Here is a 55751-nt window from a genome sequence, read left to right as displayed (position 1 = left end):
GTGGCCACGATCGGGCCCTGCGCCGCCCAGCAGGTGAGCAGCCCCAGGGAGGGCGAGGTCGGCTCGTGGATGTGGATGACGTCGAAGGCGCCGTCGTGCAGCCAGCGCCGCACCCGGGCCGCCGACAGGAAGCCGAAGTTCAGCCGGGCCACCGAGCCGTTGTACGGCACCGGCACCGCGCGGCCGGCGGAGACGACGTACGGGGGCAGCGGGGTGTCGTCGTCGGCGGGGGCGAGGACGGAGACCTCGTGGCCGAGGCGGACGAAGTACTCGGCGAGGTCCCGGATGTGGAACTGGACGCCGCCCGGCACGTCCCAGGAGTACGGGCAGACGATGCCGATCCTCACGCGGCGCCCTGCCCCTCGGCCGCCGGGGGCGCCTTGGCGGGGTCGAGGTCCTTCAGCCACAAGCGCTGGAGCATGTGCCAGTCCTCCGGGTGGTCGGCGATCCCCGTGGCGAAGGCGTCGGCCAGCGCCTGTGTCATGACGGACGTCTTCTCCGCGCGGGTGCCCGACCCGGGCACCTCGACCGGCGGGTGGACCCGGCCCCGCATGACGGGCGAGTCGTCGTACCAGAGCGTCACCGGCAGCAGCCGCGCGCCGGTCTGCAGCGCCAGCAGAGCGGGGCCGGCCGGCATCCGGGCCGTCTCGCCGAAGAAGTCGACCTCCACGCCGGAGGCGGACAGGTCGCGGTCGGCGACCAGGCAGACCAGGCCGCCGTCGCGCAGCCGCCGGGCCAGCGTGCCGAAGGCCGTGCCGCCGCTGTGCGGGAGGACCTCCATGCCGAGGCCCTCGCGGTAGGCGACGAAGCGGTCGTAGAGGGTCTCCGGCTTGAGGCGCTCGGCGACCGTGGTGAAGGGGATGCCCAGCTTGGTGGTGACCCAGGCGCCGGCGAGGTCCCAGTTGGCCAGGTGCGGGAGGGCCAGGACCACGCCCTTGCCCGCGTCCAGGCCGTCGGTGAGGTGGTGCAGGTCCTCGGGGGCGAAACCCGCCTCGACGCGCTCGCGGCTCCAGGCCGGGAGCCGGAAGGACTCCATCCAGTAGCGCAGGTACGAGCGCATGCCGGCGCGGGAGAGTGCGGCCAGCCGTTCGGGGCTCGCGTCCGGCACCACGCGCGCGTAGTTGCTCTCCAGCCGGCGCACGCCCGTGCCGCGCTGCTTCCAGGCGACGTCCGCGACCGTGCGGCCGAGCCGTGCGGCGACCGGCTCGGGCAGCTTCTTCACGGTGCTCCAGCCGGCGCCGTACAGGCCGTCGGACAGGCGGTCCCGAGTGCTCACTTGGCCGCCTCGGTGCCCTGGTCCTCCTGCGCGGCGGCGTCCGCCTCGGCGGCCTCGCGGCGGACCGTGACGACGCGCTGGACGAGCGTGACGAGACTGCCGACGGCGACGATCCACAGGGCGACGGGAAGCAGGTACTGGATGCCGGGCACGCCGAACTTGTGCAGCCCCGCGAAGCCGGCGGCGACCAGGGAGACGACGAGCCGCTCGGCGCGCTCGACGAGTCCGTTGACGGCGACGGGCAGGCCGATCGCCTCGCCGCGCGCCTTGGTGTACGACACCACCTGGCCGCTGGCGAGGCAGAAGATCGACACGGCGCACAGCACGTTGTCGTCGCCGCCACCGGCGTACCAGAGGGCGAAGCCGCCGAAGATCGCGCCGTCGGCGACCCGGTCCAGGGTGGAGTCCAGGAAGGCGCCCCAGCGGCTGGAGCGGCCGAGCTGGCGGGCCATGTTGCCGTCGACGAGGTCGGAGAAGACGAAGAGCGTGATCACGACCGTGCCCCAGAAGAACTCACCCAGGGGGTAGAAGACCAGCGCTCCCGCGACCACACCGGCGGTGCCGATCAGCGTGACCGTGTCCGGGCTGACGCCCCGGCGGATGAGAAACGCGGCGAACGGTGTGAGGACACGCGTAAAAAATGCACGCGCGTACTTGTTCAGCATGGCCTTCCCGACGGTCGGTGTGGCCGCGGCCCCTGCTGGCCACCGGCTGGCCCATCGTAGCCACGCGCGCGCGTGGGTGACGGCCGGGCACCCTGTCCCCCTGGGTGGACGGCCGGTGGACGGACGCCGGGCGGGCCGGTGGGCGGGGGGATCGGGTCCTTCGTATGGACGGCGCGTGACGGGAGTGGAAAGCTCGAAGGACCGCGGGCGTCACCGGAGCCGCCAGCACGCGGCCCCGCATGTCCGCGCCCACAGCGACCTCACCGTGCACGGGAGGCAAGGACATGGGCGACAAGGCGCACACCCACCCCGGAGCCGCCGGAAGAGCGACGGCGGCCGACCGTCCCACGTCCGTACGGAATGTGGTGCTGGTCGGCCACTCCGGATCGGGCAAGACGACCCTGGTGGAGGCTCTCGCGCTGACGGCGGGAGCACTAAACCGGGCGGGCCGCGTGGAGGACGGCGGCTGCGTCTCGGACTACGACGAGATGGAGCACCGGCAGCACCGGTCCGTACAGCTGTCGCTGGTGCCGGTGGAATGGGACGGCATCAAGGTCAACCTCCTGGACACTCCCGGGTACGCCGACTTCGTCGGTGAGCTGAGGGCCGGTCTGCGCGCGGCGGACGCGGCCCTCTTCGTCGTCTCGGCCGCCGACGGTGTGGACGGCTCGACCCGCATGGTGTGGGAGGAGTGCGCCGCCGTCGGCATGCCGCGCGCCATCGTGATCACGCACCTGGAGGCCGCCCGCGCGGACTTCGAGGAGACGACGCGGATCTGCGCGGAGGCCTTCGGCGGGGACGACCCCGACGCCGTACTGCCGCTGTACCTGCCCCTGCACGGGCCGCGGACGCCCGACGGGCACGCACCGGTGACCGGGCTCATCGGGCTGCTGTCGCGGAAGCTGTACGACTACGCCTCCGGCGAGCGCGAGGAGTCCGAGCCGGGCGCGGAGCAGCTGCCGTCGATCGACGAGGCGCGCTCCCTGCTGATCGAGGGGATCATCTCGGAGAGCGAGGACGAGACCCTCATGGAGCGCTACCTGGGCGGCGAGCAGGTCGACGTCAGGACGCTCGTCGAGGATCTGGAGCGGGCCGTCGCCCGCGGGGTGTTCTTCCCCGTCCTGGCCGCCGCCCCCGCGGCCGAGGGCGCCCGCCAGGGACTCGGTACGGTCGAGCTGCTGGAACTGGTCACGCGGGGCTTCCCGACCCCGCTGGAGCGCGCGGCGCCCAAGGTCACCACACCCGACGGCGCGCCGCGCGAGCTGCGGAGGTGCGATCCCGGCGAGTCTCTGGTCGCGGAGGTGGTCAAGACCTCCTCCGATCCCTACGTCGGCCGGATCTCGCTGGTCCGCGTCTTCTCGGGCACCCTGCGCGCCGACCAGACGGTGCACGTCTCCGGGCACGGGCTGGCCGACCGCGGCCACGAGGACCACGACGTCGACGAGCGGATCGGCGCCCTGTCGACGCCCTTCGGCAAGCAGCAGCGGCCCGTCTCGCACGTGATCGCGGGCGACCTGGCGTGTGTGGCCAAGCTGGGCCGCGCGGAGACCGGGGACACGCTCTCGGCCAAGGACGACCCGCTGCTGATGGCCCCCTGGGAGATGCCCGACCCGCTGCTGCCGCTCGCCATCGAGGCGCACAGCAAACCCGACGAGGACAAGCTCTCCCAGGGCCTGGCGCGGCTGGTCGCCGAGGACCCGACGATGCGGCTGGAGCAGAACCAGGACACGCACCAGGTGGTCCTGTGGTGCCTGGGCGAGGCCCACGCCGACGTGGCGCTCGAACGGCTGCGCGGCCGGTACGGCGTCCAGGTCGACGTCGTCCCGCACCGGGTGTCGCTGCGGGAGACGTTCGGGAGCAGGGCGGCGGGGCGCGGCCGGCACGTCAAGCAGTCCGGCGGGCACGGGCAGTACGCCATCTGCGAACTCGAGGTGGAGCCGCTGCCGAACGGTTCGGGCATCGAGTTCGTGGACAAGGTGGTCGGCGGCGCGGTCCCCCGGCAGTTCATCCCGTCCGTCGAGAAGGGCGTGCGCGCGCAGGCCGCCAAGGGTGTCGCCGCGGGCCATCCGCTGATCGACGTGCGGGTGACGCTCCTGGACGGCAAGGCGCACTCGGTGGACTCCTCGGACGCCGCGTTCCAGACGGCGGGCGCGCTGGCGCTGCGGGAGGCGGCGGCCGACGCGAGGATCCATCTGCTGGAACCGGTCGCCGAGGTGAACGTCCTGGTCGGCGACGCCTACGTGGGCGCCGTCATGAGCGACCTGTCCGGGCGGCGCGGCAAGGTGCTCGGCACCGAGCAGACCAGCGGGGGGCGGACCGTGATCCGGGCCGAGGTACCGGAGCTGGAGATCGGCCGGTACGCCGTGGACCTGCGCTCCCTGTCGCACGGCACCGCCCGTTTCGACCGCCGGTACGCGCGGCACGAACCGATGCCGCAGCAGATCGCGGACCGTGTGCGGGAGGAGCCGCGGGCCGTGTCGTAGCGCCGCCCGGTCCGGCGCGGGACTCCCCGCGCCGGTGGCGGCGACCCGGCGTGCGACGGCGCGCGTGCGGGGCCGATCCGCGCGTCCGGAGGCGCCTTCGGGCGTCCCGTGACGCATGTCGGTGCCGGCGGATACGCTGATGACCTGATCAACAGGTGTGCGGGGCAGGGAAGTCGGGAAGGCCGCAGAACGACAGTGGTGGCGATCGGGGGCGGGAATGACCGTTGACGGCGGTTACGCGGACTTCTTCGGGCCGCAGGTGCCGCGTACGGACGGCGGGGGGCAGACGGCCACCTTCGCGCTGGCCTCGGCCGCCTACCGGGACAACCCGATGGAGGAGATCAAGAAGGCCGACAACGAGTGGCACCAGACGGCCGTCAACGCGGGCCGGTCCTGGGCCACGATCTTCCGGCCCAACCTCGGGGAGGCGTTCTCCCGCGCGGTGACCGACCGGATGCTGGGCGGCGGACGCAAGCCGCTCATCCAGTCCTTCGGGGCCGAGCCCCAGGTCGTCGTCGAGCACTGCCTGGCGGCCAACGGCATCCGCAAGGCCCGCGACGCGCGGCTGGCCACGGTGATCGTGCTGTGCGGCGTGCTGTTCCTGCCCGGCATGCTGGTGTGGCTGCTCGGCTTCCAGATCCGCACCACGGTCGCCAAGGCGGAGAACAAGCAGGCCGGGGCGCTGGGCACCGCGGTGCTCGTGGCCATCGCCGCGCTGGCCGTGCTGTTCCTCCTGAAGATGCCCTTCTCGGGCTTCTGGGCCTGGTACGCGCGCGCGGCGGTCGTCCTGCCGGTCGTCGGCTGGTTCTGGGCCAAGCGGATCTGCGAGGGCACGGCGAGGGACCTGCGGGAGCGCTGGGACGGCCTGCTGTCGGGCAGCGGTGTCGGCGCCAAGGTCCCAGAGGCGGTGCCCAGCAATCCGGGCGAGACGGCGGCCGAGCAGCTGCGGCAGTCGCTGGCCAAGCTCGGCGCCGAGCAGCAGTCCAACTCGGTCTTCTACGCCGGTCCCAAGGGCATACTCGGCATGGGCACGCGCTGGGGCAGCTGGCAGCTCGCGGAGAATCTGGTGCCGGCCGACCCGACCCGGGAGATCCACCCCTTCCGCAGCTGGGACGTCGTCCGGGCCGTCCACGACCAACTGCGCATGCTGGAGCGCGGTCCGCTGAACACCGGCGGCTTCCCCAAGCCGTCCATACGGCACTGGGTGGTGACGCCGATCGGCGAGAACGCCAAGGCGGTGTCGCGTCCGGAGGGCACGGACGTCGAGGCGTACCAGGTCAAGTCGCACGCGATACAGGACATCTGCAACAAGCAGCAGTTCGGGGCCGGTGACCGGCACTACCTGGGCGTGCAGTGGACCCTGTGGGACGGCCAGTTGGTCATCACCATGCTGATCACCGTGACCGTGCTGCACGAGACGCTGCGCATCGAGGTCACCGGGCACGCGCTGGGCCCGGTGAACCCCCTGTTCACGACCAAGCCGGAAGCGCCCTCCAAGGAGGTCTCCAAGTCGTTCAAGCCGTGGGAGACCCGCAAGGTGATGCTCCCGCTGGTCACCGCGAACGAGGTGGTACGCCTCGCGGTGCGCGCGCCGCTCACCTGGTATCCGCCGCTGCTGAACTGGCTCGGCGGTTCGATCGCACTCCCCGAGCCCTTCGGGCTGCGGCACGCGTGGGCGGACCAGCCGTGGCGGCACCGCTTCATGGCCGACGACGCGCTGCGGGCGGCCGCCCCGGTGCTGCGGGTGGTGCACTCGGCGGCGATCAAGGTGCTTCAGGAGAACGGGGTGGACACGGAGAAGTTCGGGAACCGGTCGGCGTTCCTCAGCACGGCCGTGCAGGACCCGGCGCCGGGGAAGGCGGATCTGTACAACGCGTAGGCCCCTTCCGGGGCCCACGCGCCGCTACTCCCCGGAGGGCCAGGCCTCCGCCAGCATCTTGCGGGTGTCCCCCAGCAGCTGCGGCAGCACCTTGGTGTGGCCGACGACCGGCATGAAATTCGTGTCCCCGCCCCAGCGGGGCACGACGTGCTGGTGGAGGTGGGCGGCGATGCCCGCGCCGGCCACCGAGCCCTGGTTCATGCCCAGGTTGAACCCCTGGGCCCCGGAGGCCGTGCGCAGAGCCGTCATCGCCTGCTTCGTCAGCTCGGCCAGTTCGGCGGTCTCCGCCGCGGTCAGCTCGGTGTAGTCGGCGACGTGGCGGTACGGCACGGTCATCAGGTGGCCGCCGTTGTACGGGTAGAGGTTGAGCACCGCGTAGACATGCTCGCCGCGCCGGACGATCAGGCCGTCCTCGTCCGACTTGGCCGGGATCGAGCAGAAGGGGCAGCCGTCGTCGGTGCCCGGGCCGCTCGGCTTGTTCTCGCCCTGGATGTACGCCATCCGGTGGGGCGTCCACAGGCGCTGGAACGCGTCCTGCGTCCCCACTCCGATCTGCTGCTCCGGCTCACTCGTCATGCGTGCAGCATATGGCGTCGCGCACGACGACAGGGAAAGGCCCCCGGGATCTCCCGGGGGCCTGTGCGCCCGTGATCGCGGCGGACCCGCGATCAGACCTGCGCCCGCTCCTCGACGACCTTCGCGATCTTCGCGAGGGCCTCCTCGACGGGGATGCCGTTCTCCTGGGAACCGTCGCGGTAGCGGAAGGAGACGGCGTCGTTCGCCATGTCCTCGTCGCCCGCGATGACCATGAAGGGCACCTTCTGCTTCTGGGCGTTGCGGATCTTCTTCTGCATCCGGTCGGACGAGGAGTCGACCTCGACGCGCAGCCCCTGCCTGCGGGCCGCCGCGGCGAACTTCTCCAGGTGCTCGACGTGCGCGTCGCCGATCGGGATGCCGACCGCCTGTACCGGCGCGAGCCACGCCGGGAACGCGCCCGCGTAGTGCTCCAGGAGCACCGCGAAGAAGCGCTCGATGGAGCCGAACAGCGCGCGGTGGATCATCACGGGCCGGGTCTTGGTGCCGTCGGCGGCCGTGTACTCCAGGTCGAAGCGCTCCGGCAGGTTGAAGTCGAGCTGGATGGTCGACATCTGCCAGGTGCGCCCGATGGCGTCCTTGGTCTGCACCGAGATCTTCGGGCCGTAGAAGGCGGCGCCGCCCGGGTCCGGGACCAGGGGCAGGCCCTGCTTCTCGGCGACCTGGCGCAGCGTCTCGGTGGCCTCTTCCCAGGCCTCGTCGGAGCCGACGAACTTCTCCGGGTCCTTGGTGGACAGCTCCAGGTAGAAGTCGGTCAGGCCGTAGTCCCGCAGCAGGTTCAGGACGAAGGTGAGCGTCTTGTCGAGCTCCTCCGACATCTGCTCGCGGGTGCAGTAGATGTGCGCGTCGTCCTGGGTGAAGCCGCGGGCCCGGGTGAGGCCGTGCACGACGCCCGACTTCTCGTACCGGTACACGGTCCCGAACTCGAAGAGGCGCAGCGGCAGTTCACGGTAGGAACGCCCGCGCGCGTCGAAGATCAGGTTGTGCATCGGGCAGTTCATGGGCTTCAGGTAGTAGTCCACGCCCTCGTCGAGCTGCATGGGCGGGTACATGCCGTCGGCGTACCAGTCCAGGTGGCCCGAGGTCTCGAAGAGCTTCCCCTTCGTCGCGTGCGGGGTGTAGACGAACTCGTAGCCCTCCTCCTCGTGGCGGCGGCGCGAGTAGTCCTCCATGACCCGGCGGATGATGCCGCCCTTGGGGTGGAAGACCGCCAGGCCCGAGCCGATCTGCTCGGGGATCGAGAAGAGGTCCAGTTCGCTGCCGAGCCTGCGGTGGTCGCGCTTCTCGGCCTCGGCGAGGAACTCCAGGTGCGCCTTCAGCTCGTCCTTGGTCGGCCAGGCGGTGCCGTAGATGCGCTGGAGCATCGGGTTCTTCTCGCTGCCGCGCCAGTAGGCGGCGGCGTTGCGCATGAGCTTGAACGCCGGGATGTTCCGGGTGGTGGGCAGGTGGGGGCCTCGGCAGAGGTCCTTCCAGCACAGGTCGCCGGTCTTGGCGTCAAGGTTGTCGTAGATCGTCAGCTCGCCGGCGCCGACCTCGACGTCCGCGCCGTCGTCGTGCGACGCGGAGCCCTTGAGGCCGATCAGCTCCAGCTTGTACGGCTCGTCGGCGAGCTCCTCGCGGGCCTCGTCGTCGGTCACGACGCGGCGCGAGAAGCGCTGGCCGCGCTTCTGGATCTCCTGCATCTTCTTCTCGATGGCCTTGAGGTCATCGGGGTGGAAGGGCTTCTCGACGTCGAAGTCGTAGTAGAAGCCGTCCTTGACCGGCGGGCCGATGCCCAGCTTGGCCTCGGGGAACAGCTCCTGCACGGCCTGCGCCATGACGTGCGCGGTGGAGTGGCGCAGGATGTTCAGGCCGTCCTCGGAGGAGATCTCGACGCCCTCGACGGTCTCGCCGTCCCGGACCTCGTATGCGAGGTCCTTCAGCTCGCCGGCCACGCGCGCGGCGATGATCGAGCGCTGGCCCGCGAAGAGCTCGGCGGCCGTGGTGCCCGTCGTCACCACGCGTTCTTCCCGCTCGGAATCGCGTTGGATGATCACACGGACGTCTGACACCGGTCTCTCCTGACTGAAGGGGGGCCGCGGCGCCATACCGGAGCGCACGCGTGAGGGCGATCGTACCGACCCGGACCCGTGCATCGCGAAATCATTCCCGCCGCCGCACCCGGTGGTCAGTCCGCGCAGTCCCCTCCGCAGGTCTCCTCGAAGAAGGCCGCCACCTCGACGTGCTCCTGCACGGCCTTGAGGAGCCGGTCCCGTTCCGCGTCGTCGACCGGCACGGGGGTGATCTCGCAGGCGCCGGTGAGGCGGCGGAACCCGCCCCGGCTCTCCAGCCGGCCCAGCACCCGCACCGGCAGCCCGACCAGGTGGGCGTGCCCGGCGATCCGGTAGGCCTCCTCGTCGAGCGTGATCCGCACGTGCGGGACGTCCGCCCCGGCCAGTACGCGCAGCCGTACGGTGCCCGCGCCGCGCGGCCCGGGCCGGCGCATCCGGACGACGGTGCCGGTGACGCGCACCGGCACGGAGGGCTCCGCGCGCAGGTAGCGGGCGGCGGCCTCGCGCAGGGCGGGCAGGTCGCCGGGCGAGAACTCGACGGGCTCGGAGAGTGCGGAGCAGCCTTCGGGGACCCCGGCGGCCGGTGCCCAGTCGACGGCGACGCGGGCGCCCTCCGTGCCCCGGATCAGCGCGACGAGCGCCTCGGTCAGTTCGTGGCTGACGCCCGCCGCCACCGCGGCGTCGAAGGCCTCCGTGCCACCGGTGGCGCGCCGGTAGTCGACGGCCTCGCGGGCGGCGTACAGGGCGTGATGGAGGCGTACGGCGAGAGGGCGGCCGGTGGTGACGGGCACGAACGCGGTGAGCCGGCGGCCGCCGGGGGCGGGGCCGACCAGGACGCTCTCCAGGGCCTCGGTCGCGGCGCGCCGGTGCCGGGCGCCGTAGTAGCCCGCCCGTGCGCGCGTGGCGAGCGCTCCGGCGAGCAGCATCCGGCGGGCCGCGGAGCGCAGCCGCTCCTCCGCGGCCCACGAGGTGGCGTCACCGGGTCCGGCCGGCACGTCGCGCCCCCAGCGGATCTCGTCGCTGGGCACGGAGAGGGAGAGGAGGATCTCGCGGGCGGCGGGTGTGCCGCTGCGGGTCAGGGCGAGCAGCGCCTCGCCCAGCAGGTCGTCGCTGTCGGGGAAGGCGCGGCTGACCGGCACCAGCAGGCTGGTGGCCCCGGCGCCCGGTCCGGGCGGGGTCCAGCGGCCGTAGCGGCCCAGGGGGCCGCCGCGACGCCGCCAGCCGTGCCGGTGGAGCAGGGCGGCCAGCACGGCCGGGTCCACCGCGGCGGGGTCCGGCGTGTGGTCGTCCCGGCCGCTGTCGCCGGCGGCGTGGTCGGGGTGCGGTCGGAGGGGCCGCAGCGGTTCACCGGTCGGGCGGTGCGTCATGGTTTCCCTCCCGTCCCGACCCGCGTCATGATCTCGCACAGCGCCCGGTCGTCGAAGACCCGCGCGGTCGGTATCCGCACGGTGGTGCGCCGCCGGCCGGTGACCGGATGTCCGGCGAGGTTGGTCCAGTAGCAGCAGTGCCTGAGGTCGAGCCGGTCGTGGCCGGCGCGCAGCCACTGGTCCCGGGACCGGGGGACGATCATCACGACCAGGATCTTGTGCACGGAGACCGGGGTGCGGGCGAGCTTCGCCAGGTGGTCGTTGTCGAGCGTGAAGGAGAAGAACCGGCCCGGTGGGCCCGGCGGGATCTGGTACGTCGCCTTGAGCTGCACCTTGATGGTGACCTCGTCGTCGACCGTGTGCCCGGGGGCGCTGTGGCTGACGTGCCAGTCGATGCCGTTGTCCGGGAAGGGCTGCGAGAGCGAGCAGCCTGCCGCCGCGGCGACCGCGTGAAGGTAGCCGACCTGCAAGGTCTCCATGCAGGCGGTGGTGGCGAGGGAGCCGCGAGTGGGCGCGATGCGCTCAGGCAGCAGCCCGCCCCGTTCGGGCTGCGCTATGGCCATGACCAACAGCCTTCCAGAACTGGTGCGTCCCCACTGCGGGTCCCTGAACTGCAAAGACCCGTACTCCTGTTGTGTCCTTCCGGCGTACGTCGCAAACAGCCCGGGTATCACCGAACCGGGACAGAAGACGGCGCGTCAGCGGCCGTTGCAGCTGGAGGAGTTGAGTGCCCTATGACTGGCTGGTTCGAGGGGCCCCTGGCCGCCTTCGACACGGAGACCACGGGTGTGGACGTCGAGACCGACCGGATCGTGTCGGCCGCCCTCGTCGTCCAGGACGCCCCGGGCCTCCGGCCCCGGGTGACCCGGTGGCTGGTGAATCCGGGTGTCCCGGTACCGGAGTCGGCGACGGCGGTGCACGGGCTGACGGAGGAGCACCTCCAGCGCCACGGCCGCTGGCCGGCGCCGGTGATGTACGAGATAGCCGAGGCGCTGGCCGAGCAGGCCCGCGCGGGGCGCCCGCTCGTGGTGATGAACGCGCCGTTCGATCTCACGCTGGTGGACCGGGAGTTGCGCCGGCACCGCGCCTCGTCCCTGGGCCGCTGGCTGGAGCGGACGTCCCTGCACGTCCTTGATCCACGCGTGCTCGACAAGCACATGGACCGCTACCGCAAGGGCCGCCGCACCCTCACCGACCTGTGCGCGCACTACGGCGTCGAGCTGGAGGACGCGCACGACGCGGCGGCCGACGCGCAGGCCGCGCTGGAGGTCGTGCGGGCGGTGGGCCGCCGCTTCCCGGGGCGGCTGGAGCGCCTCTCGGTCGCCGAGCTGCACACGCTCCAGGCGGTGTGGCACGCGGGACAGGCGCGAGGGCTCCAGGCGTGGTTCGCGCTCAACGGGACGGAGGAGGCGGTGGACCCGGCCTGGCCGCTGCGTCCGGAGCTGCCGGCGGCGGCGTGAGCGGGCGGAAGCGCGCACGAAGAAGCCGGCCCGTCGTGCGACGGACCGGCTTTTCCCGGTGGGCGATACTGGGTTCGAACCAGTGACCTCTTCGGTGTGAACGAAGCGCTCTCCCACTGAGCTAATCGCCCGGGAACGCACTGAACCATACAGGGCCCGGCACGCTCTCTTCAAACCGCTTCCAGGCGGGCGGCGAGCCCGCGGCGCCCCGCCCGCATCATCAGCCGGTGGTTGGCCCGGAACAGCGGCCGTCCCGGTACGGCGAGGCGGCGCAGCAGCGGCTTGCGCACGACGACCTCCTGGTCGTAGCGGGCGAGGGTGCCGGAGTCCCGCGGGCCGAGCGTCCAGCGCGCCCAGCCCTCCATGTCGCCGCTCATCGCGACCTCCAGCACCCCGGCCTCGGGGTCGCGCCGTCCCTCGCGCAGGGTCGCGGTCAGGTCGTAGGGCAGGAGGGAACGGAAGCGGACGAGGCCGCTGGTGTCGTCGAGCCGGGTGACCTCGCGCACCTGCGGCCACCAGCGGGGGTAGTCCTCGATCCGTTCCAGCTCCCGGTAGACGGCGGGGACGGGCGCGGGCAGGGTCCACAGGCTGCGGAATCGGTAATGGTTCCAGTCCACGTACCGGAGTGTGCCCGTCCGCGCGTCCGTCACGTGCGTGCTACGGCATCCGGTCGCCCAGAAGGGCAAGGTTCTCGATGGCGGCGAGTCCGTAGAGCGCGGTGTCGTTGGTGGAGACCCAGGTCGCCTCGGTGCCCGGTACCAGGGCGGCCGGGCCGCTCAGCTTCTCGGTGGTCCAGGGCGCCGACTCCTTGTAGCCGTCGGAGTCGTAGAACTTCCGCCACGCGCGTGTGGCGAGCGCCTCGTCCCCGGTCCGCACGGCCGCGTAGGCGTCGAGGCGCGAGTGGCCCTGGAAGAGGAGGAGGCTGCCGAAATCGCGGCCGTAGCGGGCCGCCTGTTCGGCCTTGGTGGCGTTGAAGTAGCGGCAGTAGTCGTAGTAAGCCTCGTGGAACTCCGGCATGTCGACGAGGTCGATCAGCTCGGCGCACAGCTCGTTGAGGCCGAAGACGGCCGACAGGTGGGACACCTCGACCTTCGGGGTGTCGGCGACGGCGAACCTGCCCGTGTCGAGGTCGTACAGGCCGCTGCCCTGGACGAAGCCGTTGGGCTGGGCGGCGATGGTCTCCATCGTGGACAGCACGCGCGCGCGTGCCTTCTCCCACTGGGGCCCCCTGCGTTCCCACTCGGTCAGCCACGCCGAGACCAGGCCGCTCCAGTCGGTGCCGAAACCGATCGACAGGGCGTGCCGGTCGGGGGTGTAGGGCTCGGTGCGGATCTTGCGGAGCGGGTCGAGGGCGAGGAAGGTCTCGTCGGAGTCGACGTTGGCCCGCATGAGGTCGCCGACGCGTTCGTCGGCGGTGAGGAAGTAGTAGAAGCGCCGGTAGGTGGTGTTGGCGATGCGCTGCTGCTTGGCGCTGTCCGCGTAGTGCTGGACGCCGTGCCGGGTGCCGAGTCCGGCCCACTCCCCCAGGTGGTAGACGTCGACCTCGCCGGTGTGCCGGGTCATGGCCTCGGCGAAGCGGAAGATGTCGGCGCGGCCCGAGCGCAGGTAGGCGTACCAGAGCCAGAGGTCGGGCGACAGCTCGGAGTTGTCCCAGGCGTAGCCGCCGATGTCGTAGCGCCACTGGTGGCGGGCGGTGTCGTAGGTGTGCATGATGTCGCCGTAGTCCCAGAAGCCGTACCAACGGCGCTGCTCCACCTGGTCCTTGTAGTAGGTGAAGAGGAAGTCGAGGTGGTCCTCGATCCTGGCCTTGGCGGGGGTGGAGCGGTCGGGCTCGGAGTAGAGGCCGGGGCCGAACACCTGGGCCTTGATGAGCTGGGCCGGCGGGGCGGCCAGCTGGGGCAGGACGCGCACGGCCTCGACCTGCCGCGCGAGCCGCTGCGCGCTCGGGGTCGAGGCGTTGGCCCAGAACAGCAGTTCAGAGGTGCGGGCGATGCCGTACGGGGTGCCGAACCCGGGCTCGTAGTCCTCGTAGGTGATGTTGAGGCCCTCGATCTGCTCGGGGAAGGTGTCCTGGCCCAGGCCGTCGTGGTAGAAGCGCAGGTCCATGGGCTGGGCCTCGGGTGACCAGAGCCAGAGGGTGACCTCGGCCGCGTCGGTCCGGGCGTCGCGGATGTCCAGCTGGGCGGGGTGCTTCTCCCAGAAGTCGCGCAGTCCGAAGGAGAGTCCGCCGCTCGTTCCGCCGACGTAGCCGAAGCCGGAGGCGCGCCGCCCGCCGCCGGCGCCGATCCAGCCGTGGCCCTTCCCGGTGCGCTTGCGCAGGGTGAAGCCGTCGGCGGAGAGCTGGGAGAGGGTGTAGTCGCCCCACTCGGGGATGTACTGCAGGCGGGTGGTGACCCGCTGGTCCCAGGTGGCGGGGTCGGGCAGCTTCTCCCCCGCGTACTGCGCCGCCTGGACGGCCGCTCCGGGGTCGCGGCGCAGGCCGGTGACGCCCTTGACGGCCTCGCGCAGCAGGCCGGTGCCCTCGCCGCCGATGCGGATGTGCCGGTCGTAGGACGGGTCGCGCATCGGCACGGTGAAGCGGACGCCGAGGCCGCGGACGAAGTCGCCGCTCGCCTTCCCGGGCTCCTGCTTCCCGTCGAACGTGACGGTGTGCACCATGCGGAAGGAGTCGGCGCCGGCGTAGAAGTAGAGGCGCAGGGAGAAGGGCAGCCTGGCCCGGCGCCCCTTGCGGTGCGTGCCGTCGATGCGGACGACGGCACGGACGGGGCCCTCCTGCTCGACCTTCACCTCGTCGATCGCGCCGTCGAAGCGCTCGTGCGTCACGGTTCCCTGGTCGCCGTCCTCGATCTCCGGCTGGCGCAGCAGCACCAGGCGGCCGTTGCGGGCGATCTCGGTGGAGCCTCTGGTGACCGACTTGACGAGGGTCGATCCGGAGAGGCCGATGCGCGCGGTGATGACGCCGGTCGCTATGTCGATCGTTCCGCCGCGTCGGGTGACGGTGACCTTCTCGGCGGGCTCCGCCGGGGTGCCGGCGGTCAGGGTGAGCGCTCCGTCGCCCGAGCCGACGGCGTGCGCGGTCCACTTGAGGGAGCCGTCCGGCCAGTACGCGAGCGGCCAGGACTGCGCGGGTACGGCCTTGCCGTCCGCGTCCGTGACGGCGAACGTCTGGTCCTCCCGGTAGGTGCCCCGGGGCCAGGGGACGCCGACGGTGGAGCCGGGGGCGGCGCCCAGACCGCCGTCCTCCAGCCAGGTCAGGGTGACGGGGGCGGCCTCGCCGGTCTCGGCGGCCGGGGCGGCCTGGGCGTTGCCCGGGCCCAGGGCCCAGCTGAACTGGCCGGCGGCGCCGGCGACTGCGGCCGCCTTGAGGAGGGACCTGCGGGGGATGGGGGACATGGCCTTTCCTTCCGTTGCGTGCGGGTGCCGGGCATGTCGAGCCGTGAATGTCAGGGGCATGACAGAGAGAGGTGCGGCGCCGGAGCGCCGGACCGTGAACGGGGGACGCCGTCAGCGCCGGCGGTGGCGCTCCTCCACGGCGACGGCCGCCGCGGCGACGGCGCCGAGGACGGCGACCGCCAGCGGGGCGCTGAACCAGGCGGAGCAGACCACCACGGCCAGCCCGCCGACGATCACGAAGGAGCCGGCCGGGTCGAGCACGGTGCGCCGGCCGGCCCGCGCGAGCAGCGACCGCCAGGAGGCGCCGGGCCGCCAGGAGGCCGCCGCGCGCAGCCCCGCCACGGCCGCGCCGATCAGGGCGAGCACCCCGACGGAGCCCACCAGAGGGCCGAGCGGAACGCCCTCGCGCACGGCCCGCACGTCCACCCAGACCACCGCCAGGGCGGCCCACCCGGCGACCCCGACGATCCACCCGCGTCGCAGTGCCGCCCGGAAGTCGGCGGCGAACTCCCGCAGGCCGCCGCGCTCGTGGGCGAGCAGGCGCCCGAGGTGCCGGGACCCGGCCGCGAACGCCGCGGGGTAGCTGACCAGCGGCAGCGAGGCCACCGCGATCCACACGCCGGTGAGCAGGCACTCGGCGAACAGGGCGAACCCCTGGGCGAACCGCGACTCTCCCCGCTCGGTGCGGGCCCGCGCACGCGCCTCGGTCATGATCGGTTCACCTCAGCCCTTCAGCCCGGACGTCGCCATGCCGTCGATCAGATAGCGCTGGAAGGCCAGGAAGAAGGCGAGGACGGGCAGCAGGGCGACGAGGGACATGGCGATCATGCCGCCGTAGTTCGCCAGCCCCTCCTGGTCGACGAACATCTTCAGGCCGAGGGACACGGTGTACTTGCTCGGCTCGTTGAGGTAGATCAGCGGACCCATGAAGTCGTTCCACGCGTTGATGAAGGTGAAGATCGCGCTGGTGATCAGCGCCGGGCGGCACAGCGGGAGCACGATCGACCAGTAGATGCGGAAGTGCCCGCAGCCGTCGAGCCGCGCCGCCTCGTCCAGCTCGCGGGGCAGGTTCCGCATGAACTGCACCATGAGGAAGACGAAGAACGCCTCCGTGGCCAGGTACTTCCCCAGCAGCAACGGGGTGTACGTGTTGATCATGTCCAGGTTGCGGAACAGCACGTACTGCGGGATCAGCAGCACGTGGTACGGCAGCAGCAGCGTGCCGATCATCAGCGTGAAGAGCAGGTTGCGGCCCGCGAACCTGATCCTGGCGAAGGCGTACGCCGTCAGCGAGCAGGACACCACGATCCCGATGACCGACCCCACGGCGAGGAAGAGCGAGTTGAGGAAGAAGGTGGAGATCGAGATGTCGGCGATGCCGTCGGCCAGGCTCGTGTAGTTGGAGACGATCGGGTCGGCCGGGAAGAGGTCCAGGCTGCCGACGATGTCCCCGCTCTCCTTGAAGGAGCCGCCGACGACCCAGACCACCGGGTAGAGGATCACCGCCAGGATCGCCAGGGACCCGACGTGCCAGGCGAGCGAGCCCGGCAGCCTGCGCCGCAGGGCGCCCTTCGCGGACGGGGCCGGTGTGACGTCGGTGGCCTGCGCGCTCATCGGCCGCCCTCCTCGTAGTGCACCCAGCGCTTCTGGGACCAGAACAGCACCGCGGTGACCAGGGCGACCGCGACCAGCAGCATCCACGCCATGGCGGAGGCCAGGCCCATGCGGCTGTTCTCGAAGCCCTGGACGTACAGATAGCAGGTGTAGACCATGGAACCGTCGGCCGGACCGCAGGCGTTGCCCCCGGCCCCGCCACCGACGATGTAGGCGGAGCTGAAGATCTGGAAGGAGTGGATGGTCTCCAGCAGCACGTTGAAGAAGAGCACCGGGGAGATCATCGGCAGTGTGATGTTCCAGAACTGCCGCAGCCGGCTCGCCCCGTCGACGTCGGCCGCCTCGTACAGCTCGCGCGGGACCTGCTTCAGGCCGGCCAGGAAGATGACCATCGGGGCGCCGAACTGCCAGACGGTGAGGGCCACCAGGCTGTAGATGATCAGATCCGGGTCGCCGGTCCAGCCGCCGGCGTCGATCCCGAAGAACTGCTGCGCACGGTCCACGGCCGCGTCGTCCGAGAAGATCGCCTTCCACACGACGGCGACGGACACGCTCGCGCCGATCAGCGACGGTGCGTAGAAGGCGGCCCGGTAGAAGGCCTGTCCGCGCCGCTTCTGCGCCAGCAGCAGCGCCACGCCCAGCGCGGCGACCAGCTTGATCGGCGTGCCGACGACGACGTACCAGAGGGTGACCTGGACCGAGTGGCGCCAGCGCGGGTCGCCGAACATCTCGGAGAAGTTGTCCAGGCCGATCCACTTCGGCGCGTCGAACAGGTTGTAGTCGGTGAAGGCGAAGTAGAGCGAGGCGGCCATCGGTCCCGCCGTCAGCAGCAGGAACCCGGCGATCCACGGGGACATGAAGAGGTAGCCGGCCAGGTTCTCCCGGCGTCGCCGCCGCTTCAGCTCGGCGGGGCGCGGGGGCTTCTCCGGGCCGTGCCGCGGGCCGGGGACCCCGACCCGGCCCTCCCGCACGGGGGCGTGTGTCACGGCGCTTCCCATCAGCCGACGAGAGCCGTCTTCGACTCGGTGAAGAACTGCTTGACGGCGTCCCCGACGGACCGCTCGCCGAGCGCCATCTCCTCGGCGATGCGCAGGAACGCGGCCTCGCAGATGTCGGCGCCGTTCGGGTGCGGGGTGATGTCCTCCAGGACGCCCGCGTCGACGAGGGACTGCTCGTAGGCGGCGATGGCCTTGTTGACCGGGTCGGTCGGGCGGTAGGCGTCGTACTGGGCCTGCGTCGTCGGCACGCCGCGGTCGTACCCCATGATCTTGGCGACCTCGGGATCGTGGACCATGAAGTCGATGAACTGGGCGACTTCCCTGGGGTGCTCGGTGCGCTTGTAGGCGCTCAGCATCAGCGAGCCGAGGTACTGGCCGGTCCTCCTGCCGTCCGTGGTGGGGATCGGCGCGAGACCGTACTCGCTCTTGCCCTCGGAGGTGTAGCGGACGGTGAAGTTGTCCCAGGTGTACTCGCTGCCGGCGAGTTCGGCGGAGAGCGCCGACTTGGGCTTGATCTGGGCGACCTTCTTCGGGTCGGCGAAGAGACCGGACCGCACGTCCTTCTCCGCCTTGCTCCACCACGCGGTCAGATCCGCCTCGGAGAAGCCGAGGCCGTCCTCGGTGAAGAAGGCCTTGCCGTTCTGCCGCAGGTACAGGTCGTAGAGGTACATGACGCCGTACATGCCGCTGTCGCCCGCACGCCCCGTCCGGTCCCGGACCCTGGTCATCGCCTCGTGGAAGTCGTCCCACGTCCAGCCCTGTTCGGGCTTGACCCCGGCGCGGGTGTACACGGGCTTGTCGATGACGAGGGCCATCGAGTTCGAACCGACGGGCACACCGAGGAGTTTGCCGTCGATCTCACCGAACGTCTCCAGGCCCTCGCGGAAGCCGTCCATGGAGAGGTTGCCCGCCTCGACCTGTGCGCTCAGATCGAGCAGGACGTTCTTCGCGTCGTATTTGCGCAGGAACCCGATGGCATTCTGGAAGACGTCCGGTGGATTTCCGCCGGAGGCCTGGGTGTTGAACTTCTTCCAGAAGTCCGGGTACGGCTGAAAGTCGGTCTTGACCTTGATCTTCGGGTATTTCTTCTCGAAGAGGGCGATGGTCTTGTTGATGCGCTGCGCCCGGTCCTCCGCACCCCACCAGGAGTAACGGATCGTCACCGTCCCCCCTCCGGAACCACTGTCGCCGCCGCACGCGGTGGCCGTCGCCCCCAGCCCCGCGACGGCCAGCGAGGCGCCCGCCGCCTTGAGGATCGTCCGCCTCTCCATCTTGCTCCCCTGCTGCATATGAGCCTCCCCGCGACGTGGCGTCCGCTGCATGAATCGTTTCAAGTAAGCGCTTGCTGGCACAAGGTACGAAGGTCCCGGGGGCCCGTCAATGAGTCGGACGGTACGGATGTGCGCGGGGCGCAGACCGCGAGGGAGGCCCACCGTCCGCCCACTCGCGGGTGGGCCGGCCGATTCCGCAGGTGGGCGCGGCGTGACCGGTGGGCCGAACGCCGCCCGGCCCACCGGAACCGGCGGGACGGAAGGTCACGGTTGAGTGAAGCGGCCGGACGGAAGCGGTCGGGACGCGCGGCCGCCCGGCACACGACGAAGCGGCCCGGCTCACGATTCGTGAGCCGGGCCGCCTGCTGATCCGGTGGGCGATACTGGGTTCGAACCAGTGACCTCTTCGGTGTGAACGAAGCGCTCTCCCACTGAGCTAATCGCCCGGACGCAGGAAGAACATTACCCCATGTCAGGCAGTGCCCGTGACCAGCGGGGGCCGGGTGACCGCACCCCCGCCGCGGATCACTGGTCCTTGATCTTCCAGGGCATCTGCAGACCGAACTTGTACAGGTAGATCCCGGCCAGCACGGCGATGATCAGCAGACCGACCGAGGTCAGGATGATGTTCCGGCGCCGCACCCGGGGGTCGAGGGCGCGCTGCGCCGCCTCCGTGACCTTGCGCTTGGTCCAGCGCAGGACGAGCTGGGCCCAGACGAACTCGGTCGCCCAGATCGCCATGCCCCCGAAGATCACGACCCAGCCCGGCCCGGGCAGCGGCAGCATGATGATGCCGGCCACCACCACCGCGAGGCCCACGATGAAGACGCCGACCTGCCAGCTCAGGTGCAGGGCGCGGCGCGCTTTGATGAAGTCCGGTGCCCGCGATCCGAGGGCCCGCGCGGCCGCGGCCTCGTCGTCCGTCCCCGTACGGTCCTCCGCCACGGCTGCCTCGCCGGGCTTGTTACTCCCCGTGTTCATACAGCCAAACACTACCGGAGCGAAACCTGTCACCGGAATGGGCGCAGGACCCGAACGACCGCTCGGCCGGAAGAGTTACGTAAACACCCGCAAAACGCTCAGAGGGGTTTACAACGGCACCGTAGGTGGCATGTCGATTTCGCCGACGTGCGAATCCCCGAGCGCACACTGAGCGAAAGGCCCTGGCGCTTATGAACACCACGGTCAGCTGCGAGCTGCACCTGCGCCTCGTTGTGTCGAGCGAGTCCTCCCTGCCTGTCCCCGCAGGCCTGCGGTACGACACGGCCGACCCCTACGCCGTGCACGCCACCTTCCACACCGGAGCCGAGGAGACCGTCGAGTGGGTGTTCGCCCGCGACCTCCTCGCCGAAGGTCTCCACCGTCCCACCGGCACCGGCGACGTCCGTGTCTGGCCGTCGCGCAGTCATGGCCAGGGCGTCGTGTGCATCGCTCTGAGCTCCCCCGAGGGCGAGGCACTGCTGGAGGCCCCGGCGCGGGCCCTGGAGTCCTTCCTGAAGCGCACAGACGCCGCCGTGCCGCCCGGCACGGAACACCGGCACTTCGACCTCGACCAGGAGCTCTCGCACATCCTGGCGGAAAGCTAGGGCGAGGCCCCGTGAAGCCGCCCGTCGCCGTCGACTCGGGGTGACGGCACGGGCCCGGACAACCGCATACGGCACACCCGGCGTCGTCGCCGCGGATCTCCGCGGAGGCGGCGTCGGCGTGTTCCGGCTCCGTACGGCGCCCGGGACGCCCTGGGGCGGGGCGCGAGGTGCCCCACGCCCATCACACGCTCCCCGCTCCCCCGGCGCCTCACAGGGCGCTCTCACGGCTGTGCACGGGAACGAAGACCGGACGGCTCCCGTTGTACGGGCGACCGGCGGGCCGGCGCCGCCGGGGCGCGAGGCCGCGGGCGACGGGCGGGGCCGCCGGTGCCGGGGACCGGAATCGGAGCCGGTTCGCCCGCCGCGGAAGCCACTACCATCGGCCAGCATCGGCGGGCGCCCGCCCGACCCCAGGCCAGGGAGCGAAATGTGCTGATCACCCACGACACCCGGTGCGCCCTCGACACCGTGGTGGATCTGGTGAACACCGTGCCGGAGGACGATACGGCGCCGGACGGGCTGCCGGATGTCGCGGCCCTCCAGGAGTTTGTGGGAACGCACGAAATCAGCGACGTCGGTGTGCTCTCGGCGCTCGACCTCTCGGCGGTGCGCCAGGTCCGCGGCCGGTTCGCGGCGGTCTTCGCGGCCCCCGAGGCCCGTACCGCGGCGGGGCTGATCAACGATCTGGTCGCCGCCGCGGGGACCACGCCCCGGCTCACCGACCACGACGGGTACGACTGGCACATCCACTACTTCGCCCCCGGCGCCTCCGTCGCCGACCACCTGGCCGCCGACTGCGGAATGGCACTGGCCTTCTTCGTGGTCGCGGGGGAGCAGGAGCGGTTGCGGCGGTGCGAGGCCCCGGACTGCCGGCGCGCCTTCGTCGACCTCTCGCGGAACCGCTCCCGGCGGTACTGCGACAGCCGTACCTGCGGAAACCGGCTGCACGTGGCCGCGTACCGGGCACGGCGCAAGGAGGCCGCCGGCTGACGTCGCCCCGGGCCTGCCCCGGCGTCGGCACCGGGTGGTGTCCGGACGGCGACGCGGTCCCCGGCGGGTGGCGCCGGGGAACGCGGGTACGGCTCACAGCAACAGCAGATCGTGCAACGCGGCCATGAGCAGCAGACACCCGATCACCGCAAGGAAGATCATGAGCGGTGGCTGGGAAAGGGCGAAGAGGCAGCCGCGCGGTTCACTCTGCGTGGGCGCGGTTTCGCTCTGTCTCGTGTCCAGCTGGGGGTCCAGCTGAGTGGTGTCCGGCATCTCGCCGCGATGATGACGCAGTGCACGGGGCCCACGCGATCAACACGCCAGCAAGGACCGGGAGTTCGTTGAATCAGCAAGGTCGGTGGCGGAACGTGATCATTCCGGAGCACGCCTTGACGACCTCGGACCGCTGTGTCGTTTCAGTGGCGGCGGACCGTGTCAGATGCCGTGCTTCTTCAGGATGGCTTCGATGTCGCTGAAGTCCTCGTCACCCCGGGGCGCGGCCGCCGGCCGGGAGGGTGCGGGCCGGGTGGCCTGGCGGGTACCGGGTCCGAGGGACGGTTCCGAGGCCGCCGGGGCGACCGCGTCGCGCCGTGCCGCGGCCCGGGCCTCCTTGCGTTCCTTGCGGGTGCCACCACGGCGGCGCTCCACCGCGCGCGTGGTCATGAAGAGCACCCAGGAGACGCCCAGCACTCCGAAGCCCGCCCAGGCCACCGGGCTGAAGGCCGTGTCGGCCAGCCACTCGACGACACCGGTCATCACCAGGCCGACCGGGACCAGCGCGTAGGCGGCGATGCGGGTCGCGGTGAGGAAGCGCCTGCGGTACGCGGTGACCGCCGCGATGCCCAGGCCCGCCGCGGACACCGCGGAGCAGACGGTCTCGGCAATCATCCGGTCCTCCAGGCTGGGCTCGGTCGGGCACGAGTGCTTCGTCCCTTCCATCCTGCACCGTCCGGGCACCGTCGGGCCATGTTCCGGCCGGAGATCAGGGAGATCTCGGGGGTCGGCTCCTCCCCAGGTGCCGGTGAGCGGCGTCCCGCGGTGGCCGGGCGCCCTCCCGTGGGCTGGGAGAATGGGGCCATGAGCGACCTCTCCCCCGACCGTCCCGCCGCGCCCGTCCTCGACGTCTGGTGCGAGCTCCAGTGCCCGGACTGCCGCACCGCGCTGGAGGACCTCCGCGCCCTGCGCGCCCGCTACGGCGACCGCCTGGAGCTGCGGCTGCGGCACTTCCCCCTGGAGAAGCACAAGCACTCCTTCGCCGCCGCACAGGCCGCCGAGGAGGCCGTGGCCCAGGGGCAGGGGTGGCCGTACGCGGAGGCCGTGCTGGACCGGGTGGCGGAGCTGGACCGCAAGGGTGAGCTCTTCCTGGTCGAGGTGGCCCGGGAGCTGGGGCTGGACGCCGAGGAGTTCGACACGGCGCTGATCGACGGCCGGCACATCCTGATCGTCGACGCCGATCAGGCCGAGGGCAAGGCCATCGGCGTGACCGGCACCCCCACATACGTGATCGGCGGCGAGCGCCTCGACGGCGGCAGGAGCCAGGAGGGGCTGCGCGAGCGCGTCGAGGAGATCGCGGACCGGCTGCTGGCCGAACACAGCTGATTCGGGGCCCCGGCCCGTGCCGCCCCTAGAGCAGCGGTTTGTAGAAGCCGTACCGCGTGGTCGTGTAGCCGAGCGACTCGTACAGCCGCTCGGCCGGGGTGTTCCCGGCGAAGACGTTGAGGCCGATCAGCGGCCGTCCGGCGGTGATCGCCTGCGCCTCGGCCAGCAGCATCAGCGTGCGGCCGTGCCCCCGGCCCCGATGGGCCGCGTCGGCCTCGACGTCGAAGACGTAGGCCCGGTCCTCCTGAAGCGCCAGCCACAGGACCCCGACCCGCACGCCCTCCCGTTCCAACACGCTGAACAGCATGTTCTCGGTGTCCAGCCCGTGCGGCAGGAGCAGCTCGTGGTCGCGGCGCGCCTTCGCGTGCGCCTCGGCCTCGGGGAGCCCCCGCTCGATCCAGGTACGGGCGTACTCCTGTGACTCGTAGGCCTTCCAGGCGGCGAACTCGTCCCGGGTCATGGGCCGTGCGACGCTGCCCGCGGGCAGGGCGGGCGGGGTCTCGCCGAGCGGCTTGGTCATGCCGCGGCTGCGCGGGACGTAGCCGAGTGCCCGCGCGAGGCCCAGTCCGGCCTCGGCGTCGCCGGCGACGTGCGCCTCGATCTGCCGGCAGCCCCAGCCCCGCGCGACCTCCTCGGCCGCGAGCGCGGCGACCGTGCCCCGGCCGCGCCGGCGGTCCGGTGCGTCGATACGCAGCTCGTGGATGACGGCGACCGAGTCGCCGAGGGAGGGCGAGGTGCCGAGGTGTATCGCGCCGACGGGACGGCTGTTCACACAGACCTGGTAGTGGCGTGAACGTGTCCCGTCGGCGGCGCGCTGAAGCGGCTCGGTCGGCCGCAGGGTGGTGGTCATCACGGGTGTTCTACCCGCCGGGGACCGGAAGGGCAGCCGATTATCCGCGCTCAGGGATCCAGGTCGTCCCCGGACCGCTCCTCGAAGATCCGCATCGCCTTCGCGGTCACCGGTCCCGGGGCGCCCGGGAGTTCGCGGTCGTCCACGCGGTGCACGGCCTGGACGTCCCGCAGGGTGGAGGTCAGGAAGACCTCGTCGGCGCGGGCCAGGACGTCCAGCGGGAGGTCGGTCTCGCGGGCGCCGGTCCACTCGACGGCCAGGGCGCGGGTGATGCCGGCGAGGCAGCCGGAGGCGACGGGCGGGGTGTGGATCTCGCCGTCGAGGACCACGAAGACGTTGGACCCGGTGCCCTCGCAGAGCTGCCCGACCGTGTTGCCGAACAGTGCCTCCGAAGCCCCTCGTTCGCGGGCGCGGGCGAGGGCGACGACGTTCTCGGCGTAGGAGGTGGTCTTCAGGCCGGTGAGCGCGCCGCGTTCGTTGCGGGTCCAGGGCACCGTGACGACGGCCGTGGAGTCGGGTCGGCGACCGGTCTCGCCGAGGGCGACGACGAGGGTCGGGCCGTGTTCGCCGCGGTCGGAGCCGAGCGGGCCGTGACCGCCGGTGTAGGTGACGCGGAGCCGGCCCAGGGGCATCGGGTTGGCCCCGATGACGGCCGCGCAGGCGCGGCGGACCTCGTCGAGGTCGGGATCGGGCAGCCCCAGGCCGTGTGCCGAACGGGTCAGCCGGTCGAGGTGCCGGGTCAGCGCGAACGGCCTGCCGTCCACCACCTTCACCGTCTCGAAGATGCCGTCGCCCACGGTCAGCCCGTGGTCGAAGACGGAGACGCGGGCGGAACCGGTGTCCCGCAGCCCTCCGTCGAGCCAGATCTTCACGTCTGTACCGCCTCTCCGCTTCCGATCACCTCGTACGCCCCCGACGCTACCGCGAGCAGCCGGGACGCCTTCAGCTCCGTCTCCCGCCACTCCCCCTCGGGGTCGGACCCCCAGGTGATGCCGGCGCCGGTGCCGAAGCGCAGCAGTCCCGCGGACCGGTCGATCCAGAAGGTGCGGATGCCGACGGCCAGCTCCGCGGTGCCCCGGTCGGCGTCGACCCAGCCGATGCCCCCGCAGTACGGGCCCCGGGGCGCGCTCTCCAGCGCGTCGATGATCCGCAGGGCGCTCGACTTGGGCGCGCCGGTGACGGACCCGGGCGGGAAGGTGGCGTCGAGCAGTTCCGGCCAGCCGGCTCCCGCGCGCAGTTCGCCGCGCACCGTCGACACGAGGTGCACGAGTCCCGGATGCTTCTCCACGGCGCACAGGTCGGGCACCGTCACACTGCCCGTGGCGCAGACCCGCCCGATGTCGTTGCGGACCAGGTCCACGATCATCACGTTCTCGGCGTAGTCCTTCTCCAGCAGGTCGGCCTCGGTCCGTCCGGTCCCCTTGATCGGCCCGGACTCGACGACCCGGCCGTCGCGGCGCAGGAACAGCTCGGGGGACGCGGTGGCGATCTCGACGCCGTGCCCGGGCAGCCGGATCGTCCCGGCGTACGGCGCCGGGTTGCCGCGGGCCAGCAGGGCGGTGAGGGCGTCCACGTCGGCGTCCGGGGCGACGGGCGCCGAGAGCACCCGGCAGAGGTTGGCCTGGTAGACCTCGCCGGCGGCTATGTGGGCGCGGATGCGCCGCACGGCCGCCGTGTACGCGGCGCGGTCGAGGGAGGACGTCCAGTCACCGACGGCCGGCCCCCGCCACCCGCCCGGCACCGGCGCCGGCACCGCCACCGTCCGTACGTCCGCGAAGCGGGCGCAGGTCAGACGGCCCTCGAAGTCCGCGCACACGGCCCAGAAGCCCTCGGACTCCAGGGCCGCGGGATCGCTCGTGACGTCGAGGAGACCGGTGGCGAGGCGGTCGCCGAAGCGGGCGAGGGGAAGCAGGTCGAGCACGTGACCGAGTCTAGGCCGGTGTCCCCGAGGTGACCCGAACGTGTCGTTCCAGGTGCCCTGACCAGGGGCGCGAGCGTGCGCACCGCAGCACGCTGCACAAACGCGTTTTTGTGCTGGCTCCGGAATCCGCTAGAGTTCATCACGTCGCCGGGACGCGCAAGCGCACCGAACCGACAGGCGGACGTAGCTCAGTTGGTAGAGCGCAACCTTGCCAAGGTTGAGGTCGCGAGTTCGAACCTCGTCGTCCGCTCGCAGGAACAGGGGGCCTCCCGGGTCCCCTACACTCCTGGTGGAGTGGCCGAGAGGCGAGGCAACGGCCTGCAAAGCCGTCTACACGGGTTCAAATCCCGTCTCCACCTCCAAGGACGATTAGCTCAGCGGGAGAGCGCTTCCCTGACACGGAAGAGGTCACTGGTTCAATCCCAGTATCGTCCACTGGATCTTCGAGCCCTCGATCTCCGGATCTTGGTTCTCTCGGGTCCCCCGCGCGATTAGCTCAGCGGGAGAGCGCTTCCCTGACACGGAAGAGGTCACTGGTTCAATCCCAGTATCGCGCACGCAGCACTCCCAGGACGATTAGCTCAGCGGGAGAGCGCTTCCCTGACACGGAAGAGGTCACTGGTTCAATCCCAGTATCGTCCACACCCACCGAAGCCCCCGGCCGTCTCGTACGGCCGGGGGCTTCGTCGTGTCCTTGGCCGGGTGGTCAGCTGGAGAAGAGCATGCGGCCGAAGCTCTTCTGGCGGTGGTGACCGTGGTGGCCGTGGTGCCCGCCGTGGGGGGCACCCCAGGCGGGAGCCGGGGCGGCCGGGTAGGCCTGCGGGGCCGCCGGCGGGGGCGGCGGAGCGGGCTGGGACCACTGCGCCTCCAGGCGGGTCAGCGACTCCAGCTCGCCGTAGTCGAGGAAGATGCCTCGGCAGCCGCTGCACTGCTCGATCTGAACGCCGTTGCGGTTGTAGGTGTGCATCGGTGCGTGGCACTTGGGGCACTGCATGGTCGGCTCAACTCCTCGCCGGTCGGTCCTGATTCGCGTATCGCCAGGACAGACTCTGTCCGGCCGCGGGTCGGTTGCACCCTACGTCGCGCGAATTCGCCTCAACCGCGGGGGGCTCGGGGGCGGTCCGAGGGCATCCGCGCGCAGGCGTCGACCAGCGCCTGCTCCACCTCGTCCGGGGTCCGGCCCGCCGCTGCCGCCTTGGTGAGGGCCCGGGCGGCGGTCTGGACGGTGAGGGCGCGGGCCGGTACGTCCAGTGCGGTCCAGGGGTCCGCGTGGGACGGGACGGCCGGGCCGCCGGCCGTGCGGTAGGCGGTCAGGAACCGGTGCCAGTCGTCCGGCGGCAGCAGTCCGCAGGCGTACCAGGCCGCCGGTCGGGCCAGGTCCCATGCCGGGACGCCGGTGCCGAGGTCGTCCACGTCGATGAGCAGCCAGGGCCCGTCGGGGGCGGGGTGGCGTACGAGCTGGCCGAGGTGCAGGTCGCCGTGGCACAGGGTGGTCGTGTCCGGCATGGCGGCCTCCCCGCGGGCCCAGGCGGGGAGGCCCGCCCAGGCGTCCAGCACGGAGGCGGTGGCGGGGTGGTCGGGGGCGGTGGCCCGGAGCCGGGTGACCGCCCGGGCCGCCTTGGCCGGACCGCGCATCGGGGGCAGGGATGCGGGGGCCGGGGAGCGGTGGAGCCGGGCGAGGAGGGTGGCCGCGGCCTCCCACGGCGCCGAGTCCGGGTCCTGCGGGTCGACCGGGGTGCCGTACGGCCAGTAGGTGACGAGCCGCTCGTGCAGGGTGACGGGCGTCGGGCCACCCGGCTGAGCGTCCGCGGCGCGGGGGTCCGCAGCGGTGGGAGGGAGCGGGGGCAGGAGGATGCCGGGGAGTCGGGCGGCGGCGGTGACACGGCGGGCCAGCTCGACGGGGTCGGTGTCCGCCGCGTGCGCCTTGGCGACGGTGCCGGCGTGCCGGACGACGGTGGCGTCGGGGCGGTCGGCGAGCGTGGTCTCGGTGGGGGGTGCGGGCGTGGCCTCCGTGCGGGACGCGGGCGTGGCCCCGGGTCGGTCCGCGGTGCCGCAGGGGCAGGCGGGGGTGCGGGCGTGGGCCGCTTCCCTGGCCCGGGCGGTCAGGGAGGGGAGGAGGGCGTCCGTGGTCACGGGGTGAGGGTACGCAGGGGTTCGGCGCCGTCCGCTCGGAGGCTCTTGTCGCCGGGGGAGGGAGGCATGGCCTCGGCGTCCGCGCGGGGGCCGGGGCGTGCCGGTGCCGTCGGGTCGGGCGCTCCGGGGGGGGAGGACGAGAGCCGCGGCCGGTGCCGGTGCCGGTGCCGTGGTTCCGCGGTCGTGCCGGGGAAGAGCAATGCCGGCGCAGCTCCCCAGCTGCGCCGGCATTCTGCCGTCCGCCGCACCCCCGTCCCCACGGGGTTTCATGGGTGGATGTCCCCGCCCGGACCGCTCTTCCGGGCCTGGGGGTCGCCTTTCAGCGCCCCAGCATCACACCCACGGACGACGCTTGTGTGGCCACTGTCTCCCACCCGTCGAAGACGAGGAGGAGCAGAGCCGCCAGGGGCAGGGCCATGAGCGTCGCCACCACCGGGTGACGCCGCGCCTGACGGCGGTCCTGCCGCGTGCGGACCAGCGTCCGCGGTGCCGTCTGGGCCATGGTCCCTCTCCTGACCGTTCGGTTGTCCTGTGACAGCGGCGGGCGTCCGACCTCGGGGGATGAGTGCTGCACCCGCCGCTTGACCTCAAATCTAGGTGTCCCGCGCCCTCCGGTCGTCATGCCCTCGTACCGATTGCCGGGCCTCCCGGAGGATGAGCCGCCTCCCGGGGCGTACTCCCCTGGGTGGAGACCGGGTGCCCCGCCTCGGGGTCTTCCCGGAGGGGGCGTCCTCGTGACGCGCCCCGGACCCGGCGTCCGGGCACCCGGCCCGTGACATCGCTCACTTCCGCCGTGCTCCGGCGGGCCCCTGACCTCGCTCGGCAGACGTCCTCGCGCGTCAGCGCGCCGTGGCCACCGGTCGGCCCCCGGACACCCCCCTCCCCCTCCGCACCCGCCCGCTCCCCCCGTCCAAACCCCCGTCCGCGCGCGCCGGTTGGGATCACCGGCGGGCCGGGGCCGGCTCGCTCACGTGTTCCCTGACCGCCCCTCAACTCTCCCACCCCGCACTGACAATCCGTTGCCCGCGGAGGGCGCGGCCTCTGCGCGCGGGCGGCCGTGGAAACGTAAGCTGGGGCTCGTCACAGGGACCGGGCAGCGGGGATGAACATGGCGATGATGCGCCTGAGGCGCGAGGACCCGCGCGTCGTCGGCTCGTTCAGGCTTCACAGACGGCTCGGCGCGGGTGGGATGGGCGTGGTCTACCTGGGCTCCGACAAGAAGGGGCAGCGGGTCGCGCTGAAGGTCATCCGGCCGGACCTGGCCGAGGACCAGGAGTTCCGCTCGCGGTTCGCCCGGGAGGTGTCGGCGGCCCGGCGCATCCGCGGTGGCTGCACGGCGCGGCTGGTCGCCGCCGACCTGGACGCCGACCGCCCCTGGTTCGCCACGCAGTACGTGCCCGGCCCCTCCCTGCACGACAAGGTCGTCGACGGGGGGCCGCTCGGCGCGGCGGACGTCGCCGCCGTGGGCGCTGCCCTGTCCGAGGGGCTGGTCGCCGTGCACGAGGCCGGGGTGGTGCACCGGGACCTGAAGCCGTCCAACATCCTGCTCTCCCCGAAGGGGCCGCGGATCATCGACTTCGGCATCGCCTGGGCGACGGGCGCCTCGACCCTCACGCACGTCGGCACCGCCGTCGGCTCCCCCGGGTTCCTCGCGCCCGAGCAGGTGCGCGGGGCGGCCGTCACTCCGGCCACGGACGTGTTCTCGCTCGGCGCCACGCTCGCCTACGCCTCGATGGGCGACTCACCGTTCGGGCACGGGAGTTCCGAGGTGATGCTGTACCGCGTGGTGCACGAGGAGGCGCAGCTGCACGGCGTCCCGGACGCCCTCGCTCCGCTGGTCCGGGCGTGTCTGGCCAAGGACCCCGAGGAACGCCCGAGCACGCTGCAACTGTCCCTGCGGCTCAAGGAGATCGCCGCCCGGGAGGCCCAGGGCCTGGCCGACGTACGGCCCCCCGCGCCGCGCAGCGCGGAGGCCGACCTGCCCACGGGGCGGCTCGCCGACACCTATCCGGAGCGTGCTCAGCGACGTCCGCAGAGCCGGCCGGGCGTGCAGGGCACGCCCGCCCCACGGAGCACGTCGGGATCCCGTGGGCCGGCGCCCGCACGCGGCGGCGCGCCCTCGCGCGGTGCCGATCCCTCCCGCGGCGGCACGCCCTCGCGGGGCGGGTCCGCCGCACGGGGCGGCGGCGCCCCGCGCGGGGGCAACGGTGCGGGCGCCCGCTCCGGAGGGCGGCCCACACCCGCCTCCCGCAGCAACACCGGCCGCAACACCTCCCGCCAGGACAGCGGGGGCCGGCCCACGCCGCGCGGCGGCCCCGGCCGTACGGCGCCGAGGCCGACCGGGACCCGCTGGCGGCGGCCCGCCAATCCGCGGCTGCTGCGGCAGCGTCTGTTCGTGTTCGTGGTCGTGACCCTGCTGGTCGCGCTGGGTATCGCCGCCGCGCAGGGTTGCCAGGGGCCGTCCAGGGGACTGGGCGACGACCGGGGCACTGTGCGGGCTCAGCAGGAGCGGGTCGACGAACACGGCGACACGCCCGGGTGGCACGCGGCCGGGCTCTGAGGGCCGGACCGGACCGTAAGGGGCGTTGTGGGGGCCCGGTGCACAGGGCGGACTCCCGCACCGCGACGGCCGGACCGCGGCCTCACTCCGGGGGTCGGCCCGCCGTCACCGCGTAGAAGGCGACCGCTGCCGCCGCTCCCACGTTCAGGGAGTCGACACCGTGGGACATGGGGATGCGGACCCACTCGTCGGACGCCGCCAGGGCCCGCCGGCTGAGTCCGTCGCCCTCGGCGCCCAGCATGAGCGCCACCCGGTCCATCCGGTGCGGGGCGACCTCGTCGAGAGCCTTGGCCCGCGCGTCGGGAGTGAGGGCGAGGAGCGCGAAGCCCGCCTCGCGGACCGCCTCCAGTCCGGCCGGCCAGGTGTCCAGGCGGGCGTACGGAACCGAGAAGACGGCGCCCATGGAGACCTTCACGCTGCGCCGGTACAGCGGGTCGGCGCAGTCCGGTGAGAGCAGGACGGCGTCCAGTCCGAGGGCGGCGGCGGAACGGAAGATCGCGCCGATGTTGGTGTGGTCGTTGACCGACTCCATGACGACGACGCGCCGGGTGGCCGTCAGGAGGTCGGACGCCGTCGGCAGCGGCTTGCGCCGCATCGAGGCGAGGGCGCCGCGGTGCACGTGGTAGCCGGTGACCTGCTCGGCGAGGGCCGGGTCGACGACGTACACCGGGGCGGGGGCCTCGTCGATGATGTCGCGCATCGTGTCGACCCACTTGGCGGAGAGCAGCATCGACCGCATCGCGTAGCCCGCTTCGCCGGCCCGTCGGATGACCTTCTCGCCCTCGGCGATGAAGAGGCCCTCGGCGGGCTCGCGGCGGCGGCGCAGTTCGACGTCGGTCAGGTTGGTGTAGTCGTGCAGGCGGGGGTCGGCGGGGTCGTCGATCGTGAGGAGTTCGCCCATGTCACACCGTCCCCTGCGGACCGACGCCGACGACCTCGCCGACGACGATGACGGCGGGTGGCTTGACCTCCTGCGCGACGACCGTGTCGGCGACCGTCGCGAGGGTGGCGTCGACCCGGCGCTGGGCGGCCGTGGTGCCCTCCTGGACGAGGGCGACCGGGGTCTCGGGGGACTTGCCGTGCGCGACGAGGGTCTCGGCGATGCGGCCGATCTTGTCGACGCCCATGAGGATCACGAGGGTGCCGGTCAGCTTGGCGAGGGACGGCCAGTCCACCAGGGAGCGCTCGTCGTCGGGGGCGACATGGCCGCTGACCACGGTGAACTCGTGGGCGACGCCCCGGTGGGTGACCGGGATGCCGGCCGCTCCGGGGACCGAGACGGAGCTGGAGATGCCGGGGACGACGGTGCACGGGATACCCGCTTCGGCCAGCGCCTGCGCCTCCTCCATCCCTCGTCCGAAGACGTACGGGTCGCCGCCCTTCAGCCGGACGACGGCCTTGCCCTGCTTGGCGTGCTCGATGAGCGCGTTGTTGATGGCCTCCTGGGCCATGAAACGGCCGTAGGGGATCTTCGCGGCGTCGATGACCTCCACGTGCGGCGGCAGCTCGGCGAGCAGGTCGCGCGGGCCGAGCCGGTCGGCGATGACGACGTCGGCCTCGGCGAGCAGGCGGCGGCCGCGAACGGTGATCAGGTCGGGGTCGCCCGGGCCGCCGCCGACGAGGGAGACCCCGGCGGTGCGGGTGCGGTGGTGCGGGGCGACGAGGGTGCCGTCGCGCAGGCCCTCCACGACCGCGTCCCGGATGGCGGCGGTGTGGCGGGGGTCGCGGCCGCGCGCGTCCGTGGTGAGCACGGCGACGGTGACGCCCTCGCTGTGACCGGTCGCCGGTGTCCACGCCGTGGCCTCGTCGGCGTCGTCGGAGCGGACGCACCAGACGCGGTGCCGCTCGGCCTCGGCGGAGGCGGCGGCGTTGGCCGTGGTGTCGCTGGTGGCGATCAGGGCGTACCAGGCGTCCGCGAGGTCGCCCTCGGTGTACGGGCGCCGCTCCCACGCGATTTCTCCCGCGTCCGCCATGGCCTCGACCGAGGGGGTCGCCGCGGGGGAGACGAGGCGGATGTCCGCGCCCGCCGCGATGAGGGCGGGCAGGCGACGCTGGGCGACCTGACCGCCACCGAGGACGACCACGCGACGGCCGGTGAGGCGGAGGCCTACGGGGTAGGCGGGGTGTTCGGCCATGAGGGTGGGCTCCTCGTCCTGGCGGTGCGGTGGGCGCTACGGCGGTGGAGCGGCCCTGACGTGGGGATACGTGCGGATTCTAGGAGACGTGCGGGGACGGCACGAGGTCGGTCCGGCGTACGGCGGGCCGGGGCGGCGACGGATCTCCGGTCGCGCCGCCCCTGTCCCGTCCCGGCTACTTCTCGGTGACGCCCGCGGAGTCGAACGTCGCCACCTCGTGCATCGCCCGCGCGGTGCTCTGCACCATCGGCAGGGCGAGCAGCGCGCCGGTACCCTCGCCGAGGCGGAGGTCGAGGTCGACCAGGGGGCGCAGGCCCAGCTTGTTGAGGGCGGCGACATGGCCGGGCTCGGCGCTGCGGTGACCCGCGATGCAGGCCGCGAGGACCTCGGGGGCGATGGCGCGGGCCACCAGGGCGGCGGCGCCGGCGCTGACGCCGTCCAGGAGCACCGGGGTGCGCAGGGAGGCGCCGCCGAGCAGCAGACCGACCATGGCGGCGTGCTCGAAGCCGCCGATCGCGGCGAGCACGCCGATGGGGTCGGCCGGGTCCGGCTGGTGCACTTCCAGGGCGCGGCGGACGACCTCGGTCTTGCGGGCCAGCGTCTCGTCGTTGATGCCGGTGCCGCGACCGGTGACCTCGGCCGGGTCCGCACCGGTGAAGACGGAGATCAGCGCGGCGGACGCGGTGGTGTTCGCGATGCCCATCTCACCGGTGAGCAGAGCCTTGTTGCCGGCCGCCACCAGGTCGCGGGCGGTCTCGATGCCGACCTCGATGGCCTGCTTGGCCTCCTCGCGGGTCATCGCGGGGCCGGTCGTCATGTCGGAGGTGCCCGCGCGGACCTTGCGGGGCAGCAGACCGGGGGTGGCGGGCAGGTCGGTGGCGACACCGACGTCCACGACGCACACCTCGGCGCCGACCTGGGTGGCGAAGGCGTTGCAGACCGCTCCCCCGCCGAGGAAGTTGGCCACCATCTGGGCGGTGACCTCCTGCGGCCAGGGGGTGACGCCCTGGGCGTGCACTCCGTGGTCGCCGGCGAAGACCGCGACGGCCGCGGGCTCCGGGATGGGCGGCGGGCACTGCCGGGACAGGCCGCAGAGCTGGGCGGAGATGATCTCCAGCATGCCGAGCGCGCCGGCCGGCTTGGTCATCCGCTTCTGCCGTTCCCAGGCCTCGCCGAGCGCCTTGGCGTCCAGCGGGCGGATCTGCGCGACGGTCTCGGCGAGCAGGTCGTGCGGCGCCTCGCCGGGCAGGGCGCGACGGCCGTACGTCTCCTCGTGCACCACCCAGGAGAGCGGGCGGCGCTTGGACCAGCCGGCCTGCATCAGCTCGGGCTCGTCCGGGAACTCGTCGACGTAGCCCACGCACAGGTAGGCGACGACGTCCAGGTGTTCGGGCAGGCCGAGGGCGCGGACCATCTCGCGCTCGTCGAAGAAGCTGACCCAGCCGACGCCGAGGCCCTCGGCGCGGGCGGCGAGCCAGAGGTTCTCGACCGCGAGGGCGGAGGAGTACGGGGCCATCTGCGGCTGGGTGTGCCGGCCCAGGGTGTGGCGGCCGCCGCGCGTCGGGTCGGCGGTGACGACGATGTTGACCGGGGTGTCGAGGATGGCCTCGATCTTCAGTTCCTTGAACTGCTTGGCCCGGCCCTTGGGGAGGGACTTGGCGTAGGCCTCGCGCTGACGCGTCGCCAGTTCGTGCATGGCCCGCCGGGTGTCGGCGGAGCGGATGACGACGAAGTCCCAGGGCTGCGAGTGGCCGACGGAGGGCGCGGTGTGGGCGGCCTCCAGGACGCGCAGCAGCACCTCGTGCGGGATGGGGTCGCCGCGGAAGCCGTTGCGGATGTCGCGGCGTTCCCGCATGACCTTCAGGACGGCCTCGCGTTCGGCGTCGGCGTAGGCGGGGGCCGCCGGGCCGGTGGACTGTCGTGCTTCCGCCGGTGCGGCCGTGCTCACGTGGTGCGGGTCTTCCTGGTCTGCGGGGACGTCCGGGCGCGGCTGCGCGGCCGGTTCGGGGCGGGCCGCGTCGTCTTCCTGGCCGGCGCCGCGGGTGTCGAGGTCGTCGGCGTTCTGGGCGACGTCGGGGTCGGCCTCGCGCGGAGCGGGGACCGGGGGCACCGAAGCGGGCGCCTGGGCCTCCGCCGGGAGGACGAGGCCCTCGGGCGGCGTCGGCGCGAGCTGCGGGGTCGTGGGCACCTGGCCGCCGGCGACGGGCACGAACCCGGTCTCCGACCGGTCGGCGTACGCGCCTTCGGGCCGCACCGCGTGCGCGGGCTGCTCCGCGTGCGCGGGCTGCTCAGGGTGAGGCTCCGGTTCGGCGGCCACCGACGAGGCGCCCTCCGTCTCCGCGGCTTCGGGCAGGGACCGGGGCCCCTGAGCCGGCTGCGGGTCGACCGGGTCGGGCTGGAGGACCGGCGCGACCGGGGCGGCGGGCTCGGCGGCAAGGGCAACGGGCTCGGTGGGCGGGGCGGCGGCCAGGACGTCCGGCGCGGTCCCCGCCTGCGGCGCGGGCTCGGCGACGGCCTCGGCGGGCGGCGCGGCGACGGGGAGGACGTCCGCCTGCGGGGCGACAGCCGGCGGCACGGCCTGCGCGTCCGGTTCCGGGTGCGTCGCCGTGGGCTGGACGTCCGGTCGGGGCGGCTCGGGCCGTGCGGCCTGCTCGGGTCGCGAAGGCGGTTCGGGCTGCGCGAACGGCTCCTGGTGTACGGGGGCCGGCTGCTCGGCGGAGACCGGCGCCTCCGGCATCTGCCGGGCCTCGGGGGCCGGTTCGGCCACCGCGTGCTCGGGGCCGGCCACCTCGGGCGACCGGGCGTCCTCAAGTGCGTCGGACGCGTCGGACGCGTCGGACGCCTGGGCGCCCGGCACCTCGGGAGCCTCGGGGACTTCGGCGAGGGAGGTTTCCTGCGGCTCATGCGTCACGGTCGGCTCGACGACCGCGACCGTCGCGAAGGGCTCGGTGACCTCGGACGCTTCGGGTTCCCCCGGCGCCGGCTGCTCGGCGACGACCTGGAGGGGCTCGGCGGGCTGAGCGTGCGGAACGGGCTGGACGGTGTCGTCGGCATCGGGCACGGGCGCCGCGTCCGGCTCGACCACCTGTACCGCCTCGACCTCGGGGACCGAGGGCGCGGTGACGGCCGGCTCGGCCGCGGGCGCCGGGGCTTCCGGCGGAACGGACCCCTCGCCGACCGCCGCTTCGGCGACCGCCTCCGGAGCACTGGCACCGGGGGCCGGGACCGACGAACCGTCCGGCACCTCGTCACCCGCCACCGCGTCGGCACCGTCGGAGGGTCCGGGCACAGCCGCGGGCACGGCGTCGGCCCGGACGTCGACGACGATCTCGGCGTTCGGCCCGGTCTCCTCGGCCGGCGCAGCAGGCTCGGCGGGTTCGGTGGGCTCGGCGGACTCGGCGGACTCGGCCGTCGTGCCCGGCTCCCCCGGCGCCCCGCCCGTCGCCGCCACGGCCTCCGTCGCCACGCGGGTCACGAGCGCCTGCGCGGCGCCCACCGGCTCACGCACCTGCTCCGGTACCGGAACAACCGTTTCCGCATGCATCGCCCCGGCGTCCGCCTGAGTCCCCGGCGTCTGCGGAGCCGCCTGCGCGGCCCAGGGCGCCGCACCTTGCGGGGGCATCGCGACGGCCTGCGGAACGTCGAGGTACTCGGGGCCGGCGGTCGGCGGTCCGGCGTGCCGTACCGGGACGTCGGCGGGGCCGCGGTCGGCGAGGGAACGGACCGGGCTCGCCGAGGTGTCGGGGATCGGCGGACCGAGGTGCAGCGGCCTGCGCGGCGGGACCGGGGCGGACGCGGACTCCTGTGCCGGATCGGGCAGACGGACACCGCTGAGGTCGACCGAGCCGCTGTCGCGGCCGGAGATCTCGTGCGGTCCCGGCTGGTGCACGGTCTCGACGACCGGCTCCGGCGCGGGCGGCGCGACCTCGTTGCCCCAGGCGCTCTGCGCTCCCGGCAACAGCAGGAGGTCCTCGTCCTCGGCGGTGGTCTCGGAGAGGTAGGTGTACGCGCCGGGTGCGGGGACGCCCGGCTGGTCCACCATGCCTGCGTTCTCCGGCAGCCCCTCGCCCGGGATCTCGCCGGTGTCGGTCATGCGTAACCCCTCGCCCATCGGTTAGTGCTTCTACGACCAGCTCGCCCGGGACGGCGCGCCGACCGCCCCACAGTGGAGAACGAGCGTGCGTGCCCAGCGGCACGAACGACCCGCCGGAAATGACGACAAAGCCACTGAGTGGCATTGTCGCGGTCGTTCCCCCGTCACGACAGCTCGATCCGCGACGGCCCGCTGTGGACTGCGCCACGTTGCGCGTCCCTCGGTTCTGCCGTACCACACCCCGCCCGGAACGGACGGGTTTTCAGTGACTTTGACCGACGAAGTGCCGGGTGTCCCAGTGAGGTACAACAATCCGCCAGCCTACCCCGCGAGGTATGACAACCCGATCACGGGGCGCGATCCGGACGGTCCCGCCCGGCACCGCTCAACGGGGCGCTTCGCGCCGCTGGATCTCCCCGCTGAGCAGGAACACAACGCTCCGCTCCGTCTCCGTCCAGGACTGCGTGTCGAGCCCGACGGACTGCAACAGGGCGCACTCGACCCGGTAGCCGTGCTCCTTCAGGTCCCTGCCCACGAGTTCGGCCGCGTCGCGGGTCGCGGCGTGCGCGACGATGCGCTGCGGTCGCCGGTCGGCGACGGCGGAGACCACGGCCGCTCCCCCGCCACCGACGCGGACGACGTCCGGCTCGGGGAGGTTCTCCAGGACGTGCGGGGCGGTGCCGTGCACGGTCTGGACCTGGACGCCGAAGTGCCGTGCCGCGGCCTCGGTCCGGGCGCAGGCGTCCGGGTCGCGGTCCACGGCGATGACGGCGGCGCCCCCGCGGGCGGCATCCGTGGCGAAGGCGCCGCCGCCGCAGCCGATGTCCCACACCAGGTCGCCGGGGCGGGGGCCGAGCCGGGCGAGTTGGGCGGTGCGGAGCAGGTCGCTCTCGCCCTCTCCCGGATCACCGCCGTACGCCCCGGCGGGCAGCGACCAGCCGCGCGGCCCGGCGGCGGGGTCGCGTCCGGCGATCCACCCGGCGCCGTCGGCCGCGGCGCCCGGCCCGAGCGCCCCGCCGACGACGATGACGACGTTCGGGTCGCGCCAGGTGTGGTCGGCGGCCTTCTCGGAGGTGACGACGGTTACCTGTTCGCGCGTGGTGCCGAGTTCCTCGCAGATGACGAAGGTGCGGTGGATGCCCTCCATCAGCAGACCGAGTTCGGCCGGTCCGGCCCCCGGAGAGGTGAGAACGGCGACCTTGGTGTGCGCTCGGCATACGTTCACCGCCCGTCGCAGGGTACGGGGGTGGGCGACGACCACATGGGCGTCGTCCCAGGGCATACCGGCGCGCGCGAAGGCGGTGGCCACGGAGGAGACCGCGGGGACGACTTCGACCTCGAGGCCGAACTCGGGAGCGCGCAGGGTGCGTACGACGCCGAAGAAGCCCGGGTCGCCGTCGGCAAGGACGACCGCCGTGCCGCGGTGGGCGGCGATACGGCGGGCGGCGAGGGCGGCGCTGCCGAGGCGGATGCGTTCGGCGGCGGGCGGCACCTCGGGAAGTGTCAGGTGGTGGGAGGCACCGGCCACCAGCGTGGCGGCTCCCAGTGCGGAGCGTGCCGCGGCGGTCAGTGGCGAACCGTCCCAGCCGATCACCGTGACCCGGTCGGCCATCGTCGTCAGTCTCCAGGTTTCGCAGGTCGTGTCGCGGAGCCGTTCGCGGGCGCGCCCCGTGAGGGTACCCGGTGCGGCCTCGGGACGGGGTCGTGCCGGGCTGTCGGGTCCCTGTGGATCAGTTCCAGTCCGTGAAGTTGGTGAAACCGTTCTCGTCCGCCAGTTGCCCGGCGGTGCCCTCGATGTCCTCCGGCAGCAGGCTCCACACGATGAAATCGGTGCGTACGTCCGTCCAGACGTCCCCGTCGGTACGGACGCGGGCTATGCAGGCGTTGCGCAGCACGCCCTCGCTGATGCAGCCGATCTTCTGCGCGACCTGCTGGGAGGCGGTGTTGTCGGCGGCGGTGCGCAGCTCGACGCGTTCGAACTTCTGGTCGCCGAAGAGCCATTGGGTGGTGGCGAGGGCCGCCTCCGAGGCGTAGCCCTCCCCCCGGGCCCAGGGGGCGACGATGTACGACAGTTCGGTCGACCGTACGTGCCAGTCGGTGTTGGTCAGCCGGACGGTGCCGACCAGGCGCTGGGTGAGGAACTCGGTGACGGCGAGGTCGAGCCCCCGGCCCGCCGCGCGTTCCGCGGGGACGTGCTCGGCGATCCAGGTGCGGGCGGTGCGCTCGGTGTAGGGCTGGGGCACGTGGGTCCAGGCGGCGACCTGCTCGTCGTTCATCATGGCGGTGAGGGCGGGGACGTCGTCCTCGTCGAGGGGGCGCAGCACCAACCGCTCCGTGCTGATGGAGATGTTGGGGAAGGTGCTCGTCATGCGCCGCTCCGTAACCTGTGGAACCGTCGGGGCCTACTCGAACTGCCCAGCATGCAGCATGTGAGCACGCGACCGCACCACGGGGTCCGCTCCGGTGGAGCGGACCCCGTGGTGTGCGGCGGGAGGATCAGAAGGTCGGGAGCACGGACCCGGCGTAGTTGTCCTCGATGAACTTCTTGACCTCGGGCGAGGTGAGGAGCTTCGCGAGCTTCTTCACGCGCGGGTCGTCCTCCTGGCCCTCCTTGACGACGAGGAGGTTGACGTTCGGGTTGTCCTCGGCGGACTCCAGGACGAGGGCGTCCTTCGCGGGCTTGAGGTCGGCCTCGAGGGCGTAGTTGCCGTTGATGACCGCCGCGTCGACGTCACCGAGGGAGCGCGGGGTCTGGGCCGCCTCCAGCTCCTTGAACTTCAGGTCCTTCGGGTTCTTGGTGATGTCGGCGGGGGTGGCCGAGTTGCCGACGCCGTCCTTGAGGGTGATCAGGCCCTCCGTGGCGAGCAGCTGGAGGGCGCGGGCCTCGGTGACGGTGTCGTTCGGAAGGGCGATGGTCGCGCCCTTCTTCAGGTCGCCGGCCTTGTCGGCCTTCTCCGAGTACAGGCCGAGCGGCTCCAGGTGCACGGAGACGACGGACTTCAGGTGGGTGCCGTTCTTCTTGTTGAAGTCCTCGAGGTAGGGCTCGGTCTGGAAGTAGTTGGCGCCCACCGAGCCGTCCTCCGTCGCCGTGTTCGGCGTGACGTAGTCGGTGAACTCCTTGACCTCCAGGTCGAGGCCCTCCTTCTCCGCCAGGTTGTCCTTGACGTAGTCGAGGATCTCGGCGTGCGGGACGGGCGTCGCGGCGACGACCAGCGGGCCGGAGGTGTCGGAGGCGGAGTCCTTGTCCGAGCCGCAGGCGGAGAGGCCGAGGGTGAGGGCTCCGGCGGCGAGGACAGCGGTGGTGATCTTGGCAGTGTTACGCACGAAAAGTGCCTTTCCTGAGGTGGTGCGACCCGTCACGGGTGGAACGGGGGGTCTGGGGGTGTGGTCCGGCGGCCGGGTCACGCCGCCTTGCTCACGTCGGCCGCCGCGGGCTCCTTGGCCCGGAGCAGCCGGAGCCGGGGCCCGGCGCCCCCGCGTCCGCCGCGGCGGTGCAGGGCGCGGGCCGCGGCGTCGCCGGCGAACTGGATGAGCGAGATGACGACGGCGAGCAGCGCGACGGTGATCCACATCAGGCCGGTCTCGAAGCGCTGGTAGCCGTAGCGGACGGCGAGGTCGCCGAGGCCGCCGCCGCCGACGGTGCCGGCCATGGCGGAGTAGCCGATGAGGGCGATGATCGTGGTGGTGGTGCTCGCGATCAGCGACGGGAGCGCCTCGGGGACCAGGACCTTGCGGACGACGGTCCAGGTGTTGCCGCCCATGGCCTGGACGGCCTCGACGAGACCGCCGTCGACCTCGCGGACGGCCGTCTCGACCAGCCGCGCGAAGAACGGGATGCCGCCGATGGCGAGCGGCACGATCGCGGCCTCGCTGCCGATCGTCGTGCCGGTGATCCAGCGGGTGAAGTTCATCAGGGCGACCATGAGGATGATGAACGGCAGCGAGCGGCCGATGTTCACGATCTGGCCGATGACCTTGTTCACCACGGTGTTCTGGAGCAGGCCGCCCTTGTCCGTCAGCACCAGCAGGATGCCCAGCGGCAGTCCGCCGACGACGGCGATCAGGGTCGACCAGCCGACCATGACCAGGGTCTCCTGACAGGCCTGCTCCAGCAGGGGCTGCATCTCGGACCAGGTCACTTGGCACCTTCCTTCACCAGCAGCGGCTGGTCCTCGTTCACCGTGTCGCCGTTCGCCGTGTCGTCGTTCACCACGTCGATCTGGAGGCCCTGTTCGCGCAGGAAGCCGACGGGTACGACGTTGTCCTCGTAGCGGCCGGGCAGTTCGATGCGCATCCGGCCGACCTGGAGGCCGCCGACGGTGTCGATGGCGGCGCCGAGGATCGAGATGTCGATGTTGTAGGTGCGGGAGAGCTGGGAGATGACGGGCTGGGTGGCGGCCTCGCCGTGGAAGGTGACGTCCAGGACGGTGCGGTCGTCCGCGGACGCCTCGCCGCCCACCGGGAAGAGCGCGGCGGCCAGCTCGGAGCCCGGGGTGGCGAGCAGGTCGCCGACGGTGCCGGACTCCACGATCCGGCCCCGGTCCATGAGGGCGGCCGAGTCGCAGACGCGCTTGACGACGTCCATCTCGTGGGTGATGAGCAGGACGGTCAGACCGAGCTGCTGGTTGAGGTCGCGCAGCAGCTGGAGGATGGAGCGGGTGGTCTCCGGGTCGAGGGCGCTGGTCGCCTCGTCGGAGAGCAGGACCTTGGGGTCGCCGGCCAGGGCGCGGGCGATGCCGACGCGCTGCTTCTGACCGCCGGAGAGCTGGGCCGGGTAGGCCTTGGCCTTGTCGGCGAGACCGACGAGGTCGAGCAGCTCCAGTGCCTTGCGGGAACGTTCCTGCCCGGACTTGCCGAGGATCTCCAGCGGCAGCTCCACGTTGTCCTGCACGGTCCGGGTGGAGAGCAGGTTGAAGTGCTGGAAGACCATGCCGATCCGGCTGCGGGCCTCCCGCAGTTCCCGGCCGGCGCGCGGGCCGCGGCCGGCGAGCGCGGTGAGGTCCTGGCCCGCGACGGTGACCGTGCCGGCGGTGGGGCGCTCCAGGAGGTTGACGCAGCGGATGAGCGAGGACTTGCCGGCGCCGGACTGGCCGATGACGCCGTACACCTCTCCCTCGCGGACGTGCAGGTCGACGCCGTCCAGGGCGGTGACCTCGCGGCCGCGGGAGCGGTAGACCTTCGTGAGGCCCGATGTGGTGATCACGTGGGTTTCCGTCACTGTCGAGTGCGCGGCGCGGTGGTGGGTGCCGGCACGGGGCGTTGTTCTGCGGAGTTCTGGGGGTCCATCGGAACGCGGCACGGTTCTCGCGGTGGCGATGCGCGGTGGTGAGCCGGGGAGAAACGTGTGCGCGGGGCGTGGCTCAGCCGGGTGCGGGGAACGCGGTGGCGGCCGTGAGCGGGCGCTCGCTTCGGGGCGCGAGGCTCAGGTGGTGCAGGGGCCCTCTAGAAGGCGCACATTCGACACATACAACGAGCACCGGGCGTCATCGTCGCCTCGGTCGCAGGGGTGCGGTCGCTCGTCGTGCTCATGCGATCAGTAAAGCAGACGGGCGGTCCCGACCGGACGCCGCTGTCCGGATGCTGGACAACGGTGGACGGTGAGCGGACGCGCCGGGCGCGGTTCAGTTCCGTACGGAGATGTCGATTCCGCCGCCGTTGACCAGTACCGACAGGGCCGACAGGTCGGGGACCACGAGATCGGCGTCGAGCTCGTCGGCGCGGTGGGTTGTGGCCAACGCCACGGTGGTCATGCCGGCGGCGCGGCCCGCCTGGAGCCCGGCCGGGGCGTCCTCGAAGACGACGCAGGCGGGTCCACGCCGAGGGCGCGGGCGCCGAGCAGATAGGGCTCGGGGTCGGGCTTGCCGCGGGTGATGTCGTCCGCGGCGACCAGCGTCTTGGGGAGGATGCCGACGGCGCCGAGCCGGGCCTCGGCGAGCCGCCGGGTGGCGGAGGTGACGACGGCCCAGCGGTCGGCGGGCAGCGCGGCGAGGAAGTCCCGCGTGCCGGGCAGCAGGTGCACGCCGCCGTTCGGCACGTCCTCGACCTCCAGCTGCTCGATCCGCGCGACGGCCTGCGGCACCACGTCGGCGGGGAGCAGGTCGGCGGCTATCTCCGCGGCCGGCCGCCCGTGCAGCTCGACCCGCCCGAACCGCTCCGCCGTGATCCCGTACTCGCCGGCCCACCGCGTCCAGCAGCGGCGCACGGAGTCGAGGGTGGAGACGAGGGTGCCGTCGTTGTCGAACAGGAGGGCCTGGGCGTGGAGGTGCATGCCCTCGACCCTACGGTGACGCCGGGTGACGCCCGGCCCCGCCCCCACGCCGGGGCGGGGCCGGGCGCGGCGAGGCTTTTGGGGCGTAATAGGGTCGCTGCCATGCTTGACGTCCTGACGCTGGTGACCGGCGTCGCCGCGCTGCTGCTCGCCGCCTGGTGCGGCTGGGCCGCCTACCGTGACCAGCCGACGAAGGACTGGCACTTCATCGGCATGGCCGTGGTCACCCTGCTGGCGCTGATCCAGCTGGTGGTCGGGATCGTGCTCCTGGCGCGGGGCGAGGAGCCGGAACAGGGCACGACGATCTTCGTGGCCTATCTGCTGGGCGCCTTCGCGTGCGTGCCGGCGGCGGGCTTCATGTCGCTGGCCGAGCGCACCCGCTGGGGCTCGGTGACGGTCGCCGCGGGCGGGATCGTCCTCGCCGTCCTCCAGGTGCGGCTGTACGACATCTGGGGAGGCTGACATGGCGGCGACGGAGCGGCGGCAGGACGGGAAGCGGCTGATCGGCGGGCCCGGCATCCTGCTGGTGTGGCTGTACGGGGTGATGGTCGTCGGCGCCGTGTCGCGGTCCGCGTACCAGATCGCGACCGAGTTCGACCGGGCCCCGCTCCCCTACACGCTGTCGGCGATCGCGGGTGTCGTCTACGGCTTCATCACGTACACCCTGGTGCGCGGCGGCGAGACGGCCCGCCGGGTGGCGCTGGTGTGCTGCGCCGCGGAGCTGGTGGGTGTGCTCGCGGTCGGCACCTGGACGCTGGTGGAGCCGTCCGCCTTCCCCGACGCGACGGTGTGGTCGGACTTCGGGATGGGGTACCTGTTCATCCCGGTGCTCCTGCCCCTGTCGGCCCTGTTCTGGCTGCGCCGGGCCCGCGCCGCGTAGCGACCGGGCCCGGTCACGGCCGGTGGCTCAGGCCGTCGTCACGTACGCGCCGGCCGGCTTCTCCAGGATGATCATGGGAATGCCGTCCGCGCCCTGCGCGGTCCCGACCGTCTCGTAGCCGACCCGCCGGTACAGCCGCAGGTTGCTCTCGCTGCGCCCGGTGTGCAGGCGGAAGCGCTTGGCGCCCCGCTCCCCGGCGAGTGCCGACTCGGCCGCGCGCAGCAGCCGGGCACCGATGCCGTGCCCCTGGAGTCGGGGGTGGACGCACAACGTACCGATGGACGCGGCCCCGTCCTCGGTCACCCTGCCGCGCACCGAGCCGACGACCTCGTCGCCGAGCCGCGCGACGAAGACGCAGTCGGCCTCGACCTCCTCGCGCACGGAGTCGAGGGTCTGGACGAGCGGGTCGATGCGGTAGTTGCCGTGCCGGGCTGCCTCGCCCTGGAAGCAGAGGTACTGAAGCCGGAAGATCTGCTCGGCCTCCTGCTCGGTCGCCGCCGAGATGGTCACGCTCATGCCCATGTGCGCATGCCTCCCGCTCACCTGATCAGTTGTGGTCCCCCACTCCTATCCCCGTCCTCAGCGGGCCGCAACCTCCGGCGCCAGCAGTCGTCGCAGACATCCGAGACATCTGGAACGTTCCGGACCGATGCTGCCCTGTGAGATACCCAACTCGCCCGCGATCTCCCGGTAGGTGAGGTCCCTGGGCGACAACAGGGCCTCCAGCAGCCGGGGGCAGCGGCCGGGCAGTCGGCGCACGGCCTCGCGCAGGGCTCGTTGGCGGGCCGCGCCGAGCGCGAGCTGCTCGGGCTCCTGCTCGGCGGCGACGGCGGGTTCGGTCGCGTAGGGGCGTTCGTCGCGGCGGGTGCGGCGGGTGCGGCGGGCCTCGCTGCGGACGGCGCTGCGCAGCCAGCGGTGGGGGTCGGGGGGCGGTCCGTCGGCCTCCAGGCGTTCCAGGAGGCGCAGCCATACCGCCTGTTCGAGGTCGCCGGCTTCGGCCCCGGAGGCATGTGCCTCGGCCGAGGCCTCGGCGGTGAGCAGGGGACGCAGGGCGGCGACCAGGTCGACTGTCATACGCAGGTCGACGCGGCCGCCCGGGCGGCGGGTTGCCCGGACGGCCGAGACTCACCCCAACCGGGGTCTCAGGCGTGACCGTTGACGAAGTCCTCGCGGGCCAGGACGCCGGTGTCCGGGTGGTCGGTGAAGACACCGTCGATGCCGGTCGCGAAGTAGGTCCGGAAAGCGGCGAAGACGTCGCCGTAGGCGTCGGGGCCGGCGCCCCTGCGGAAGTCCGCGGGGAGGAAGGGGTTCTCGTTGCGCAGCGTGTACGGGTGCAGGATCAGGCCCGCCCGGTGCGCGTCGCGGACGAGCGTGGTCGGCTCGGTGAGCCGGCCGGCGGAGTCCTTCGGGATGATCAGGTCGAGGGTCGGACCGATGCCCTGCGCGTAGCCGGCGATCTCCTTCAGGCCCCTCGGCGTGACGAGGTCGGCCGTCGTGCGCGGGTCGCCGGTCTTCACGAAGTCCCAGGGCCGGCTGTTCGCGCCGGACAGCAGGACGGCGAGGGGGTTGCCGACGAGCCGGTTCATCCGCTGGATGCTGGTGGGCTCGAAGGACTGGATGATGACGGGCGAGTTCTTGCCGTCCTTGCCGTACTTGCGCAGCAGCCGTGCGAGGCGCTCCTCGGTGCCGAGACCCAGCTCGCGGAAGTAGGTGGGGTGCTTCAGCTCGGGGTAGATCCACACCTGCTTGCCGCGCCTGCGGGTCTGCTCGTTCTGCCAGCGCAGCACCTCCTCGAAGGTGGGGATCTCCCAGCGGCCGTCGTAGAGGGTGTTGTGCGGGCGGTTGGCGGGGATGCGTTCGGTCGCGCGCAGCGTCTTGAGTTCGGCGAGCGTGAAGTCCTCGGTGAACCAGCCGGTGGTGGAGACGCCGTCGAGCAGCTTGGTGCGCTTGCGGTCGGCGAACTCGGGGTGGTCGGCGACGTCCGTGGTGCCGCCGATCTCCGGCTCGTGCCGGCAGACGAGGTGACCGTCCTTGGTGGGGACCAGGTCTCCGGCCTCGACGATGTCGGCGCCCATGTCGAGGGCGAGGTCGTAGGCGCCGAAGGTGTGCTCGGGCCGGTATCCGCTGGCGCCGCGGTGACCGATGACGGTCGGGACCGGCAGGCTCTTCACGCCGCCGCCGTGACCGCCGCCGTGCCGGGGGCCGGCGGCTCTCGCCGTGCCGGACAGGCCGAGTACGGCTCCGCCCGCGCCGAGCACGGCCGCTCCGAGGAGCGCCCTGCGTCCGGTGCCGCCCGTCCGCTCGTCCGACTCCTGCGTTCCCATGGGGCTCTCCTGCCGTCGACCGTCAGTGCGGGCCGATCGTAGGGGCGCGTACATGACCAACGGGAGACCGCGGCCGGAACACGCGGGTGCGTGGGGATGTCGTATGGGCGTGGAGGTACCGGTGGGGCGCGATGTCTGACGTCTCGTCGGCTTCGGGACGGGGTGGCGGGGTACGCGGTCGGTGGCCGCGGCCGTCGGGGCGCCACCGGACGGGCCGTGGCCGGAGAAGGGGTCGGCGGCCCGGCTCCGGCGGCGCGCCTCGCGCAGTCCGCGCGTCGCGTGTGTTTCGATCCGGGCCGTGCGCGGACCCCCGGTGGACCGGCGACGCCGGTCCCCGCGGACCGGGACGGTGACGGTGACGGCGGCATGACGACACGGAGCACGGTGGGAGAGACGAGGGCCGGCGCGGGACTCCGCGCCCGCGGACGCGACCTGCCTCACACTCCCGTTGCCGTGTCGCGCCCGCCCGACGCCGTCGCACCGCAGGTGAACGCACGTCAACACCGTGTAAGACCCGCATGACCCGACGTGCGCGACCCCCTCGGCCGCGAGTAATGTCCTCACCTGCACAGACACATACCGCATCCCCGACACCGGAGGACCCGTTGTCCCGCTTCGCGCTCATCAAGGCAGTGCTCGGACCGATCATGCGCCTGATGTTCCGCCCACGGGTGGAGGGTGTGGAGAACATCCCGGGCGACGGCCCGGTGATCCTGGCCGGCAACCACCTCACCTTCATCGACTCGATGATCCTCCCGCTCGTCTGCGACCGGCAGGTCTTCTTCATCGGCAAGGACGAGTACGTCACCGGCAAGGGCTTCAAGGGCCGGCTGATGGCCTGGTTCTTCACCGGCGTCGGCATGATCCCGGTGGACCGCGACGGTGGCCGGGGCGGTGTCGCGGCGCTCATGACCGGGCGCCGGGTGCTGGACGAGGGGCGGGTCTTCGGCATCTACCCCGAGGGCACCCGCTCCCCCGACGGCCGCCTCTACCGGGGCCGCACCGGCATCGCCCGCCTCACGCTGATGACCGGCGCCCCCGTGGTGCCGTTCGCCATGATCGGCACCGACAAGCTCCAGCCGGGCGGCGCGGGTCTGCCCCGGCCGGGCAGGGTCACGGTCCGCTTCGGCGAGGCGATGGAGTTCTCCCGCTACGAGGGGATGGACCGCGACCGCTACGTCCTGCGGGCCGTCACCGACTCCGTGATGACCGAGGTCATGCAGCTGTCCGGCCAGGAGTACGTGGACATGTACGCGAGCAAGGCCAAGGCGGCGTAGGCCGCGCGGCGCGGTGACGGAGAACGGCGGGCCGCTCGGTGAGCGGCCCGCCGTTCGTGCGCGCCGCTTTGTCAGCGGCCCGCCGTTCGTGCGCGGTGATCGTCGGGCGGGCCGCGGCCGGAGAGACGGTCCGGAGCGCGGCCCGGGGAGGGCTACGGGTGTTCCACCCCGTCCTCCAGGCGCTGGCCGCGCAGCAGGAACCAGGAGGCCGCCGCGGCGGCCAGGAGGACGGCCGCGCCCACGCCCGTGGCGAGGGTCAGGCCGTCGACGAAGGCCTGGCGGGCGGCGTCCAGCAGGGCGTCCGCCGAGGGGGCGGGGAGGCCGGACGCGATCTCCACGGCGCCGCCCAGCGACTCGTGGGCCGCCTCCGGCGTGCCGGCCGGGCCGGAGAAGTCGCGGTAGACGCCGGTCACGATCGAGCCGAGCACCGCGATACCGAGGGCGGCACCGAGTTCGTAAGCCGTCTCGGAGACCGCCGAGGCGGAGCCCGCCTGCTCCCCCGGCACGCTGGAAAGGATCACGTCGGCGGTGACGGTGAACGAGAATCCGGCGCCGACGCCGACGACGAGCAGGGCCGCGCCCAGCAGGGGGTAGCCGGTGTGCTGGCCGACGAAGCTCAGCGCGGCGAGCGAGAGGCCGACGGCGGCGAGGCCACCGGAGACCACGGCGCGGACCGAGAAGCGCCGGGCAGCCCGCCCGGCGAGCAGACCCGCCACCACGGCGCCGACGGCCGCCGGCAGTTCGGCCAGCCCCGCCTCGAACGGACGCCTGCCCTGGACCAGTTGCAGGTACTGGGAGAGGAAGAACACCACGCCGGAGAGCCCGAGGATGGTCAGCAGGTCGGCCAGGACCGCGCCACTGAAGCCGCGGCTGCGGAACAGCCGCATGTCGAGCAGCGGGACCGGCATGGTCAGCTGGCGGCGGACGAAGCCGTACAGGGCGGCGGCGCCCAGCAGGCCCGCGGCGAGCGTGGCCCAGGCGAAGCCGTGCGCGGCGGCCTCCTTCACGGCGTAGACGACACCGACCATGCCGACCAGGGAGAGGACGACGCTGACCATGTCCCAGGGGCCCGGGTTCGGGTTGCGGGACTCGGGAAGCAGCTTGACGCCGACGACGACCAGGACGGCCATCACGGGCAGATTGATCAGGAAGACCGAGCCCCACCAGAAGTGCTCCAGCAGGAACCCGCCGACGACCGGGCCGACCGCGGCGCCGGCCGAGGCCGCAGCGCCCCAGATGCCGACGGCGAGGCTGCGTTCGCGCGGGTCGTGGAAGAGGTTGCGGATCAGCGCGAGGGTGGCGGGCATCAGGGTGGCACCCGCGACGCCGAGCAGGGCCCGGGCGACGATCATCAGCTCGGGCGAGGACGCGTAGGCGTTGAGCACCGACACCGCGCCGAAGGCCGTGGCGCCGATGAGCAGGATGCGCTTGCGTCCGATGCGGTCGCCGAGGCTGCCCATGGAGACGAGCAGACCGGCGATGACGAAGGAGTAGACGTCGCCTATCCAGAGCAACTGCGTGCTGGAGGGCGCCAGGTCCTCGCTGATGTAGGGGGTCGCGAGACCGAGGACGGTCGCGTCGACGGCCACCAGCAGCACGGCCAGGACGAGGACGGCCAGCGCGAGCCAGCGGCCGGGGCGCTTCACCGCCTCGGTGGTCTGCGCCGACTGCAGGGTGCGGGTCATGTTCACTCTCTCCGAAGTGCGCCGCCGAGCAGCAGCTCGACGATCATGTGGGTGAAGTCGTTGCGGGCCACGCGGCCCTCGGCCACGGCCCAGGCGCCGGCCCCGAGCAGCCCGTAGAGGGCCTCGGTGAGCCAGGCCGGGGACAGGTCGATGCGGAACTCGCCGTCCTCCTGGCCGCGGCGGAAGACCGCGGCCATCCGGGCGTCGATGCGGGTCCAGCCCTCGTTCTGCTCCTCGCCCTCGAACAGCTGGTTCTCGGTGTAGAGGAAGCCCAGCAGGCCGGCGGCCGGTTCGATCTCGCGCACCAGCCGGCGCACCGCGTCGGCCGCCGGCCCCTCGTCCAGACGGGCGGCGTCCAGGGCGGCCTCGCACTCGGCGATGCCGAGCGACTCCAGCGCGCGGACGAGGGCGTCGCGGCCCGCGAAGTGCCGGTGCAGCGTGGCCCGGCTGAGGCCGGCGGCTCTGGCGACCTCGTCCATGGTCGCGGTGGCTTTGCGGGTCAGCAGGGCCGCGGCGCTGCGCAGTACCTGTTCTCGGTCAACGGCCATGAGACAACGATAACCCATGTGAGACACACATGTCTCACTCTGGTGGTGCGTGACTCACCTCTTCGGGCGGGCGGCGCCGCGGCTAGTGCCAGGGGAGCTGTCCGCGCCGCCCCCAGTAGGCTTCCGGCGCCTCGACCAGCGCACCGAGTCGCGCCACCTGGTCGTCGTCCAGGTCGACCACGGCGGCGTGCAGGTTGGAGCCGAGCTGGTTGACGGTCGCGGCTCCGGAGAGGACGACGCCGGCCCAGGGCTGCCGGAGGACCAGCGCGAGGGCGACCGCGTCGCAGCCCAGGGTGGTCTCCTCCGCCACGGCCTTCAGCGCGGCGGGCGCGTGGGGTTCCGCGAGGCGGCCGTTGGCCATGCCCTCCTTGACGATCACGGTCAGCCCCGCCTCGTGGGCCTCGGCCAGCGCGGGCCCGGCGGAGGTCTCCAGCACGTTGTACGTCGACTGCACGGTACGGAAGAGGGGCTCGCCGTCGACGGTCACGGCGAGCGCGGCCCTGATGGCGTCCGCCTGGGCGGGACCGCTGGTGGAGAAGCCCACGGTGACACCGCGCGCGGCGGCCTCGGCCAGCTTCGCGTGCAGGTCCTTGTCGGTCAGCGCCGGGCTGTCGGGGGTCAGCGAGTGGATCTGGTAGAGGTCGAGCCGGTCGCCGAGCAGGGCGTCCGTCTCGCCCCACTGGCGCTCGTACGTGGCGACGCCGTGGTCCTTGACCTCGTGCCGCTCGGCCTCGGCCGACCAGTCGGCGGTGTACGTGTAGCCCCACTTGCTGCCGACGACCACGTCGTCGATGTCGGGGCGGTCCCGCAGCCAGCCGGCCAGGAACTCCTCCGAGCGCCCGTAGGAGCGGGCCGCGTCGACGTACCGCACGCCCTGCGCGTAGGCCGCGTCGAGGAGGTCGTGGGTCCGCTCGCGCATCGCCTCGACGCTGCGGTCGGGCGGCAGGTCCCGGTCGCGTCCGAGGGTGATGTAGCCGGGGCGGCCGACGGCGGCGAGGCCCAGCCCGAGGTGGGAGGTGGGGGTCGTCGCGGCGGCGAGGCGGGCGAAGGGCATCGCGGGCTCCGTTCGGTCGGCTGCCGGCTCGGTCCACTGCCGGCAGCTGATGACCAACGTAACCGCGATGCCCTCCGGTCACACGGGCGGCTACCGCTTCGCGTCCGCCCACGCGTGCTGCGCGGCCACGTCCGCCTTCACCTCGGCGAGCTGGACGGCGACCGCACCGGGCGCGGTCCCGCCGCGGCCGTTGCGGGAGGCGAGGGCCCCGGGGACGTCGAGGACGGTGCGCACCTCGGGGGTGAGGTGGGCGGAGATCTTCGCGAACTGCTCGTCCGTCAGCTCGTCCAGCTCCTTGCCCTCGGCCTCGGCGGCCTTCACGCACTCGCCGGCCACCTCGTGCGCGACCCGGAAGGGCACGCCCTGCCGGACCAGCCACTCGGCGATGTCCGTGGCGAGCGAGAAGCCGGCCGGGGCCAGCTCCTCCATCCGCTCGCGGTGCACGGTGAGGGTGGCCATCATCCCGGTGAAGGCGGGGAGCAGGATCTCCAGCTGGTCGATGGAGTCGAAGACCGGCTCCTTGTCCTCCTGGAGGTCGCGGTTGTAGGCGAGCGGGAGGGCCTTGAGGGTGGCCATCAGGCCGGTCAGGTTGCCGATGAGGCGGCCCGACTTGCCCCGGGCCAGCTCGGCGATGTCCGGGTTCTTCTTCTGCGGCATGATCGACGAACCGGTGGAGAAGGCGTCGTGCAGGGTCACGAAGGAGAACTCCTTCGTGTTCCAGATGATGATCTCCTCGGCGATCCGGGAGACGTTGACGCCGATCATCGCGGTGATGAAGGCGAACTCCGCGACGAAGTCGCGGGAGGCCGTGCCGTCGATGGAGTTGCCGGCGCTGCCGCGCTCGAAGCCGAGGTCCGCGGCGACCGCCTCCGGGTCCAGGCCGAGGCTGCTGCCCGCGAGCGCCCCGGAGCCGTACGGCGAGACGGCCGTGCGCTCGTCCCACTGCCGCAGCCGCTCGGCGTCCCGGCCGAGGGCCTGGACGTGGGCGAGGACGTGGTGGGCGAAGAGCACCGGCTGGGCGTGCTGGAGGTGGGTGCGGCCGGGCATCGCCACGTCCGGGTGGGCCTCGGCGAGGCCGACCAGCGCGTCCTGGAGGTCGGCGATCAGACCGCCCACGGTCCGGGCGTGGTCGCGCAGGTACATGCGGAAGAGGGTCGCCACCTGGTCGTTGCGCGAGCGGCCGGCGCGGAGCTTGCCGCCGAGGTCCGGGCCGAGGCGCTCCAGCAGGCCGCGCTCCAGGGCGGTGTGCACGTCCTCGTCGGCGATGGTGCCGACGAAGGAACCGTCGGCGACGTCCGCCTCCAGCCGGTCCAGTCCCTCGATCATCCGGCTCAGTTCGTCCTCGGTGAGCAGGCCCGCCTTGTGCAGCACGCGCGCGTGGGCGCGCGAGCCGGCGATGTCGTAGGGCGCGAGCCGCCAGTCGAAGTGGACGGACGCGGACAGCTTGGCCAGGGCCTCGGCGGGACCGTCGGCGAAACGCCCGCCCCAGAGCCGTACGTCACCGCTGTTGCTGCTCACCTGTGTCGCTCCTCACCGTACGAACGCTTGCTGTGCATGAGTATGCAGAGGTCTGCATGTTTCGTCAATCTCGCCGGTGGCCGGGACGGGACGGACCCTTCTCCGGATAATCGTTAGACATGGGAAAGACTTACGCACGCATAGACGGCAGACTCCGCTCCTTCATCGAGGCGCAGCCCGTCTTCTTCACAGCCACCGCCCCCCTGTCGGGCGACGGCACGGTCAATCTCTCCCCCAAGGGCCTCACCGGCAGTTTCGCGGTGCTCGACGACCTCACCGTGGCCTACCTCGACTTCGCCGGCTCCAATGCCGAGACCGTCGCCCACCTGCGTGAGAACGGGCGGATCACCCTCATGTGGTGCGCCTTCCAGGGCCCGCCGAACATCGTCCGGGTGCACGGCCGCGGCGAGCCGGTCTTCCGCGACGACCCCCGCTTCCCGGAGCTGCTCGGCCACTTCCCGGACATCGACACCTCCGCGCACGGGCTGCGCGCCGTCATCGTCGTGACCGCCGAACTCGTCCGCGACACCTGCGGGTACGCCGTCCCCTTCATGGCCTACGAGGCGGACCGCGACCTGCACGGCAAGCGGTTCGCCCGGGAGGACGACGCCTCGCTCAGCGAGTACTTCGCCAAGAAGGAGCACGTGGCGACCAGCCTGGACGGCCTTCCTGGGCTGCCGTTGCCGCTGCCCCCCTCTACCGTCTGAGCCATGCGCCCCGGTGTCGTCGCCGCCCTCCTGTCCGCCTCGCTCCTCGCCCCCGGCGTCCCCGGTGTCTCCGGTGTCTCCGGTGCCGCGCCCGCCGGCGGGTCCGGGGCCCGGCCGCTCCCGGCCCGGATGGCGGACACGGGCGGCGGCACCCAGCTGATCACCGCGGTCGCGCCGGGCCCCGGCTCGACCACGGGCCGGGTCACCTGGTGGGACCGCAGGGGCGCCGGGGGCGGGCGATGGGTGAAGGCCGGGTCCGCGCCCGCCCGCTTCGGCGCCAACGGGCTGACCGACGGGGCGACGCGCACCCAGGGCACGAACACGACCCCGACCGGGCTGTACGACCTGCCGTACGCCTTCGGAATCCGGGCGGCGCCGCGCGGAACGGCGTACCGGTACCGGACGGTGGGCGCGGACTCCTGGTGGTGCCAGGACAACGACGCGCGCGCCTACAACCGCTGGACCCAGCCGCGCCCCGCCGACTGCCGCGCCACCGAGGCCGAGCACCTGATCACCTACTCGGCGCAGTACGCGCACGCCCTGGTCGTCGGCTTCAACTACGAGCGCCCGGTGCGCGGACGCGGCGCGGGCATCTTCCTGCACGTGAACGGGGAGGGGGCGACCGCCGGCTGCGTGTCGGTGCCCGCGGAGGCGATGCGGCGCATCCTTCGGTGGGCCGACCCGGCGGCCGCGCCGCACATCGCGATCGGGACCTCGGGCGGGACGACGGCGATCACGCGCTACTGAACGGCGGCACGAGTACCGCGACGGCGTGAACGCTCGGCCGGCGCGGCGCGTACCTGTGGGCCAAGGGCCACGTCCCCCGGAGGAACCCACCGTGACCACCACGCTCGCCGGCGGCCGTGCCGCACGCCGTCAGACGATGCGGCGCATCCGTCCGCGCCGCTCCCCCGCCGTCCCCCTGCTGCTCGCCGTGTGGGCGGGCGCGGCGGGCGTGTTGTGGCTGTGGTGGCGCAACACGCCCGCCATCTCCGACGACGCCGGCCGGATCATGAACGCCGGCCGGATCACCGGACTGCTCGCCGGGTACCTGATGGCACTGGTGGTGCTCCAGATGGCCCGTGTACCGGCCCTGGAGCGGCGGGTGGGATCCGACCGGGTCGCCCGCTGGCACGCCATGACCGGCCGCTACACCCTCTGCCTGGTCCTCGCGCACATCTTCCTGATCATGTGGGGGTACGCCGTCCAGTCCGGCCGGGGCATCGGCGGCATCGCCCTGCAGACGGTCGACTCCGTGACCCGGCTCCCGGACCTGGGCAAGGCCGCCATCGGCACCGGCCTGCTGGTGCTGATCGGACTGTCGTCCGTGGGCTCCGTGCGCCGCCGCATCCCGTACGAGGCCTGGTACCACGTGCATCTGCTCACCTACGTGGCCGTGTTCCTGGTCTTCTGGCACCAGCTGACCACCGGCAACGACTTCGCCGTCGAGCCGGTCGCCAAGACCGTCTGGTACGCGCTGTACGGGTCGGTGACCGCGCTCGTGCTCTGGTACCGCTTCCTGACCCCGCTGCGGCTCAACCTGCGGCACCGGATGCGGGTCGAGGCGGTCATCGAGGAGACGCCCGGCATCGTGTCGGTGCTGATCGGCGGGCGCCGCCTGCACCGGATGGGCGCGGAGGCCGGGCAGTTCTTCCGCTGGCGGTTCCGGGCGCCGGGGATGCGGTTCAGCTCCCACCCGTACTCGCTGTCGGCGGCGCCGCGCCCGGACATGCTGCGGATCACCGTGAAGGCGATCGGCGACCACAGCGCCCGGCTGCGGGAACTGGAGCCCGGGACCCGGGTGTGGGCGGAGGGCCCGTACGGCGCCCTGACCGCCCAGCGCCGCAGCCGGGGCAAGGTGCTGCTGGTGGCGGGCGGGGTGGGGATCACGCCGATGCGGGCGCTGTTCGAGACGCTGCCCGGCGCGTCCGGGGACATCACCCTGCTCTACCGGGCCAACAGCACCCAGGACCTGGCGCTGTGGGACGAACTGGCCGGGATCGCCGACGAGCGGGGGGCACGGCTGATGTACGCGGTCAACAGCCCGGACGGGGAGCGTCCGGACATCTCCGCGGAGACCCTCAGCCGCAAGATCCCCGACGTCGAACGCCACGACGTCTTCCTGTGCGGGCCGCCCGGCTTCGCCCAGTCGGTGTACGAGGCACTGCGCGGTGCGGGTGTCCCCGCCCGCCGTATCCACCACGAGTCGTTCGAGATGTGAGCGACGGACGTCAGGAGTCCAGGACAGATGAGGAAGAGCCACCCCGTCCGGCGTGCCGTGCTCGCCGGTGCGGCGACCGTGTCCGGGATCGTGCTGCTGCTGGCGCTGAAACCGGCGTCCGACCCGGGCGCCGCCTCGGCGGCGGGCGGTGCCCCGCCGGCGGCCGCGCAGTCCCCGCAGGGCGGCCGGGGCGCGGGGTCCGGCACGGTCACGGGCGACGCGGTCCGCACCGAGTACGGGCCCGTGCAGGTCCGGGTCACCGTCAGCGGCGGGCGCGTCACCGCGGCGGAGGCCGTGCAGGCACCCCAGGGCGGACGCAGCGACCAGGTCACCGCCGACGCCGTACCCCGC

Annotated in this window: 50 protein-coding genes, 7 tRNA genes and 2 pseudogenes (1 of these 59 cut by a window edge); 19 read left to right on the top strand and 40 right to left on the bottom strand. The window is 72.7% G+C overall.

Going from position 1 to position 55751, the window contains the following annotated elements:
* The 3 genes in view from AC07FV_RS22795 to pgsA are tightly spaced (each overlapping or abutting the next) and all read right to left on the bottom strand, a layout consistent with a single transcriptional unit that may run on beyond the window.
* Positions 1–347, bottom strand: the start of a protein-coding gene (locus tag AC07FV_RS22795; RefSeq protein ID WP_479089151.1) for a glycosyltransferase family 4 protein. Its footprint begins 817 nt before the window's first position; the window shows 347 of its 1164 coding nt (coding positions 1–347); the start codon lies at positions 345–347; its stop codon lies beyond the left edge, outside the window.
* Positions 344–1276 (bottom strand): phosphatidylinositol mannoside acyltransferase, encoded by a 933-nt coding sequence (locus AC07FV_RS22790; protein WP_479089150.1) that lies wholly within the window; start codon positions 1274–1276, stop codon positions 344–346. The genes AC07FV_RS22795 and AC07FV_RS22790 overlap by 4 nt, the downstream gene beginning before the upstream one ends.
* Complete coding sequence (pgsA, locus tag AC07FV_RS22785; protein WP_383645967.1) at positions 1273–1941, bottom strand: phosphatidylinositol phosphate synthase; 669 nt, start codon at positions 1939–1941, stop codon at positions 1273–1275. Before pgsA ends, AC07FV_RS22790 begins: the two co-directional genes overlap by 4 nt.
* Positions 1942–2225: 284 nt before the next feature.
* Here pgsA and AC07FV_RS22780 point away from each other — a divergent pair, with 284 nt between their 5' ends.
* Together AC07FV_RS22780 and AC07FV_RS22775 are read left to right on the top strand one after the other, a co-directional pair.
* Entirely contained in the window at positions 2226–4424 is a 2199-nt protein-coding gene (locus tag AC07FV_RS22780; protein WP_479089149.1) for an elongation factor G-like protein EF-G2, read from the top strand.
* A gap of 217 nt (positions 4425–4641) precedes the next feature.
* Positions 4642–6303 (top strand): hypothetical protein, encoded by a 1662-nt coding sequence (locus AC07FV_RS22775; protein ID WP_479089148.1) that lies wholly within the window; start codon positions 4642–4644, stop codon positions 6301–6303.
* A gap of 24 nt (positions 6304–6327) precedes the next feature.
* Here the strand turns inward: AC07FV_RS22775 and AC07FV_RS22770 are convergent, their stop codons facing one another.
* The 4 genes from AC07FV_RS22770 to AC07FV_RS22755 all read right to left on the bottom strand — a co-directional run bounded on the left by AC07FV_RS22770 (position 6328) and on the right by AC07FV_RS22755 (position 10878).
* Positions 6328–6879, bottom strand: a complete 552-nt coding sequence (locus tag AC07FV_RS22770; protein WP_479089147.1) for an HIT family protein — start codon at positions 6877–6879, stop codon at positions 6328–6330.
* 92 nt (positions 6880–6971) lie between these two features.
* Complete coding sequence (thrS, locus tag AC07FV_RS22765; protein ID WP_479089146.1) at positions 6972–8948, bottom strand: threonine--tRNA ligase; 1977 nt, start codon at positions 8946–8948, stop codon at positions 6972–6974.
* Positions 8949–9064: 116 nt separating this feature from the next.
* A complete protein-coding gene (locus AC07FV_RS22760; protein WP_479089145.1) occupies positions 9065–10315 on the bottom strand; it encodes a hypothetical protein in 1251 nt (416 codons plus the stop codon).
* Complete coding sequence (locus AC07FV_RS22755; protein WP_479089144.1) at positions 10312–10878, bottom strand: DUF4365 domain-containing protein; 567 nt, start codon at positions 10876–10878, stop codon at positions 10312–10314. The genes AC07FV_RS22760 and AC07FV_RS22755 overlap by 4 nt, the downstream gene beginning before the upstream one ends.
* Positions 10879–11049: 171 nt before the next feature.
* Here AC07FV_RS22755 and AC07FV_RS22750 point away from each other — a divergent pair, with 171 nt between their 5' ends.
* Positions 11050–11775: an exonuclease domain-containing protein gene (locus tag AC07FV_RS22750; protein WP_479089143.1), complete on the top strand. Its 726-nt coding sequence runs from the start codon at positions 11050–11052 to the stop codon at positions 11773–11775.
* A gap of 59 nt (positions 11776–11834) precedes the next feature.
* Here the strand turns inward: AC07FV_RS22750 and AC07FV_RS22745 are convergent.
* The 9 genes from AC07FV_RS22745 to AC07FV_RS22705 form a co-directional block, all read right to left on the bottom strand.
* Positions 11835–11906, bottom strand: a tRNA-Val gene (locus tag AC07FV_RS22745).
* Positions 11907–11945: 39 nt separating this feature from the next.
* Positions 11946–12392: an SRPBCC family protein gene (locus AC07FV_RS22740; protein WP_479089142.1), complete on the bottom strand. Its 447-nt coding sequence runs from the start codon at positions 12390–12392 to the stop codon at positions 11946–11948.
* Positions 12393–12432: 40 nt separating this feature from the next.
* Positions 12433–15168 (bottom strand): exo-rhamnogalacturonan lyase family protein, encoded by a 2736-nt coding sequence (locus AC07FV_RS22735; protein ID WP_479089141.1) that lies wholly within the window; start codon positions 15166–15168, stop codon positions 12433–12435.
* 111 nt (positions 15169–15279) lie between these two features.
* On the bottom strand, positions 15280–15879 hold the full coding sequence (locus AC07FV_RS22730) for a hypothetical protein (protein ID WP_479089140.1): 600 nt from the start codon (positions 15877–15879) through the stop codon (positions 15280–15282).
* A 12-nt stretch (positions 15880–15891) separates the two neighbouring features.
* Positions 15892–16782, bottom strand: a complete 891-nt coding sequence (locus AC07FV_RS22725) for a carbohydrate ABC transporter permease (protein WP_479089139.1) — start codon at positions 16780–16782, stop codon at positions 15892–15894.
* On the bottom strand, positions 16779–17780 hold the full coding sequence (locus tag AC07FV_RS22720) for a carbohydrate ABC transporter permease (protein WP_479089138.1): 1002 nt from the start codon (positions 17778–17780) through the stop codon (positions 16779–16781). Before AC07FV_RS22720 ends, AC07FV_RS22725 begins: the two co-directional genes overlap by 4 nt.
* Positions 17780–19069, bottom strand: a complete 1290-nt coding sequence (locus tag AC07FV_RS22715) for an ABC transporter substrate-binding protein (RefSeq protein ID WP_479089137.1) — start codon at positions 19067–19069, stop codon at positions 17780–17782. Before AC07FV_RS22715 ends, AC07FV_RS22720 begins: the two co-directional genes overlap by 1 nt.
* A gap of 356 nt (positions 19070–19425) precedes the next feature.
* Positions 19426–19497, bottom strand: a tRNA-Val gene (locus tag AC07FV_RS22710).
* Between the two features lie 79 nt (positions 19498–19576).
* Positions 19577–20032: a TIGR02611 family protein gene (locus AC07FV_RS22705; RefSeq protein WP_479089136.1), complete on the bottom strand. Its 456-nt coding sequence runs from the start codon at positions 20030–20032 to the stop codon at positions 19577–19579.
* Positions 20033–20223: 191 nt separating this feature from the next.
* On the opposite strand from AC07FV_RS22705, the gene AC07FV_RS22700 reads away from it, so the two are divergent.
* Positions 20224–20637 carry an SsgA family sporulation/cell division regulator gene (locus AC07FV_RS22700; RefSeq protein ID WP_004002642.1) on the top strand — a complete coding sequence of 138 codons (414 nt, stop codon included), beginning with the start codon at positions 20224–20226 and terminating at the stop codon, positions 20635–20637.
* Between the two features lie 429 nt (positions 20638–21066).
* On the top strand, positions 21067–21627 hold the full coding sequence (locus tag AC07FV_RS22695) for a CGNR zinc finger domain-containing protein (RefSeq protein WP_479089135.1): 561 nt from the start codon (positions 21067–21069) through the stop codon (positions 21625–21627).
* A gap of 93 nt (positions 21628–21720) precedes the next feature.
* Here the strand turns inward: AC07FV_RS22695 and AC07FV_RS22690 are convergent, their stop codons facing one another.
* The gene (locus tag AC07FV_RS22690; RefSeq protein ID WP_356605766.1) at positions 21721–21900 is read right to left on the bottom strand and encodes a hypothetical protein; all 180 of its coding nucleotides are present in this window, start codon (positions 21898–21900) and stop codon (positions 21721–21723) included.
* A gap of 162 nt (positions 21901–22062) precedes the next feature.
* Positions 22063–22515 (bottom strand): hypothetical protein, encoded by a 453-nt coding sequence (locus tag AC07FV_RS22685; RefSeq protein ID WP_479089134.1) that lies wholly within the window; start codon positions 22513–22515, stop codon positions 22063–22065.
* 189 nt (positions 22516–22704) lie between these two features.
* Here AC07FV_RS22685 and AC07FV_RS22680 point away from each other — a divergent pair, with 189 nt between their 5' ends.
* The gene (locus AC07FV_RS22680) at positions 22705–23226 is read left to right on the top strand and encodes a DsbA family protein (RefSeq protein ID WP_479089133.1); all 522 of its coding nucleotides are present in this window, start codon (positions 22705–22707) and stop codon (positions 23224–23226) included.
* Positions 23227–23251: 25 nt separating this feature from the next.
* Here the strand turns inward: AC07FV_RS22680 and AC07FV_RS22675 are convergent, their stop codons facing one another.
* From AC07FV_RS22675 to AC07FV_RS22665, 3 genes are read right to left on the bottom strand one after another with little or no spacing between them, the layout of a single operon-like run.
* On the bottom strand, positions 23252–24076 hold the full coding sequence (locus AC07FV_RS22675) for a GNAT family N-acetyltransferase (RefSeq protein ID WP_479089132.1): 825 nt from the start codon (positions 24074–24076) through the stop codon (positions 23252–23254).
* Positions 24077–24126: 50 nt separating this feature from the next.
* Positions 24127–24948: an aminotransferase class IV gene (locus tag AC07FV_RS22670; RefSeq protein ID WP_479089131.1), complete on the bottom strand. Its 822-nt coding sequence runs from the start codon at positions 24946–24948 to the stop codon at positions 24127–24129.
* Positions 24945–25997: a chorismate-binding protein gene (locus AC07FV_RS22665; protein WP_479089130.1), complete on the bottom strand. Its 1053-nt coding sequence runs from the start codon at positions 25995–25997 to the stop codon at positions 24945–24947. The genes AC07FV_RS22670 and AC07FV_RS22665 overlap by 4 nt, the downstream gene beginning before the upstream one ends.
* Before the next feature lie 177 nt (positions 25998–26174).
* Between AC07FV_RS22665 and AC07FV_RS22660 the strand changes: the two genes are divergently transcribed.
* The 5 genes from AC07FV_RS22660 to AC07FV_RS22640 all read left to right on the top strand — a co-directional run bounded on the left by AC07FV_RS22660 (position 26175) and on the right by AC07FV_RS22640 (position 26639).
* Positions 26175–26247 (top strand) — tRNA-Gly (locus AC07FV_RS22660).
* 38 nt (positions 26248–26285) lie between these two features.
* Positions 26286–26359, top strand: a tRNA-Cys gene (locus AC07FV_RS22655).
* A gap of 1 nt (position 26360) precedes the next feature.
* Positions 26361–26432, top strand: a tRNA-Val gene (locus tag AC07FV_RS22650).
* A 50-nt stretch (positions 26433–26482) separates the two neighbouring features.
* Positions 26483–26554, top strand: a tRNA-Val gene (locus AC07FV_RS22645).
* 13 nt (positions 26555–26567) lie between these two features.
* Positions 26568–26639, top strand: a tRNA-Val gene (locus AC07FV_RS22640).
* A gap of 64 nt (positions 26640–26703) precedes the next feature.
* Here the strand turns inward: AC07FV_RS22640 and AC07FV_RS22635 are convergent.
* The 3 genes from AC07FV_RS22635 to AC07FV_RS22625 form a co-directional block, all read right to left on the bottom strand.
* On the bottom strand, positions 26704–26991 hold the full coding sequence (locus tag AC07FV_RS22635) for a TFIIB-type zinc ribbon-containing protein (protein ID WP_479089129.1): 288 nt from the start codon (positions 26989–26991) through the stop codon (positions 26704–26706).
* A 101-nt stretch (positions 26992–27092) separates the two neighbouring features.
* Positions 27093–28130, bottom strand: a complete 1038-nt coding sequence (locus AC07FV_RS22630; protein ID WP_479089128.1) for a phosphotransferase family protein — start codon at positions 28128–28130, stop codon at positions 27093–27095.
* A 319-nt stretch (positions 28131–28449) separates the two neighbouring features.
* A complete protein-coding gene (locus tag AC07FV_RS22625) occupies positions 28450–28632 on the bottom strand; it encodes a hypothetical protein (protein ID WP_053128126.1) in 183 nt (60 codons plus the stop codon).
* A gap of 600 nt (positions 28633–29232) precedes the next feature.
* Between AC07FV_RS22625 and AC07FV_RS22620 the strand changes: the two genes are divergently transcribed.
* Positions 29233–30690, top strand: coding sequence for a serine/threonine-protein kinase (locus tag AC07FV_RS22620; protein WP_479089127.1), 1458 nt, complete (start codon positions 29233–29235; stop codon positions 30688–30690).
* A gap of 82 nt (positions 30691–30772) precedes the next feature.
* On the opposite strand, the gene AC07FV_RS22615 is transcribed toward AC07FV_RS22620, so the two are convergent.
* The 9 genes and pseudogenes from AC07FV_RS22615 to AC07FV_RS22575 form a co-directional block, all read right to left on the bottom strand.
* Positions 30773–31591: a TrmH family RNA methyltransferase gene (locus tag AC07FV_RS22615; protein WP_479089126.1), complete on the bottom strand. Its 819-nt coding sequence runs from the start codon at positions 31589–31591 to the stop codon at positions 30773–30775.
* Position 31592: 1 nt separating this feature from the next.
* Positions 31593–32825: a uroporphyrinogen-III C-methyltransferase gene (gene cobA / locus AC07FV_RS22610; protein WP_479089125.1), complete on the bottom strand. Its 1233-nt coding sequence runs from the start codon at positions 32823–32825 to the stop codon at positions 31593–31595.
* 175 nt (positions 32826–33000) lie between these two features.
* Positions 33001–36918: a nicotinate-nucleotide--dimethylbenzimidazole phosphoribosyltransferase gene (gene cobT, locus AC07FV_RS22605; protein ID WP_479089124.1), complete on the bottom strand. Its 3918-nt coding sequence runs from the start codon at positions 36916–36918 to the stop codon at positions 33001–33003.
* Positions 36919–37303: 385 nt separating this feature from the next.
* Positions 37304–38530, bottom strand: a complete 1227-nt coding sequence (gene cbiE / locus AC07FV_RS22600) for a precorrin-6y C5,15-methyltransferase (decarboxylating) subunit CbiE (protein ID WP_479089123.1) — start codon at positions 38528–38530, stop codon at positions 37304–37306.
* 118 nt (positions 38531–38648) lie between these two features.
* Entirely contained in the window at positions 38649–39287 is a 639-nt protein-coding gene (locus AC07FV_RS22595; protein WP_479089122.1) for a GNAT family N-acetyltransferase, read from the bottom strand.
* Between the two features lie 127 nt (positions 39288–39414).
* On the bottom strand, positions 39415–40242 hold the full coding sequence (locus tag AC07FV_RS22590) for a MetQ/NlpA family ABC transporter substrate-binding protein (RefSeq protein ID WP_479089121.1): 828 nt from the start codon (positions 40240–40242) through the stop codon (positions 39415–39417).
* 77 nt (positions 40243–40319) lie between these two features.
* Positions 40320–41057 carry a methionine ABC transporter permease gene (locus AC07FV_RS22585; protein ID WP_391970289.1) on the bottom strand — a complete coding sequence of 246 codons (738 nt, stop codon included), beginning with the start codon at positions 41055–41057 and terminating at the stop codon, positions 40320–40322.
* Positions 41054–42121: a methionine ABC transporter ATP-binding protein gene (locus AC07FV_RS22580; RefSeq protein WP_479089120.1), complete on the bottom strand. Its 1068-nt coding sequence runs from the start codon at positions 42119–42121 to the stop codon at positions 41054–41056. Before AC07FV_RS22580 ends, AC07FV_RS22585 begins: the two co-directional genes overlap by 4 nt.
* Before the next feature lie 418 nt (positions 42122–42539).
* Positions 42540–43186: pseudogene (locus AC07FV_RS22575) on the bottom strand (HAD family hydrolase).
* A 102-nt stretch (positions 43187–43288) separates the two neighbouring features.
* Between AC07FV_RS22575 and AC07FV_RS22570 the strand changes: the two are divergent.
* Together AC07FV_RS22570 and AC07FV_RS22565 are read left to right on the top strand one after the other, a co-directional pair.
* Entirely contained in the window at positions 43289–43648 is a 360-nt protein-coding gene (locus AC07FV_RS22570) for a hypothetical protein (protein ID WP_383646062.1), read from the top strand.
* A 1-nt stretch (position 43649) separates the two neighbouring features.
* Positions 43650–44066, top strand: a complete 417-nt coding sequence (locus AC07FV_RS22565) for a hypothetical protein (protein WP_479089119.1) — start codon at positions 43650–43652, stop codon at positions 44064–44066.
* 27 nt (positions 44067–44093) lie between these two features.
* Here AC07FV_RS22565 and AC07FV_RS22560 read toward each other — a convergent pair whose 3' ends face one another.
* From AC07FV_RS22560 to AC07FV_RS22550, 3 genes are all read right to left on the bottom strand, one after another.
* Positions 44094–44588 carry a GNAT family N-acetyltransferase gene (locus AC07FV_RS22560; RefSeq protein WP_479089118.1) on the bottom strand — a complete coding sequence of 165 codons (495 nt, stop codon included), beginning with the start codon at positions 44586–44588 and terminating at the stop codon, positions 44094–44096.
* A 57-nt stretch (positions 44589–44645) separates the two neighbouring features.
* The gene (locus AC07FV_RS22555) at positions 44646–45140 is read right to left on the bottom strand and encodes a sigma-70 family RNA polymerase sigma factor (RefSeq protein WP_479089117.1); all 495 of its coding nucleotides are present in this window, start codon (positions 45138–45140) and stop codon (positions 44646–44648) included.
* A 68-nt stretch (positions 45141–45208) separates the two neighbouring features.
* Positions 45209–46390, bottom strand: a complete 1182-nt coding sequence (locus AC07FV_RS22550; RefSeq protein WP_479089116.1) for a glycerophosphodiester phosphodiesterase — start codon at positions 46388–46390, stop codon at positions 45209–45211.
* A 605-nt stretch (positions 46391–46995) separates the two neighbouring features.
* Between AC07FV_RS22550 and AC07FV_RS22545 the strand changes: the two genes are divergently transcribed.
* Positions 46996–47667: a lysophospholipid acyltransferase family protein gene (locus AC07FV_RS22545; protein WP_356605811.1), complete on the top strand. Its 672-nt coding sequence runs from the start codon at positions 46996–46998 to the stop codon at positions 47665–47667.
* A gap of 152 nt (positions 47668–47819) precedes the next feature.
* Here AC07FV_RS22545 and AC07FV_RS22540 read toward each other — a convergent pair whose 3' ends face one another.
* From AC07FV_RS22540 to argH, 4 genes are all read right to left on the bottom strand, one after another.
* Positions 47820–49352, bottom strand: a complete 1533-nt coding sequence (locus AC07FV_RS22540) for an MFS transporter (protein ID WP_479089115.1) — start codon at positions 49350–49352, stop codon at positions 47820–47822.
* A gap of 2 nt (positions 49353–49354) precedes the next feature.
* On the bottom strand, positions 49355–49900 hold the full coding sequence (locus AC07FV_RS22535; RefSeq protein WP_479089114.1) for a TetR/AcrR family transcriptional regulator: 546 nt from the start codon (positions 49898–49900) through the stop codon (positions 49355–49357).
* A gap of 82 nt (positions 49901–49982) precedes the next feature.
* Complete coding sequence (locus tag AC07FV_RS22530; RefSeq protein WP_479089113.1) at positions 49983–50954, bottom strand: aldo/keto reductase; 972 nt, start codon at positions 50952–50954, stop codon at positions 49983–49985.
* A gap of 90 nt (positions 50955–51044) precedes the next feature.
* The gene (argH, locus tag AC07FV_RS22525) at positions 51045–52472 is read right to left on the bottom strand and encodes an argininosuccinate lyase (RefSeq protein WP_479089112.1); all 1428 of its coding nucleotides are present in this window, start codon (positions 52470–52472) and stop codon (positions 51045–51047) included.
* Positions 52473–52591: 119 nt separating this feature from the next.
* Between argH and AC07FV_RS22520 the strand changes: the two genes are divergently transcribed.
* The 4 genes and pseudogenes from AC07FV_RS22520 to AC07FV_RS22505 all read left to right on the top strand — a co-directional run.
* Positions 52592–53179: a pyridoxamine 5'-phosphate oxidase family protein gene (locus AC07FV_RS22520; RefSeq protein WP_479089111.1), complete on the top strand. Its 588-nt coding sequence runs from the start codon at positions 52592–52594 to the stop codon at positions 53177–53179.
* A 3-nt stretch (positions 53180–53182) separates the two neighbouring features.
* Positions 53183–53926 carry a L,D-transpeptidase family protein gene (locus tag AC07FV_RS22515; protein ID WP_479089110.1) on the top strand — a complete coding sequence of 248 codons (744 nt, stop codon included), beginning with the start codon at positions 53183–53185 and terminating at the stop codon, positions 53924–53926.
* A gap of 91 nt (positions 53927–54017) precedes the next feature.
* Positions 54018–55400, top strand: coding sequence for a ferredoxin reductase family protein (locus AC07FV_RS22510; protein WP_479089109.1), 1383 nt, complete (start codon positions 54018–54020; stop codon positions 55398–55400).
* A gap of 27 nt (positions 55401–55427) precedes the next feature.
* Positions 55428–55751, top strand: a pseudogene (locus AC07FV_RS22505) (FMN-binding protein); the annotation flags it as partial.

The organism is Streptomyces sp. NPDC045956, assembly GCF_056430705.1.
Note: the sequence above shows the minus strand (reverse complement) of the source record. Positions and strands in the feature narration are given on the sequence as shown.

What these genes read in the sequence shown, in the direction of transcription:
- AC07FV_RS22760 (WP_479089145.1), bottom strand. Translation starts at nt 10,315, where the DNA reads ATGACGCACCGCCCGACCGGTGAACCGCTGCGGCCCCTCCGACCGCAC.
- AC07FV_RS22720 (WP_479089138.1), bottom strand. Translation starts at nt 17,780, where the DNA reads ATGGGAAGCGCCGTGACACACGCCCCCGTGCGGGAGGGCCGGGTCGGG.
- AC07FV_RS22680 (WP_479089133.1), top strand. Translation starts at nt 22,705, where the DNA reads ATGAGCGACCTCTCCCCCGACCGTCCCGCCGCGCCCGTCCTCGACGTC.
- AC07FV_RS22570 (WP_383646062.1), top strand. Translation starts at nt 43,289, where the DNA reads ATGCTTGACGTCCTGACGCTGGTGACCGGCGTCGCCGCGCTGCTGCTC.
- AC07FV_RS22690 (WP_356605766.1), bottom strand. Translation starts at nt 21,900, where the DNA reads ATGCCGGACACCACTCAGCTGGACCCCCAGCTGGACACGAGACAGAGC.
- AC07FV_RS22595 (WP_479089122.1), bottom strand. Translation starts at nt 39,287, where the DNA reads ATGACGAGCACCTTCCCCAACATCTCCATCAGCACGGAGCGGTTGGTG.
- AC07FV_RS22635 (WP_479089129.1), bottom strand. Translation starts at nt 26,991, where the DNA reads ATGCAGTGCCCCAAGTGCCACGCACCGATGCACACCTACAACCGCAAC.
- AC07FV_RS22565 (WP_479089119.1), top strand. Translation starts at nt 43,650, where the DNA reads ATGGCGGCGACGGAGCGGCGGCAGGACGGGAAGCGGCTGATCGGCGGG.
- AC07FV_RS22715 (WP_479089137.1), bottom strand. Translation starts at nt 19,069, where the DNA reads ATGCAGCAGGGGAGCAAGATGGAGAGGCGGACGATCCTCAAGGCGGCG.
- AC07FV_RS22775 (WP_479089148.1), top strand. Translation starts at nt 4,642, where the DNA reads ATGACCGTTGACGGCGGTTACGCGGACTTCTTCGGGCCGCAGGTGCCG.
- AC07FV_RS22685 (WP_479089134.1), bottom strand. Translation starts at nt 22,515, where the DNA reads ATGATTGCCGAGACCGTCTGCTCCGCGGTGTCCGCGGCGGGCCTGGGC.
- AC07FV_RS22555 (WP_479089117.1), bottom strand. Translation starts at nt 45,140, where the DNA reads ATGACAGTCGACCTGGTCGCCGCCCTGCGTCCCCTGCTCACCGCCGAG.
- AC07FV_RS22675 (WP_479089132.1), bottom strand. Translation starts at nt 24,076, where the DNA reads ATGACCACCACCCTGCGGCCGACCGAGCCGCTTCAGCGCGCCGCCGAC.
- AC07FV_RS22520 (WP_479089111.1), top strand. Translation starts at nt 52,592, where the DNA reads ATGGGAAAGACTTACGCACGCATAGACGGCAGACTCCGCTCCTTCATC.
- AC07FV_RS22770 (WP_479089147.1), bottom strand. Translation starts at nt 6,879, where the DNA reads ATGACGAGTGAGCCGGAGCAGCAGATCGGAGTGGGGACGCAGGACGCG.
- cobT (WP_479089124.1), bottom strand. Translation starts at nt 36,918, where the DNA reads ATGACCGACACCGGCGAGATCCCGGGCGAGGGGCTGCCGGAGAACGCA.
- AC07FV_RS22515 (WP_479089110.1), top strand. Translation starts at nt 53,183, where the DNA reads ATGCGCCCCGGTGTCGTCGCCGCCCTCCTGTCCGCCTCGCTCCTCGCC.
- AC07FV_RS22725 (WP_479089139.1), bottom strand. Translation starts at nt 16,782, where the DNA reads ATGAGCGCGCAGGCCACCGACGTCACACCGGCCCCGTCCGCGAAGGGC.
- AC07FV_RS22625 (WP_053128126.1), bottom strand. Translation starts at nt 28,632, where the DNA reads ATGGCCCAGACGGCACCGCGGACGCTGGTCCGCACGCGGCAGGACCGC.
- AC07FV_RS22780 (WP_479089149.1), top strand. Translation starts at nt 2,226, where the DNA reads ATGGGCGACAAGGCGCACACCCACCCCGGAGCCGCCGGAAGAGCGACG.
- AC07FV_RS22535 (WP_479089114.1), bottom strand. Translation starts at nt 49,900, where the DNA reads ATGGCCGTTGACCGAGAACAGGTACTGCGCAGCGCCGCGGCCCTGCTG.
- pgsA (WP_383645967.1), bottom strand. Translation starts at nt 1,941, where the DNA reads ATGCTGAACAAGTACGCGCGTGCATTTTTTACGCGTGTCCTCACACCG.
- AC07FV_RS22540 (WP_479089115.1), bottom strand. Translation starts at nt 49,352, where the DNA reads ATGACCCGCACCCTGCAGTCGGCGCAGACCACCGAGGCGGTGAAGCGC.
- cbiE (WP_479089123.1), bottom strand. Translation starts at nt 38,530, where the DNA reads ATGGCCGACCGGGTCACGGTGATCGGCTGGGACGGTTCGCCACTGACC.
- AC07FV_RS22620 (WP_479089127.1), top strand. Translation starts at nt 29,233, where the DNA reads ATGAACATGGCGATGATGCGCCTGAGGCGCGAGGACCCGCGCGTCGTC.
- AC07FV_RS22730 (WP_479089140.1), bottom strand. Translation starts at nt 15,879, where the DNA reads ATGACCGAGGCGCGTGCGCGGGCCCGCACCGAGCGGGGAGAGTCGCGG.
- AC07FV_RS22755 (WP_479089144.1), bottom strand. Translation starts at nt 10,878, where the DNA reads ATGGCCATAGCGCAGCCCGAACGGGGCGGGCTGCTGCCTGAGCGCATC.
- AC07FV_RS22560 (WP_479089118.1), bottom strand. Translation starts at nt 44,588, where the DNA reads ATGGGCATGAGCGTGACCATCTCGGCGGCGACCGAGCAGGAGGCCGAG.
- cobA (WP_479089125.1), bottom strand. Translation starts at nt 32,825, where the DNA reads ATGGCCGAACACCCCGCCTACCCCGTAGGCCTCCGCCTCACCGGCCGT.
- AC07FV_RS22530 (WP_479089113.1), bottom strand. Translation starts at nt 50,954, where the DNA reads ATGCCCTTCGCCCGCCTCGCCGCCGCGACGACCCCCACCTCCCACCTC.
- AC07FV_RS22700 (WP_004002642.1), top strand. Translation starts at nt 20,224, where the DNA reads ATGAACACCACGGTCAGCTGCGAGCTGCACCTGCGCCTCGTTGTGTCG.
- AC07FV_RS22615 (WP_479089126.1), bottom strand. Translation starts at nt 31,591, where the DNA reads ATGGGCGAACTCCTCACGATCGACGACCCCGCCGACCCCCGCCTGCAC.
- AC07FV_RS22735 (WP_479089141.1), bottom strand. Translation starts at nt 15,168, where the DNA reads ATGTCCCCCATCCCCCGCAGGTCCCTCCTCAAGGCGGCCGCAGTCGCC.
- AC07FV_RS22550 (WP_479089116.1), bottom strand. Translation starts at nt 46,390, where the DNA reads ATGGGAACGCAGGAGTCGGACGAGCGGACGGGCGGCACCGGACGCAGG.
- AC07FV_RS22705 (WP_479089136.1), bottom strand. Translation starts at nt 20,032, where the DNA reads ATGAACACGGGGAGTAACAAGCCCGGCGAGGCAGCCGTGGCGGAGGAC.
- AC07FV_RS22750 (WP_479089143.1), top strand. Translation starts at nt 11,050, where the DNA reads ATGACTGGCTGGTTCGAGGGGCCCCTGGCCGCCTTCGACACGGAGACC.